Origin of the sequence: Tepidiforma sp. (genome assembly GCF_026419595.1) — a bacterium.
GTDB lineage: Bacteria > Chloroflexota > Dehalococcoidia > Tepidiformales > Tepidiformaceae > Tepidiforma.
In genome coordinates, this window is sequence record NZ_JANZZD010000019.1 from 1 (window position 1) to 50,123 (window position 50,123).

The 50,123-nt window shown below is 72.3% G+C and carries 50 protein-coding genes and 1 tRNA gene; 23 read left to right on the forward strand and 28 right to left on the reverse strand.

Annotation, left to right across the window (positions count from 1 at the left end; translation table 11 throughout):
- Both N2041_RS10340 and N2041_RS10345 read left to right on the forward strand, forming a co-directional pair.
- Positions 1-1,210 (forward strand): hypothetical protein (locus N2041_RS10340; protein ID WP_297678460.1); only part of this gene is annotated, 1,210 nt, incomplete at its 5' end.
- A gap of 127 nt (positions 1,211-1,337) precedes the next feature.
- Positions 1,338-2,453: a glycosyltransferase family 4 protein gene (locus N2041_RS10345; protein ID WP_297678462.1), complete on the forward strand. Its 1,116-nt coding sequence runs from the start codon at positions 1,338-1,340 to the stop codon at positions 2,451-2,453.
- On the opposite strand, the gene N2041_RS10350 is transcribed toward N2041_RS10345, so the two are convergent.
- The 4 genes from N2041_RS10350 to N2041_RS10365 form a co-directional block, all read right to left on the reverse strand.
- Positions 2,450-3,406, reverse strand: coding sequence for a hypothetical protein (locus N2041_RS10350; RefSeq protein ID WP_297678464.1), 957 nt, complete (start codon positions 3,404-3,406; stop codon positions 2,450-2,452). The two genes, N2041_RS10345 and N2041_RS10350, sit on opposite strands and share 4 nt — an antisense overlap.
- Positions 3,403-5,460, reverse strand: a complete 2,058-nt coding sequence (locus N2041_RS10355; RefSeq protein ID WP_297678467.1) for a protein meaA — start codon at positions 5,458-5,460, stop codon at positions 3,403-3,405. The genes N2041_RS10350 and N2041_RS10355 overlap by 4 nt, the downstream gene beginning before the upstream one ends.
- Before the next feature lie 238 nt (positions 5,461-5,698).
- Entirely contained in the window at positions 5,699-6,661 is a 963-nt protein-coding gene (locus tag N2041_RS10360; protein ID WP_297678468.1) for an electron transfer flavoprotein subunit alpha/FixB family protein, read from the reverse strand.
- Positions 6,662-6,677: 16 nt separating this feature from the next.
- The gene (locus N2041_RS10365) at positions 6,678-7,478 is read right to left on the reverse strand and encodes an electron transfer flavoprotein subunit beta/FixA family protein (RefSeq protein WP_297678469.1); all 801 of its coding nucleotides are present in this window, start codon (positions 7,476-7,478) and stop codon (positions 6,678-6,680) included.
- A gap of 349 nt (positions 7,479-7,827) precedes the next feature.
- On the opposite strand from N2041_RS10365, the gene N2041_RS10370 reads away from it, so the two are divergent.
- The 3 genes from N2041_RS10370 to N2041_RS10380 all read left to right on the forward strand — a co-directional run bounded on the left by N2041_RS10370 (position 7,828) and on the right by N2041_RS10380 (position 10,344).
- A complete protein-coding gene (locus N2041_RS10370) occupies positions 7,828-9,267 on the forward strand; it encodes an ammonium transporter (RefSeq protein WP_297678471.1) in 1,440 nt (479 codons plus the stop codon).
- Positions 9,268-9,347: 80 nt separating this feature from the next.
- Positions 9,348-9,686, forward strand: a complete 339-nt coding sequence (locus tag N2041_RS10375) for a P-II family nitrogen regulator (RefSeq protein ID WP_297678473.1) — start codon at positions 9,348-9,350, stop codon at positions 9,684-9,686.
- Positions 9,687-9,861: 175 nt separating this feature from the next.
- Positions 9,862-10,344, forward strand: coding sequence for a hypothetical protein (locus N2041_RS10380; protein WP_297678475.1), 483 nt, complete (start codon positions 9,862-9,864; stop codon positions 10,342-10,344).
- Here the strand turns inward: N2041_RS10380 and N2041_RS10385 are convergent.
- The 4 genes from N2041_RS10385 to N2041_RS10400 are packed head-to-tail and all read right to left on the reverse strand — an operon-like array spanning position 10,341 to position 13,731.
- Positions 10,341-11,768 (reverse strand): FAD-dependent oxidoreductase, encoded by a 1,428-nt coding sequence (locus N2041_RS10385; protein ID WP_297678477.1) that lies wholly within the window; start codon positions 11,766-11,768, stop codon positions 10,341-10,343. The two genes, N2041_RS10380 and N2041_RS10385, sit on opposite strands and share 4 nt — an antisense overlap.
- Before the next feature lie 47 nt (positions 11,769-11,815).
- On the reverse strand, positions 11,816-12,043 hold the full coding sequence (locus tag N2041_RS10390; RefSeq protein ID WP_297678479.1) for a type II toxin-antitoxin system HicA family toxin: 228 nt from the start codon (positions 12,041-12,043) through the stop codon (positions 11,816-11,818).
- Positions 12,040-12,342 (reverse strand): hypothetical protein, encoded by a 303-nt coding sequence (locus N2041_RS10395; RefSeq protein WP_297678481.1) that lies wholly within the window; start codon positions 12,340-12,342, stop codon positions 12,040-12,042. Before N2041_RS10395 ends, N2041_RS10390 begins: the two co-directional genes overlap by 4 nt.
- Positions 12,343-12,387: 45 nt before the next feature.
- Entirely contained in the window at positions 12,388-13,731 is a 1,344-nt protein-coding gene (locus tag N2041_RS10400) for an HD domain-containing protein (protein ID WP_297678483.1), read from the reverse strand.
- Positions 13,732-13,943: 212 nt separating this feature from the next.
- Between N2041_RS10400 and N2041_RS10405 the strand changes: the two genes are divergently transcribed.
- Positions 13,944-16,403, forward strand: a complete 2,460-nt coding sequence (locus N2041_RS10405; protein WP_297678485.1) for a PAS domain S-box protein — start codon at positions 13,944-13,946, stop codon at positions 16,401-16,403.
- A 31-nt stretch (positions 16,404-16,434) separates the two neighbouring features.
- Positions 16,435-17,016, forward strand: a complete 582-nt coding sequence (locus N2041_RS10410) for a YfcE family phosphodiesterase (protein WP_297678487.1) — start codon at positions 16,435-16,437, stop codon at positions 17,014-17,016.
- 7 nt (positions 17,017-17,023) lie between these two features.
- Here the strand turns inward: N2041_RS10410 and N2041_RS10415 are convergent, their stop codons facing one another.
- Together N2041_RS10415 and N2041_RS10420 are read right to left on the reverse strand one after the other, a co-directional pair.
- A complete protein-coding gene (locus N2041_RS10415) occupies positions 17,024-17,890 on the reverse strand; it encodes a universal stress protein (RefSeq protein ID WP_297678489.1) in 867 nt (288 codons plus the stop codon).
- Positions 17,891-18,282: 392 nt separating this feature from the next.
- Positions 18,283-18,765, reverse strand: a complete 483-nt coding sequence (locus N2041_RS10420; protein ID WP_297678491.1) for an NUDIX domain-containing protein — start codon at positions 18,763-18,765, stop codon at positions 18,283-18,285.
- Between the two features lie 499 nt (positions 18,766-19,264).
- Here N2041_RS10420 and N2041_RS10425 point away from each other — a divergent pair, with 499 nt between their 5' ends.
- Positions 19,265-20,290 (forward strand): PHB depolymerase family esterase, encoded by a 1,026-nt coding sequence (locus N2041_RS10425; protein WP_297678493.1) that lies wholly within the window; start codon positions 19,265-19,267, stop codon positions 20,288-20,290.
- A 7-nt stretch (positions 20,291-20,297) separates the two neighbouring features.
- Here the strand turns inward: N2041_RS10425 and N2041_RS10430 are convergent, their stop codons facing one another.
- From N2041_RS10430 to N2041_RS10445, 4 genes are all read right to left on the reverse strand, one after another.
- Positions 20,298-21,083, reverse strand: a complete 786-nt coding sequence (locus N2041_RS10430) for an aldolase/citrate lyase family protein (RefSeq protein ID WP_297678495.1) — start codon at positions 21,081-21,083, stop codon at positions 20,298-20,300.
- A 21-nt stretch (positions 21,084-21,104) separates the two neighbouring features.
- On the reverse strand, positions 21,105-22,076 hold the full coding sequence (locus N2041_RS10435) for a 2-hydroxyacid dehydrogenase (RefSeq protein ID WP_297678497.1): 972 nt from the start codon (positions 22,074-22,076) through the stop codon (positions 21,105-21,107).
- A 49-nt stretch (positions 22,077-22,125) separates the two neighbouring features.
- The gene (locus N2041_RS10440; protein ID WP_297678499.1) at positions 22,126-23,025 is read right to left on the reverse strand and encodes a DUF4352 domain-containing protein; all 900 of its coding nucleotides are present in this window, start codon (positions 23,023-23,025) and stop codon (positions 22,126-22,128) included.
- Between the two features lie 114 nt (positions 23,026-23,139).
- Positions 23,140-23,216 (reverse strand) — tRNA-Pro (locus N2041_RS10445).
- A gap of 297 nt (positions 23,217-23,513) precedes the next feature.
- Here N2041_RS10445 and N2041_RS10450 point away from each other — a divergent pair.
- On the forward strand, positions 23,514-23,897 hold the full coding sequence (locus N2041_RS10450; RefSeq protein ID WP_297678501.1) for a hypothetical protein: 384 nt from the start codon (positions 23,514-23,516) through the stop codon (positions 23,895-23,897).
- Positions 23,898-24,206: 309 nt separating this feature from the next.
- Positions 24,207-25,118, forward strand: coding sequence for a diacylglycerol kinase family protein (locus tag N2041_RS10455; protein WP_297678503.1), 912 nt, complete (start codon positions 24,207-24,209; stop codon positions 25,116-25,118).
- Between the two features lie 441 nt (positions 25,119-25,559).
- Here the strand turns inward: N2041_RS10455 and N2041_RS10460 are convergent, their stop codons facing one another.
- Positions 25,560-27,158, reverse strand: a complete 1,599-nt coding sequence (locus tag N2041_RS10460) for an FAD-binding oxidoreductase (RefSeq protein WP_297678505.1) — start codon at positions 27,156-27,158, stop codon at positions 25,560-25,562.
- A 541-nt stretch (positions 27,159-27,699) separates the two neighbouring features.
- On the opposite strand from N2041_RS10460, the gene N2041_RS10465 reads away from it, so the two are divergent.
- The 4 genes from N2041_RS10465 to N2041_RS10480 are packed head-to-tail and all read left to right on the forward strand — an operon-like array spanning position 27,700 to position 31,062.
- The gene (locus N2041_RS10465; RefSeq protein WP_297678507.1) at positions 27,700-28,182 is read left to right on the forward strand and encodes a VOC family protein; all 483 of its coding nucleotides are present in this window, start codon (positions 27,700-27,702) and stop codon (positions 28,180-28,182) included.
- 45 nt (positions 28,183-28,227) lie between these two features.
- Positions 28,228-29,457, forward strand: coding sequence for an MFS transporter (locus N2041_RS10470; protein ID WP_297678509.1), 1,230 nt, complete (start codon positions 28,228-28,230; stop codon positions 29,455-29,457).
- A gap of 53 nt (positions 29,458-29,510) precedes the next feature.
- Positions 29,511-30,620 carry a glutamate 5-kinase gene (gene proB / locus N2041_RS10475; RefSeq protein WP_297678511.1) on the forward strand — a complete coding sequence of 370 codons (1,110 nt, stop codon included), beginning with the start codon at positions 29,511-29,513 and terminating at the stop codon, positions 30,618-30,620.
- A gap of 46 nt (positions 30,621-30,666) precedes the next feature.
- Positions 30,667-31,062 (forward strand): hypothetical protein, encoded by a 396-nt coding sequence (locus N2041_RS10480; RefSeq protein WP_297678513.1) that lies wholly within the window; start codon positions 30,667-30,669, stop codon positions 31,060-31,062.
- 15 nt (positions 31,063-31,077) lie between these two features.
- Here the strand turns inward: N2041_RS10480 and N2041_RS10485 are convergent, their stop codons facing one another.
- The 3 genes from N2041_RS10485 to N2041_RS10495 form a co-directional block, all read right to left on the reverse strand.
- Positions 31,078-31,659, reverse strand: a complete 582-nt coding sequence (locus tag N2041_RS10485; RefSeq protein ID WP_297678516.1) for a hypothetical protein — start codon at positions 31,657-31,659, stop codon at positions 31,078-31,080.
- A 24-nt stretch (positions 31,660-31,683) separates the two neighbouring features.
- Positions 31,684-32,937, reverse strand: a complete 1,254-nt coding sequence (locus tag N2041_RS10490) for an MFS transporter (protein WP_297678518.1) — start codon at positions 32,935-32,937, stop codon at positions 31,684-31,686.
- 79 nt (positions 32,938-33,016) lie between these two features.
- Positions 33,017-34,567 carry a 2-isopropylmalate synthase gene (locus N2041_RS10495; protein WP_297678520.1) on the reverse strand — a complete coding sequence of 517 codons (1,551 nt, stop codon included), beginning with the start codon at positions 34,565-34,567 and terminating at the stop codon, positions 33,017-33,019.
- Positions 34,568-34,933: 366 nt separating this feature from the next.
- Between N2041_RS10495 and N2041_RS10500 the strand changes: the two genes are divergently transcribed.
- Genes N2041_RS10500 through N2041_RS10520 form a run of 5 tightly spaced genes read left to right on the forward strand, consistent with a single transcriptional unit; the run spans position 34,934 to position 40,603 of the window.
- Positions 34,934-35,986: a ferritin-like domain-containing protein gene (locus N2041_RS10500; RefSeq protein ID WP_297678522.1), complete on the forward strand. Its 1,053-nt coding sequence runs from the start codon at positions 34,934-34,936 to the stop codon at positions 35,984-35,986.
- A 41-nt stretch (positions 35,987-36,027) separates the two neighbouring features.
- Positions 36,028-37,236, forward strand: coding sequence for a hypothetical protein (locus tag N2041_RS10505; RefSeq protein WP_297678524.1), 1,209 nt, complete (start codon positions 36,028-36,030; stop codon positions 37,234-37,236).
- A 46-nt stretch (positions 37,237-37,282) separates the two neighbouring features.
- Positions 37,283-38,782 (forward strand): alkaline phosphatase family protein, encoded by a 1,500-nt coding sequence (locus N2041_RS10510; protein WP_297678526.1) that lies wholly within the window; start codon positions 37,283-37,285, stop codon positions 38,780-38,782.
- Positions 38,775-39,653 (forward strand): Gfo/Idh/MocA family oxidoreductase, encoded by an 879-nt coding sequence (locus N2041_RS10515; RefSeq protein ID WP_297678528.1) that lies wholly within the window; start codon positions 38,775-38,777, stop codon positions 39,651-39,653. The genes N2041_RS10510 and N2041_RS10515 overlap by 8 nt, the downstream gene beginning before the upstream one ends.
- Complete coding sequence (locus N2041_RS10520) at positions 39,635-40,603, forward strand: glycosyltransferase (RefSeq protein ID WP_297678529.1); 969 nt, start codon at positions 39,635-39,637, stop codon at positions 40,601-40,603. Before N2041_RS10515 ends, N2041_RS10520 begins: the two co-directional genes overlap by 19 nt.
- A gap of 14 nt (positions 40,604-40,617) precedes the next feature.
- On the opposite strand, the gene N2041_RS10525 is transcribed toward N2041_RS10520, so the two are convergent.
- Positions 40,618-41,091, reverse strand: coding sequence for a DUF2269 family protein (locus tag N2041_RS10525; RefSeq protein ID WP_297678531.1), 474 nt, complete (start codon positions 41,089-41,091; stop codon positions 40,618-40,620).
- A gap of 84 nt (positions 41,092-41,175) precedes the next feature.
- Here N2041_RS10525 and N2041_RS10530 point away from each other — a divergent pair, with 84 nt between their 5' ends.
- Positions 41,176-42,003: an MBL fold metallo-hydrolase gene (locus N2041_RS10530; RefSeq protein WP_297678533.1), complete on the forward strand. Its 828-nt coding sequence runs from the start codon at positions 41,176-41,178 to the stop codon at positions 42,001-42,003.
- On the opposite strand, the gene N2041_RS10535 is transcribed toward N2041_RS10530, so the two are convergent.
- From N2041_RS10535 to N2041_RS10575, 9 genes are all read right to left on the reverse strand, one after another.
- On the reverse strand, positions 42,000-42,515 hold the full coding sequence (locus N2041_RS10535; protein ID WP_297678535.1) for a nitroreductase family protein: 516 nt from the start codon (positions 42,513-42,515) through the stop codon (positions 42,000-42,002). The genes N2041_RS10530 and N2041_RS10535 overlap by 4 nt on opposite strands.
- A 76-nt stretch (positions 42,516-42,591) precedes the next feature.
- On the reverse strand, positions 42,592-43,161 hold the full coding sequence (locus tag N2041_RS10540) for a hypothetical protein (protein WP_297678537.1): 570 nt from the start codon (positions 43,159-43,161) through the stop codon (positions 42,592-42,594).
- 5 nt (positions 43,162-43,166) lie between these two features.
- Positions 43,167-43,847 (reverse strand): enoyl-CoA hydratase/isomerase family protein, encoded by a 681-nt coding sequence (locus N2041_RS10545; protein WP_297678539.1) that lies wholly within the window; start codon positions 43,845-43,847, stop codon positions 43,167-43,169.
- Between the two features lie 17 nt (positions 43,848-43,864).
- Complete coding sequence (locus tag N2041_RS10550) at positions 43,865-44,107, reverse strand: hypothetical protein (RefSeq protein ID WP_297678541.1); 243 nt, start codon at positions 44,105-44,107, stop codon at positions 43,865-43,867.
- 5 nt (positions 44,108-44,112) lie between these two features.
- On the reverse strand, positions 44,113-44,364 hold the full coding sequence (locus N2041_RS10555) for a hypothetical protein (RefSeq protein ID WP_270055379.1): 252 nt from the start codon (positions 44,362-44,364) through the stop codon (positions 44,113-44,115).
- Between the two features lie 3 nt (positions 44,365-44,367).
- Positions 44,368-45,000 carry an enoyl-CoA hydratase-related protein gene (locus N2041_RS10560; protein WP_297678544.1) on the reverse strand — a complete coding sequence of 211 codons (633 nt, stop codon included), beginning with the start codon at positions 44,998-45,000 and terminating at the stop codon, positions 44,368-44,370.
- A gap of 157 nt (positions 45,001-45,157) precedes the next feature.
- A complete protein-coding gene (locus N2041_RS10565) occupies positions 45,158-45,712 on the reverse strand; it encodes a hypothetical protein (protein WP_297678546.1) in 555 nt (184 codons plus the stop codon).
- 83 nt (positions 45,713-45,795) lie between these two features.
- On the reverse strand, positions 45,796-46,764 hold the full coding sequence (locus N2041_RS10570) for a DUF5667 domain-containing protein (protein ID WP_297678548.1): 969 nt from the start codon (positions 46,762-46,764) through the stop codon (positions 45,796-45,798).
- Entirely contained in the window at positions 46,761-47,330 is a 570-nt protein-coding gene (locus N2041_RS10575) for a sigma-70 family RNA polymerase sigma factor (RefSeq protein WP_297678550.1), read from the reverse strand. Before N2041_RS10575 ends, N2041_RS10570 begins: the two co-directional genes overlap by 4 nt.
- Before the next feature lie 178 nt (positions 47,331-47,508).
- Here N2041_RS10575 and N2041_RS10580 point away from each other — a divergent pair, with 178 nt between their 5' ends.
- From N2041_RS10580 to N2041_RS10590, 3 genes are read left to right on the forward strand one after another with little or no spacing between them, the layout of a single operon-like run.
- A complete protein-coding gene (locus tag N2041_RS10580) occupies positions 47,509-47,721 on the forward strand; it encodes a hypothetical protein (protein WP_297678552.1) in 213 nt (70 codons plus the stop codon).
- A gap of 33 nt (positions 47,722-47,754) precedes the next feature.
- Positions 47,755-48,690: a magnesium transporter CorA family protein gene (locus tag N2041_RS10585; protein ID WP_297678554.1), complete on the forward strand. Its 936-nt coding sequence runs from the start codon at positions 47,755-47,757 to the stop codon at positions 48,688-48,690.
- Positions 48,691-48,712: 22 nt separating this feature from the next.
- On the forward strand, positions 48,713-49,972 hold the full coding sequence (locus tag N2041_RS10590) for a DUF4010 domain-containing protein (RefSeq protein ID WP_297678555.1): 1,260 nt from the start codon (positions 48,713-48,715) through the stop codon (positions 49,970-49,972).
- The last annotated feature ends 151 nt before the right edge of the window (positions 49,973-50,123 follow it).

Genomic DNA, 50,123 nt, shown 5'->3' on the forward strand with positions numbered 1-50,123 from the left:
CCGCGGCGCGCTGGAGGTGCTCGCGCGCTACCAGGCGAAGGAGCACGACCCGGCGAGCGACGCGGCGCCGGGGAAGATCCCGCACGAGCTGCGCTGGGGCGAACTGGCGAACCTGGGCGAGGTGCCGTTCGGCCGCTACTACGGCAGCGTCGATGCCACGCCGCTGTTCCTCGCGGCCGCGGCGGAGTACTTCGACTGGACGGGCGACCGGGCCTGCATCGCCGCGCTGTGGCCGGCGCTGGAGGCGGCGGCGGGCTGGTGCCTCCGCGAGCTCGAGCGGTACGGCGGCGTCATCGCCTATGCGCGGGAATCGGCTGCCGGGCTCGAGAACCAGGGCTGGAAGGACTCGCACGATGCCATCCGCTGGCCTGACGGCCGGCTCGCCGAGCCGCCGATCGCGCTCGTAGAGGTGCAGGCGTACGCGCTCGCCGGGCTGCGGGCATTCGCGCGGCTGGCCGCGCTGCGCGGCGTGCCCGCGGCCGAGGCGGAGGCAGCGGCCGAGCGCCTCGCCGCGATCATCGAGGAGCGGTTCGGCGATGACAGCCTCGGCTACGCGCTCTGCCTCGAACGGGCGCGCATGCCGGTCCCCACGCCGGCTTCGAACGCGGGCCACCTGCTCTGGCTCGGCGAGCCGCAGCCCGCGCGCGCGGCGGCGTTCGCCGACCGGGCGTTCCAATCGGACCTGTTCAGCGGCTGGGGCGTGCGGACGCTGGCGTCGTCGGTGGCGGGCTACAACCCGCTCGGCTACCACACCGGCTCCGTCTGGCCGCACGACAACGCGATCCTGCTCGCGGGGCTGCGGCGGCAGGGGTTCGACGACCTCGCGCGGGCGCTCGGCGATGCGTTCATCGAAGCCGCGCTCGCCTTCCCGGCGGGGCGCATCCCGGAGCTGTACTGCGGCGACCCCCGCGAGCTTCGGCTCGTGCCGACGCCCTACCCCGTCGCCTCGCGCCCGCAGGCGTGGTCGGCGGCGAGCCTGCCGTTCGTGCTGACGACGCTGCTCGGCATCCGGCCGGCCGGCCCGAAGGCGCTGGCGATCACCCGGCCCGTCCTGCCGGCGATGGTCGAATGGGTGCGGCTGCGAAATCTCCGCTTCGGCGGCGCGGCGATCGACCTCGCCTTCCGGCGGGGCGCCGCCGGGGTAGCGGTCGAAGTCGAAGGCGTCCGCGGCGAGGCGGCGGTGGTGCTCACCGACCGCTGGCCGCGGTAGCAGGTCTGCAGGGGCCGCCGCCGAGCCGATATTGACGTCCCGCGGATAGCGCAACCAGAATGAGCGCAAGCGTCGGCGCGCGAGCGGAGCGCGCCGGGAACGGCGTTCGAACCTCGAGGAGTGCGAGATGGAGACGATGCGAATCGCCATCGTTGCGCCGCCGTGGTTCGCTGTCCCGCCGACGGGCTACGGCGGCATCGAATGGGTCGTGAGCTACCTCGCCGACGGGCTGACCCGGCGAGGGCACGACGTCACGCTGTTCGCTGCCGGGGGTTCGCGCACGGAGGCGCGGCTGGTTTCGACCTTCGCGGAGCCGCCCTCGGCGCTGCTGGGGAACCCGGCGATCGAGGCGCAGCACGTGCTCGCGGCCTACGACCGCTGGCGGGAGTTCGACATCATCCACGACCACACCTTCCTCGGCCCGATCACCGGCGCGGCCGTGCCGGTGCCCGTGGTGCACACGCTCCACGGCCCGGTCACGCCGGAGAATCGCGGCCTCATCCGGGAGCTCGGCCGCCGGCTGCACCTCGTGGCGATCAGCCATCACCAGCGGTCGACGCTGCCGGCCGGGGTGCAGGCGGCCGTCATCCACAACGGCATCGACCCGGCGGCGTTCCCGTTCAGCGACCGGCCGGGCGATTACCTGCTCTTCTGCGGCCGGATCAACCCGGAGAAGGGGCCGGTGCAGGCGATCGAGATCGCGCGGCGCGCCGGCCTGCCGCTGCTCATGGTGGTGAAGATCAACGAGCAGCTCGAGAAAGACTACTGGGAGGCCGAGGTGCGGCCGCGGCTGCGCGGGCTCGATGTCGAGGTGAAGCAGCAGCCGCCGACGGAGGAGAAGCTGCGCGCTTACCGCGATGCGCTGGCCACGCTCTTCCCCATCCAGTGGCCGGAGCCGTTCGGCCTCGTGATGATCGAATCGATGGCGACGGGCACGCCGGTCATCGCCTTCCGGAACGGCTCGGTGCCGGAAGTCATCCAGGACGGGGTCACGGGCATCATCGTCGAGGACATCGACGCGGCGGCGGAGGCGGCCTGGCGGGCGAAGGAGCTCGACCGGCGGGAGTGCCGCCGGCGGGTTGAGCGCCACTTCAGCGCGGCGCTGAACGTCCTCCGGCACGAGCAGCTGTACCGCGCCATCCTCGGCGAGGGCGGCCGGCGGGAGGGTGCGGCCCAGCTGCCGCTCGCGCTCGACGGCTTTGCCGGGCCGGGGGACGGCGCGGGGGCCGAGCGGGCGCGCTAGCCGGCGAAGGGGTCGAGCGGGGCGCGGTAGGCGGCCTGCGCCCCTTCGAAGGTGCCGCCCTGCGCGAGCAGCCCGGCCGCGCCGCCCTGCCGCTCGAGCAGGTCGAGCCCGAAGCGGCCGTATTCATCGCGCACCCACTTTTCGAAGAAGTAGCGGTCGCGCGCCTGCCGGGCCGCATCGTCGTGCACCGTGCGGTGGGCCACGAGGTCGTCGAGGACGTCATCGAGCCCTTCGCCGGAGATGGCGCTGGTGCGGAAGATGGGCGGGGGCGCGGCTTCGCCCGGGCGGGCGAAATCGATGCTGGCGCGGAGGGCGTGGTAGCTCCGCCGGGCGGCGGCGCCGACGTCGCATTTGTTGAGGATGAAGGCGTGGGGCACCTCCATGATGCCCGCCTTCATGAACTGGACCTGGTCGCCGCCGAGCGGCTGGAGGACGAGATAGACGCGGTCGGCGAGCCGTTCGATTTCGACTTCGCTCTGGCCGATGCCGACGGTTTCGACGAAGACGTAGTCGAACAGCCGCTCGAGGAGGCGGACGACGGGGTAGGTGGCGCGCCCCATGCCGCCGAGTTCGCGGTCGGAGGGCTGGCTGCGGAAGAAGAGGCGGCGCTCGCCGACCGGGAAGTGGACGCGGGTGCGGTCGCCGAGGATGGAGCCGCCCGAGCGGTGGGAGGAGGGGTCGATGGCGAGGACGGCGACGGAGGGGGCAGCGTCGCGGGCGGCGAGACGGGCGGCGAGCTGGCCGACGAGGGTGGATTTGCCGCTGCCGGGGGTGCCGGTGAAGCCGGCGACCATGGCGCGCGGGCCGGCGCCGTGGGCTTCGAGGGCGGCGATGGCCGCCGCCTTCTCGGCGACGGCCTCCGGCCGCGTATCTTCGAACAGCCGGACGAGGCGGGCGAGGGGCCACTTGTCGAGGGCGATGGCGCCCTCGATGAGCTGGTCGAGCTCGCTCACCGGGCGCCGGCGCCCGCCTGCGCTTCGACGACGTCCATGATCCGGCTCATCACATCGGCGAGGTCGAAGTCGGCCGGGGTGAAGATCTGCCGGGCGCCGAGCGCGCGGAGCGCCTCGTGGTCGTCCTTCGGGATGATGCCGCCGACGATGACGGGGATGGCGTCGCCGGCGCCGGCCGCGCGGAGGCCTTCGATGACCTGCCGGGTGAGGTCGAGGTGGGAGCCGGAGAGGATGGAGAGGCCGATGACGTCGGCCGCCTCTTCGATGGCGCTCTGGACGATCTCTTCCGGGGTGAGCCGGATGCCGGAGTAGACGACATCGAAGCCGCAGTGGCGGGCGGCGACGGCGATGACCTCGGCGCCGTTCGAATGCCCATCGAGGCCCGGCTTGCCGACGACGATGCGCGGCCGGTGGCCGGTGCGGCGGACGAACTCCTCGGCGCGGCGGCGCACCTCGGCGACACGGTCGCTATCGACGTAGAGGCGCTGGCCTTCGACGCCGGTGGGCGGCCGGTATTCGCCGAAGACGCGGCGGAGGGTATCGGCCCATTCGCCGGTGGTGACGCGGGCGAGGGCGCATTCGATGGAGGGCTCCATCATGTTCTTGCCGGTGCGGGCCGCCTCTTCGAGGGCGGCGAGAGCCGCCTGCACGCGGGCCGGGTCGCGCTTCGCCTTGACAGCGGCGAGCGCTTCGAGGGTGCGGCGCGTCTCGGCTTCGTCGACTTTGAAGATGCCGCCGTCTTCGCCGGTGAGGAGCGGCGAGGGCAGGCCGTCGGTCCAGCGGTTGACGCCGACGATGACGAGTTCGCCGGAGTTGATCTTGCTGACGCGCTCGGACATGGAGCGGACGAGCTGGGATTTGAGGTAGCCGGATTCGACGGCCGCGCGGATGCCGCCCATCGCTTCGATGCGGGCGATCTCTTCGCGGGCCTGCCGCTTCAGCTCTTCGACCTTCGATTCGATGACGATGGAGCCATCGAAGATGTCGGGGTACTCCAGCAGATCGGTTTCGTAGGCGAGGATCTGCTGGAGGCGGAGCGACCACTGCTGGTCCCACGGGCGGGGGAGGGAGAGCGCTTCGTTCCAGGCGGGGAGCTGGAGGGCGCGGCAGCGGGCCTTGCGGGAGAGGGTGACGCCGAGCGCTTCGATGAGGATGCGCCAGGCGTTGTTCTCCGGCTGCTGCTCGGTGAGGCCGAGGGAGTTGACCTGGACGCCGTAGCGGAAGAGCCGCTGCTTCGGGTCCTGCACGCCGTAGCGGTCGCGGGTGATTTCGTCCCAGAGCTCGACGAAGGCCCGCATCTTGCACATCTCTTCGATGAAGCGGATGCCGGAGTTGACGAAGAAGGAGATGCGCCCGACGACGTCGGGGAAGCGGTCGGGGGCGACGGCGCCGCGCTCGCGGATGGTATCGAGGACGCCGATGGCGTTCGCGAGGGCGAAGGCGAGCTCCTGCACGGGGGTGGCGCCGGCTTCCTGCAGGTGGTAGCTGCAGATGTTGGAGGCGTTCCACTTCGGCAGGTGGTCGAGGCAGTACTCGTACATTTCCGCGATGAGGCGGAGGCTGGCCTCGGGCGGGAAGATGTAGGTGCCGCGGGCGAGGTATTCCTTGATGATGTCGTTCTGGGTGGTGCCCTGCAGCTTGCGGACGTCTTCGCCGCGCTCCCGGGCGACGCCGATGTAGAGGGCGAGCAGCCACATCGCCGTCGCGTTGATGGTCATCGAGGTGTTCATCTCCGCGAGGGGGATGCCCTCGAAGAGCTGGTGCATGTCGTCGATGGTGTTGATGGGGACGCCGACCTTGCCGACCTCCGGGAGGGCGAGGGGGTGGTCGGAGGAGTAGCCCGTCTGGGTGGGGAGGTCGAAGGCGACGGAGAGGCCGGTCTGGCCGGCGGCGAGGTTCTTCCGGTAGAGGGCGTTGGAGGCGGCGGCGCTGGAGTGGCCGGCGTAGGTCCGGAAGATCCACGGCCGGTCGGTCGTGGGGTTGCCTTCGGCGTCGTAGAGGCGGTGGGGCAGGCGCTGCGCGGGGGCCTGCCCGGGGTCGGTTGGTGAGCTCACGCCACCCCTCCGGGTTCGGGTTTCGGGGCGCCGGCGCGGGCGGCCTGCGGGGGGAGGGCGCCGCGGCGGCGAATCTGCGTCGTATGGTACAGGGTTCGGCGCGAATATCCGAACGGCCCGTTTGGCCATCGGCGTATTGCGATGCGGCGGCGGCGTGCGCTGTCGGCCAACAGCAGCGCGGGGCGGGGGAGTGGTCCCCCGCCCCGCGGCGGTGTGGGTGCTGACGAAGCTGGCCGGCCTAGCCGAGCTTCTTGATCTCTTCGATGAGCGCCGGGACGACCTTCTTGTAGTCGTCGATGATGGCGTACTTGGCGGCCTTCACCATGTTGGCGTCGGGGTCCTTGTTGATGGCCACGATATTCTTCGAGCCGGCCATGCCTGCCATGTGCTGGCTGGCGCCGGAGATGGCGACGGCGATGTAGAGGTTCGGCGAGACGACCTTGCCGGTGAGGCCGACCTGCTGGCTGGGCGGATACCAGCCGAGGTCGCAGGCGGCGCGGCTGGCGCCGGTGGCGCCCTTCAGCAGGGCGGCGAGCTCTTCGAGCATCTTGAAGCCGGAGGGGTCGCCGAGGCCGCGGCCGCCGGAGACGACGACCGGGGCATCTTCGAGCCGGATGCCGGTGCTCTCGGCCTTCTGGACGCCGAGGACCTTGACGCGGGCTTCGCCGGCGACGTCGATGGTGCTCACGCTGCCGCTGCGGGAGGCATCGGGCGCGAGGGCATCGAACGACTTCGCCTTCACGGTGGCGATGGCGGGCGCGTTCTTGAAGGAGACCTCGGCGCGGGCGTTGCCGCCGTAGCAGGCGCGGGTAGCGATGAGCTTGCCGCCGGTGTACTTCAGGTCGACCGTCTCCATGGAGACGGCGGTGCCGAGGGCGAAGGCGAGCATCGGGCCGAGGTCGCGGCCGAGGGCCGTCTGGCCCATGAGGACGATATCGGCGCCGGACTGCTGGAGGGCGGCCTGGACGGCCGGGAGGTAGACCTCGGCGAGCGCGCCCTGGAGGGCGGGGTTGGTATCGGCGATGGCGGCATCGGCGCCGAGGGCGATGAGCTCCTTGCCGAGCGCGTCGCTGCCGGCGATGAAGGCGGTGACGCTGCCGGCGCCTTCGCCGGCGAGCTTGCGGGCCGCGCCGAGGAGCTCGCCCGAGATGGGGGCGAGGGCCCCCTCGTTGGCTTCTGCGATGACCAGGATTCCTGCCATGGTTCGGTGCTCCTCCTTAGATCAGCTTCGCGGCCCGGAGCTTCTGGGCGAGGTTGCGGGCCTTCTCTTCGGGCGAATCGCCTTCGATGATCTCGACGTTGCTCTCGACCTTCGGGACGTAGAGCGCTTCGAGGACGAGGGCGCGGTTCTCCTTGCCCATCTCGCCGGCGATGCCGAGGTCGTTCGCGCTCCAGACCTGCACGGTCTTCTTGGCGGCGAGCATGATCTGGCGGAGCTGCGGGTAGCGGGGTTCGCCGAACTCGTTGGAGACGGAGACGACGGCGGGCAGCGGCGTTTCGACCGTCTGGAAGCCGTCTTCGAGGACGCGCTCGACCTTGAGGCCGGCGCCGTTCTTTTCGATCGCCTTGGCGACGGTGACGCAGGGCACGCCGAGGTACTGGGCGATGCCGAGCGGGACGACGCCCATGTCCCAGTCGGCGGCGGCGCGGCCGGTGAGGACGAGGTCGGCGCCGCCGAGCTTCTGGATGGCGGCGGCGAGGGCCTTCGCGGTCTGGAAGTTGTCGATGTCCTCGAACTCGGGCCCGGTGATGAGGACGCCCTCATCGGCGCCCATGGCGAGCGCGTGCTTGATGGCGTCGCGGGCGGAATCGGGGCCGAGGCTGATGACGGTGACCTTGCCGCTGCCGGCGGCTTCCTTCAGCCGGAGGGCGGCCTCGGTGGCCTGCGGGTCGTACGGGTTGACGACCGGCGCGATGCCCTGGGCGGGGATCACCTTCTTGGCGGCTTCATCGACTTTGAACGATGCGGCCGGCGTCTCGGGGTCGGGGATTTGCTTGACACAAACGACGATGTTCACGCGGCGTTCCTTGCCTCCTGCGCGTTGCCGGTCCTCGTGCGGGGGTGCGGGCCGGGGCGATTCCTGCAGTGAATTGGGGCAAACCCGCAGCAATGTACCACACCGGGGAAGATTGTGAAATATCGCACCAATGCTGGCCGGGCAGCCAGCGGGCGGGCCGCGGCGGGCGGCCGGGAAACATGAACGTCATGGCCCGGCAATGTGTTCGAAACCCGGATGAAATCGGCGGGAAACTGCCCGTTCCTACCGTTGCGCACATCCGGCGGCTGCGGCCCGCGGGGCCCCGGGCTGCATGCGCCGGCATCTCAGCGGTGCCGCCTGGCACCGGAACGAACGGGGGTTCATCCGCATGGAGAGGCGCACCTGGCTGCGCAGACTGCACCGGCCGCTCGGGATCCTGGGCGGCGCCATCCTCGCCATGGCCGCCATCTCGGCGGCGGCCGCGCAGGAGCCGACGACCGAAGAGACGGTGGCCGACCTGGTCTCCGCGCTCGATACGACCTGGCTCCTCGTGGCCGGCTTCCTCGTGTTCTTCATGCAGGCCGGCTTCGCGATGCTCACCGGCGGCTTCGTCCGCTCGAAGAACACCGCGAACATCCTCATGAAGAACATGATCGACGCCTGCGTCGGCGGCCTCCTCTTCTGGGCCGTCGGCTACGGGTTCGCCTACGGCACGTCCAGCTCGGCGAACGGGTTCATCGGCTGGGGCGACTTCTTCTACGACACGTACGAGGGCTTCGCCGGCTGGTTCTTCCAGTTCGCGTTCGCGGCGGCGGCAGCCACCATCGTCGCCGGTTCGCTCGCCGAGCGGCTGAAGTTCAGCGCCTACCTCGTCTACACCGTCGTCATCACGGGCTTCATCTACCCGGTGGTAGTCCACTGGGCGTGGGATGCGAACGGCTGGCTGACGGCCTTCAAGGAGGACCCGGCCGACCTGTTCCTCGCGAACGGCTACATCGACTTCGCCGGCTCCGGCGTGGTCCATATGGTCGGCGGCTGGGCCGGCCTGGTGGGCGCGGCGCTGCTCGGGCCGCGGCTCGGCAAGTACGGCCCCGGCAAGCAGGTGAACGCCATCCCGGGCCACAACATCAGCATCGCCACGCTCGGCATGTTCATCCTCTGGTTCGGCTGGTACGGCTTCAACCCGGGCTCGACGCTGGCGCTCACCGGCGGCGGCGCGGAGCTGGCGGCGAAGGTGGCGGTGAACACGACCCTGGCCGCGGCGGCGGGCGGCGTCTCGGCCGTCCTCTACTCGAAGATCCTCACCACCCGCTACGACCCGGGCCTGCTCATCAACGGCATCCTCGCCGGCCTCGTCTCCATCACGGCGCCCTGCGCGACGGTGGACCCGTGGGCGGCGGTCGTCATCGGCGCCATCGGCTCGCTCGTGATGTACGGCGCGGTGCTGCTGCTCGATGTGATCCGCGTCGATGACCCGGTGGGCGCGTTCCCGGTGCACGGGGCCGCCGGCCTCTGGGGCGTCATCGCCGTCGGCCTGTTCTCGACGCAGGCCGGTATCGAAGGCGCTGGCTATGCGGAGCCGTCGAAGTACGGCCTGCTGGTCGGCGGCGGCTTCGAGCAGCTCGCGGCGCAGCTGGTGGGCGCGGCCTCGATCATCGCCTGGGTGGTGGTGACGGCCTTCATCCTCTTCTTCGGCATCAAGATGACGATCGGCCTCCGCGTGCCGCCGGAGGAGGAAGAGAAGGGGCTCGACCTGCTGGAGCACGGCCTCGATTCGTACCCGGACTTCGGGCCGACGGGGCCTGGCATCTTCAGCCCGGGCGCCTAGCGCATTCGCGAACGGGATAGACTCTCCCCGGGGCCGGCCGGCCCGGCTCCGGGGACCACGAGAGAAGGAAGGCAGATGTCATGAAGCGCATCGATGCGATCATCCGCCCCTCGCGCCTGCCCTTCGTGCGCGAGGCGCTCGAGGAGCTCGGCTACGGCGGCATGACCGTGGCCGAAGTGAAGGGCCACGGCAAGCAGCGCGGCATCACCGAGCAGTGGCGCGGCCGCGAATACAAGGTGGAGTACCTCTCCAAGGCCTGGGTGCTCATCGTGGTGAACGACCAGGACCTGCAGAAGGTCATCACCGCCATCGTGGAGAACGCCCGCACCGGCGAAATCGGCGACGGCAAGATCTTCGTCTCCGATGTCATCGACGTGATCCGGGTGCGGACGAACGAGCGGGGCGCCGCCGCCGTCTGAGCCTGGCGCAAATCGACCCGCGACGGGGGCCGCGCACGTTGCGCGGCCCCCGTTGTTTGCGCCCGGCCGGGAAATGCGCCCGTAACATCCGCGCAAATCGGCCGAAACGGCGGGCGGCCACAATCGGGCCAATGCAGGCCCATCTGACGCGGATGCGGGGCGGGGAGGCGACCCGGTGCCGGCGCTGACGCTCGAGCCCTTCCGGCGGCGGGTCGAACAGCTGCGCGACGCCTGGGCGGAGCGGCGGGCGCTGCGGGGCATCGCCGGCGCGCACGACCGGGCTTCGCAGGCGGCGCTGCTGCGCACCCTCCATGGCTGGGCGGCCGAGGCGGCGGCCGATATCCGCGCCGTGTACGGGGCGGCGCTTCCGGTGCAGGTGAGCCCGCTGCCGCCGGGCGAGGAGGCGGCTGCCTTCACCGTCAGCGTCGCGCGCGATTACACGCTCACCTTCGCGCTGGTGGAGCGGCGGCGGATGGGCGGCCCGCGCTGGCACATCGCGGTGACGCTGAGCACGGCCGGGCCGCGGGGAGCGGCGGTGGCCGCCGGGCCGGAGCGCCGGAACGGCCAGTGGACGCGCGCCCGGCTGGAGGACCTGCTGCTCTCGCTGCTCGGCGCCTACGAACGGGACCGCTCGGAGGGGCAGGGGCCGGCGGCCTAGCGGGCCGGCGCGCGCTCGAGAATCTCTGCCACGCAGCGGAGGCCGGATTCGACGGCGCCCTGGATCCAGCCGTGCGCGAGGGAGGCGTGCTCGCCGGCGAAGTGGAGCCGCCCCTCCGGCGCGATGATGTGGCGGTAGAGGTGGGTCTGCTGGCCGGGCTCGAAGAGGGCGTACGCGCCGCCGGCGAACTCGTCCTGGTGCCACACCTTGCTGGCCCCGAGTTCGAACTCCTGCCGCACGGCCGGGTGGATGACCTCGACGTTTTCGATCGCCTGGGCGAGCCGCTCATCGGGGGCGAGGGTGCCCCAGCGGCGCGCGTCTTCCGCCCACGTATAGCTGGCGAGGAGGATGCCCCGCCCGCCCGGCGCGCCGCCTGCCGGGTAGTAGATCGTCCGCACCGGCAGGTCGGTGACCGAGCCGCCGCCGGCGATGCCGTCGTCCTCCTCCCAGAAGCGGCGGCGGCACTGGAAGAAGATCTTGGTGGCTGCATCGTAGGAGAGGGTGCGGATGGCGCGCTGCTTGCCGCGGCTGAGCGCGGGCGTGATTTCGATGTGGCGGAGGAGCGAGAACGGGATGGTGATGACGGCGCGGTCGGCGGTGAACGTGTGCTCGCCGGCGACCGTCCGGCAGCGGACCTGCACACCCTCCTGCGACTGGTGGATGGCGATGACGCGCATGCCGTAGCGGACGGCATCGCCGAGCGGGGCGAGGAACGCGCGGGGCAGGCGGTCCATCCCGCCGGGGATGGTGACGACGTCGGTGAACCAGCGGCCGGCCTCTTCGCGCAGCACTTCGAGGAAGGCGCTGTTCATGAACGGCTCCATGTGGGTGAGGAGCCCCCAGAGCTCGATGGCGCCCTGCGACCAGCCGCGGGATTCGAGGAACTCGGCGAGCGAGTACTGGTCGTATTCGCTGGCGACTTCCTCCCAGCCGAGCGCGCCGTGCCGTTCGATGGTGGCGAGGAGGGGCGCGATCTCCCGCTCCCAGCGCTGGCCGATGGGGAGGTCGGTCTCGCCGGGCTGGAGTTCGAAGTCGCCGGCGTGGCGGGCCGAATCGAACTCGCCCCGGCGGATGCGCTCGCCGCCGAAGGCGACGTAGGTGCGCGGGTTCTCCATCACGAAGGGGACGGTTTCGAGGCCGAATCGCTCGACGTAGCGGAGGACGAGGTCGTGCGCGCGGGGGATGCGCATGGCGCCGGCTTCGCCGTAGAGGCCGTCGGAGAAGGGCTCGCGGAAGGTCTGGATGCGGCCGCCAACGCGCGGCTGGGCTTCGAGGATGGTGACGGCGAACCCGCGGCGGCGGAGTTCGTAGGCGGCGGCGAGCCCGGCCATGCCGGCGCCGAGGACGAGGACGTGCTCGCTGGCCGCCGGGGCGGGCGCCGGGTCGCCGGCGAGGTCGCGGAGCCGTTCGGGCGGGATGCTCATGCGGCGCGCAGGCTACCACAGGGGCGGATGGCCGGGGGAGGGGCCGCTCAGCCGCGGACGAGTTCGAGGAAGCGGTCCACATCCAGCTCCATCGCCCGGATGAGCGCGCGCAGCGTCCCCGGGCGCAGCTCGCGGTGGGCGGGGATGACGAGGATCACGGCCTTGCCGTCGTGCACGTAGACGAGGTGGGAGCCAGACTGCCGGTCCAGCCGCCAGCCCAGCTGCTCCGCGACACGCGCCACGTCGCGCGCGGAGAACCCCGCGAGCCGGCTCACGCGGCGGTCGCGGAGGGGGCGGCGATGACGGCGGTCTCGACGACGAGCGGCGCCCCCTCGGCGGCGAGGTCGCGGAGCGCGTCAGCGACCGCTGCGGCGACCAGGTCGGGCGTCTCGGCGAGCGGCGCGCGGCCGTGCGCGGCGGCGGTTTCGAGCCAGGCGCTCGCGGCCGCGGCGGCGTCTGCGAGGGCGGCCTCGCGGGTGGGGCCTTCGGCGACGGCCCCGGGCAGGGAGGGGCAGACCGCGGTGTACCAGCCATCGGCACTGCGCGCGAGGACCACCGTGAAGGCCGGGGGCATGGTGCGCAGGCTACCACAGGGGCGGATGGCCGGGGGAGGGGCCGCTCAGCCGCGGCCCATCAGGCGGCGGGCGATGCGCTCGGCGGCGGCGCGGTCGCCGGGCGCCAGCTCGCCATCGAGCACCATCGCGCCGAGCTGCCGCTTGATGACGCCGATCCACGGCCCGGGCGGCCGGTCGAACATCCGCACGAGGTCGTCGCCGCTGAGCGGGCTTTCGGCGCGTATCGCCTCGGCCTCCTCCTGCTCGGCGCGGAGGCAGGCGGCTTCGAGCGCGTCGTGGTAGGCGGTGTCGTCGTAGGTGTGGCTGGCGTTGTCGGCGCGCTTCAGGGCGAGGAGGTCACGCCAGCGGCCGCCCAGCTTCGCCATGAACCGGCGGACGGCGCGGCGGTCGGCCGGGTCCGGGCGCTCCATGTGGCGGCGGACGAGGAGGACGACGACGTGGGCATCGGCGCGGCCGAAGCGGAGCCGCTCGAGCAGCGCCTCCGCCAGCTCGGCGCCGACGACTTCGTGGCGGTAGAAGCCCCACTCGCCGTTCGGCTTGGTGTGGCGGACGGCCGGCTTGCCGAGGTCGTGGAGGAGGGCGGCCCAGCGGCGGATGCGGCGGTTTTCCGGGTCGACGGCGATGGCGTCGACGGTGGCGAGGGTGTGGCCCCAGACGTCGAAGCGGTGGAAGCGGTTCTGTTCGCAGCCGGGCATGCCGGCCAGCTCCGGCAGCGCGAAGGGGAGCGCGCCCGTGTCCCGGAGCGCTTCGAGGCCGGCGGCCGGCGCGCGCCCCTGCAGGAGCTTGTCGAGCTCCGCCGTGATGCGCTCCTGCGAGAGCGCGGCGATGAGGTGGGCCGTCTCGCGCATGCCGGCCGCGGTGGCCGGGTCGAGCCGGAAGCCGAGCTGGCTGACGAAGCGGACGCCGCGGAGGATGCGGAGGGGGTCTTCGCGGAACCGTGCGGCGGGCTCGCCGACGGCGCGAATGATGCCGGCGCGGAGGTCGGCTTCGCCGCCGAAGAGGTCGAGCCACTCGCCGGTGTGGGCGTTCTCGGCGAAGGCGGTGATGGTGAAATCGCGGCGGGCGAGGTCTTCTTCGATGCTGCGGCCGAAGGTGACATCCGGCCAGCGGCTGCCGGGGGCGTAGCTGTCGCCGCGGAAGGTGGTGATTTCCACCCATTCGCCTTCGAGCAGGACGCCGATGGTCCCGAACCGCTTGCCGACGGTGGTGACGCGGGCGCCGAGCCCCCGGGCGATCGCCTCGACCTCGTCGGGGAGGGCGTCGGTGGCGTAGTCGATGTCGTGCGAGGCGATGCCGAGGAGGCGGTCGCGGAGGGCGCCGCCGACGAGCCAGAGCTGGCGGCCGCGGGCGCGGAAGGCCTCGCGGAGGGCGGCGTGGGTCGGCTCCATGGTCTCGATTGTCTGGCCGGGGCCGCGGGCCTGTCGAACCTTTCTCCATGGAGGGATTTGGGGAGAACCCTGAGTGCCGCCCAACGGCGGGGCGCGGTACATTGGGGCAGCTGGCCGCCCCGGGCTCCGGCGCGCCGGCGGAGGGGACCACCCCCGGGAGCCCCGGCAGGTTTCGCGTGGATGAATCGCCGCTCAGCGGCACACCCGCCGAGATGACGCGCCGGTACCTGGCGCTCGCGGCGGAGTACGAGCAGTTCCGCTTCCACATGCCGGATGCGCTGCTGGAGATGGAACTGCCCTCGATGCGCGTCACCTACCTGAACGCCATCGCGCGGGCGCTCCTCGGCTACACCGTCGAGGACATGCTCGGCGGCATCTACGGCTGGCAGCTGCTGGAGCAGGAGAGCCTGCAGCGCGCCATCGCCCTGAGCGAAGAGAGCCTCGCCCGGCAGGTGCGCAAAGGGCTGCCCTACGAGCGGCGGCCCGGCCAGTACGTCAGCCGCTACACGGTCATCCGGAAGGACGGCATCCGCGTGCCCGTCGAGGCGCAGGGCGCCTTCATCGTGGACGAGCGCGGCGTGCCGACGGGCGCGCGCTTCATCTTCCGCGACATCACCGAACGGGTGGTGCGGGAGCGGGAACACGCCCGCCTGGCGGCCATCGTCGAATCGGCGGAGGACGCCATCATCAGCCGCGACCTCGAGGGCCGCATCCTCAGCTGGAACCGGGGCGCCGAGCGGCTCTACGGCTGGACTGCGGCCGAGATGGTGGGCCGCACCGCGGACATGGTCGCGGCGCCGGGTGCTGAGTCCGAGGTAGCGGAGCTGCTGGAGCGGGTGAAGCGGGGCGAACACCTCCACCTGACGACCCGGCGGCGCCGGCGCGACGGCACCGTGTTCGATATCGAGCTCTCGCTCTTCCCGGTGCGCGATGAGCACGGCGAGGTCACGGCCGTCGGCGGCATCGCGCGCGACATCTCGGAGCCGCTGCGGGTCGCGCAGGAGCTGGAGCGGACCAACCGGCTGCTCGCCGCGCTCACCCGGGCGCAGTCGGACTTCATCCGGGAGGGGGAGCCCTCGGGCGTCTTCCAGGCGCTGCTCGACCTCTTGCTGGAGCTGACGGAGAGCGAATACGGCTTCATCGGCGAGGTGCTGCGGAAGCGTGACGGGAGCCCCTACCTGCGGCTGCAGGCGCTCGTCTTCCCCGGGACGGACCAGGCGCAGGCCATCATGGCCGACTCCATGCCGGCCGGGTTCGCCTTCGACAACCTCGCGACGCTCTTCGGGCACACGCTGCGGACGGGCGAGCCGGTGATTTCGAACGAGCCGGCGGGCGACCCGCGGGCCGGCGGGACGCCGCCCGGCCACCCCGAGCTGCGCAGCTACCTCGGCGTGCCGATCGCGAGCCGGGGCGAGCTGGTGGGCATGGTCGGCCTCGCCAACCGGCCCGGCGGCTACTCCGAAACGGCAGTCGAATTCCTCCGGCCGCTGGTGACGACCTGCGCGACGCTCATCGAGGCGCTCCGCTCGGAACGGCAGCGCGAGGAAGAGCGGTGCCGCCTCGAGATGGCGCTCGAACGCTCCGAGATCTCGCTCTGGGAGTGGGACGTCGCGGCGGACACGATTACGGCCTTCGCCGGCGACCGGGAGGGGCTCCAGCCGTCGAACCCGACGACGGTGGGCTGGCTCGAACGGGTCCACCCGGAGGACCGCGCGGCGGTGGAGCGCGCCTTCCGCGCGCACGCCACGGGCGAGACGGATCACATCGAAGTCGAGCACCGCTACCTGATGCCGGGCGGCACGTGGGCGTGGACGCTTTCGCGCGGCCGCATCGTCGACCGGGGCCCGCGCGGGGAGCCGCTGCGGGCGGTCGGCACCTTCCTGAACATCAGCTCGCGGAAGGAGGCGGAGCTGGAGCGGGCGCGGCTGGAGCTGCAGATGCGGCAGGCGCAGAAGCTGGAGAGCCTCGGCGTGCTGGCGGGCGGCATCGCCCACGATTTCAACAACCTGCTCACGGCGGTGCTCGGCAACCTCTTCCTCCTGCGGCAGGCGCTGCCGGACGACCCGGCGCTGCGGGAGCTCGTCGACGACGCGAGCCACGCCGCCGAGCGGGGCGCCGAGCTGGTCCGGCGGCTGCTCGCCTTCGGCCGGCCGGATATCGACCAGCCGGACATCGTCGACCTCGATGCGCTCATCGCGGACGCGGCGGCGCTCGCGCGGCCGATGGTCGAGCCGACGGTCCGGCTCGTCATCCGCCGGTCGCGGGAGGCGGGCCGGGTGAAGGGGTCGGCCTCGGCGCTGTCGCAGGTGCTCGTCAACCTCTTCGTGAACGCGCGGGATGCGATGCCGGGCGGCGGCGTCATCACCGTCACCCGGGCGGCCACCGACCTCGGCAGCCGCCGCCGGTGGGCGCCGCCGGAGCTGCCGCGGGGGCGCTACCACGTCATCGCCGTGCGGGATACGGGCACCGGCATCCCGCCGGAGCTCCTCGAGAAGATCTTCGACCCCTTCTTCACGACGAAGCCGATCGGGAAGGGTTCCGGGCTCGGGCTGCCGACGGCGCTGGCGATCGCGCGGGCGCACGGCGGCTGGCTCTCGGCGGAGAGTTCGCCCGGCCGGGGGAGTACGTTCCGGCTCCTGCTGCCCGCGCTCGAAGGCCCGGCCGCGGGCTGAAGCTGCCGCCGCCGGCTGCTACAGTTCGGCCATGCGCGTCGGCCTCATCTCCGATACCCACATCCCGGAAGCGCGGTACGAACTCTGGCCGCAGGTGTTCGATGCCTTCCGCGGCGTCGACTGCATCCTCCACGCGGGCGACATCCACGACCTCGTCGTCATCGACCAGCTGCACGACATCGCGCCGACGTGGGCGGCCCGGGGCAACGGCGAGGACGGCTCGGGCGGCCGGCCGATCCAGCCGGACCACCCCCGCCTGCGCGAATCGTGGCTGCTGAACCTCGACGGCCTGAAGGTCGGCCTCGTCCACGATGTGCCGATCCCGGAGTACCCGCCCCACCTGACGCTGGAGCGGGCGCTGAAGCGGTACTTCGGCACCACCGAGCTGGACGTGCTCGTCTACGGCGATACGCACGTGGAGGCGATCAACACCATCAACGGCATCCTCTGCGTGAACCCGGGCTCGCCCACCTACCCGCACAATCTCGAGACGCAGTACGGCACGATCGGCTTCCTCGAAATCAGCGGCGGGCGGGCCGAGGCGACCATCTGGCAGATCACGGACGACGGCATCGCGCCGTTCGACTGGAACCGCTGGAAGCGGCCGTGGTAGCCGCCGGTCAGTCGACCGGGGCGCTCTTCGCGAGGATGACCGGCACGGGCGAAAGGCGGGCGACGCCGAGGGCGGTGCTGCCGGCGATGAGGTGGCGGCGGGCGCTGTGGCCGTGGGTCGCGCTGGCGACGGCATCGGCGCCGAGCTCGCGGGCGGCGTCGATGATCGCGGTATCGATGCCGGCCCCGGGCGGGACGACCGGGATGTGGTAGGCGGTTTCGATGCCGGCGGGCAGCCGCGGCCGGAGCGCCTCGAGCGCGGGCAGGGTGCGGTGCTTCGCCTCGGCCTCCGTCTCCATCGCGCGCATGACGGCGACTTCGAGCAGGGTGACCCGGACCTTGCCGGGCTGCAGCAGCGGCGCGAGGGCGGGGAAGATGCTACGCGCATCGGGCGAGCCGTCGGTGGTGATGAGGAGGTGATAGGGGCCGTCGTGCGCGGGCACCGGCGGGCAGCCGGTCAGCGTCATGACGGGCACCCCGGCCGAACCGACGACGCCCATGGTGACGCTCCCGAAGACGGCGTGGCGGATAGCGCCAGTCCCGCGCGAAGCCATCGCGATGAGCGCCGCGCCGAGGTCGGCAGCCGCCCGGCGGATCGCCGTCGGCACGTCTTCGCCCCAGCGCCGTTCGATGACGAGCGGTTCGCCGGCTGCGCCGTGCGCAGCGAGGGCGGCCCGCAGCCCCTCCTCCCAGCGGCTGCGGACCTCGGCGACCGCCTGCGCGAGCCGCTCGGCCACGACGCCCGCGGCGTCGGAACGGGGATCGAGAACGCGCGCGAGCCGGAGGTCGGCGCCGATGGCGGCGGCCAGCCGCGCGGCGTGGGGCAGGATGCAGAGCGAGCGCTCGGAGCCGTCGGTGGTGACGAGGATGTTCATCGCGGCTCATTGTAGATGGCAGTCCGGCGTTGGGCGTTGGCGGGATGCCGCGGGCTCGCCGCCTTCGGCAGGATGCCGCGGGCTGGCCGCCCGCGGCGGGGGAGGGAAGGCCCGTAGTCGCGGGGCTCCGTCCCCGCGGGGCGCCGTGCGCCCAACGGATGTTCCGGGAACCGGGAGGCGGGAAGCGGGAGGCGGGAACTGGGAGGCGGGAACCGGAAACTGGGAAGCGGGAGACGGGAACGGGGAGGCGGGAGGGCGCGTGAATTCGGAGGTCGGGGTGGGCCTCGCCGGCCCTCCGCGGGGACGGAGCCCCGCGGCTACGGAGTTCGGAGTTCGGAGACGGGAGCGAGGAAGGAGTATCAACCTCCAACCTCCAACCTCCCCCTCTCCCGCTACCTCCCCACGCGCACGGGCTCGCGCGGGAGCTCGCCGCGGACGAGCGGGGCGAACAGCGCGGCGAACTCGGCGGGGACGAGCCGTTCGGGCCAGCCGAGCAGCTCATCGAGCGTGAACCAGCGGTAGCGCTGGAGGAACGTCCGCTCCTCCTCCAGGTGGCGGGAGGTATCGACTTCGAACGCGGGGCAGCGGACGAGGTAGTAGCTCTCGCGCTGGCGGATGAGCCGGTCGCCCCAGCGGAACGACTGGTCGCGCACCCAGACGCAGGGCCCGACCTCGGCCGCGGCCAGGCCGGTCTCTTCGAAGAGTTCGCGGCGGAGAGCGTCGAGCTCCGTCTCCCCCGGTTCGAGGCCGCCGCCCGGCGTGATCCAGAACACGCGCGAAGGGTCGCCCGGCGCGTGGATGCGGAAGAGGAGCGTGCGGCCGCGGTCGTCGAGGATGACGGCGCGGGCCGCGAGCCGCGGCGGAAGGTCCTCCATGCCACCAGCGTAGCGGGGAACGGGGAACGGGGAACGGGGGATGCCGCGGGCTGGCCGCCCGCGGCGGGGGATGGCTCGCCGCCTTCGGCGGCATCGCCGCGGGATGCCGGCGCTCCGCGCCGGCGGTGGAGGGGCGGGAACGGGAAACGGGAAGCGGGAGGCGGGAGACGGGAAGCGGGAGGCGGGAAGCGGGAAACGGGGAACGGGAACCGGGAGACGGGAAGCGGGAGGCGGGAGGGCGCGTGAATTCGACGGTCGGGGTGGGCCTCGCCGGCCCTCCGCGGGGACGGAGCCCCGCGGCTACGGAGTTGGGAGTTCGGAGACGGGAGACGGGAAGCGGGAAGCGGGAGGCGGGAAGCGGGAGGCGGGGAACGGGGAACGGGGAACGGGGAACGGGGAACGGGGAACGGGGAACGGGGAACGGGGATGGAGCATCAACCTCCAACCTTCAACCTTCAACCTCTATCCTGAGCAGCTGCGAAGTACCACAATGGCGCGCATGACCCGGGCCCGGCTCGTCGCGATCCTGGCGCTGCTCCTCGTGGCGCTCGGCATTTCGCTCGGCGCGTGCGGCGGCGATTCGGCCGGGACGCCGGCCGCGCCGACGCCGGCGCCGGCGACCGACACCCCTGCGGCGAGCCCGACGCCGCAGCCCACCGCCGCCCCTTCGCCCGCGGTCCGCGGGACGCCGGGGTGCGGGCGCGCGCTCCCGGCCGACCTGAAGGCGGGCGAGACGACCAGCCGCGTCCTCCAGTCGGCGAACCGCACGCGCACCTACCTCGTCTACGCGCCGCCCTCTGCCGGCCCGGCGAGCGCGCCGATGCCGCTCGTCCTCAACTTTCACGGGCTCGGCAGCACCGGCGCGCAGCAGCACGTCTACGGCGGCTGGGTGCCCATCGCCCAGCGTGAGGGCTTCGTCGTCGTCAGCCCGAACGGCGTCGACAACTCGTGGCTCATCAGCGCGGGGCTCGATGACCTCCAGTTCGTGCGCGACCTCGTGGCGGCGCTCGGCAACGAGCTCTGCCTCGACCCGGCGCGCGTCTACGCGACGGGGATGTCGAACGGCGGCTTCATGTCGACGACCCTCGCCTGCCGGGCGAGCGACCTCATCGCCGCGATCGCGCCGGTGGCCGGCCAATCGCCGCCGGGGCCGGGCTGCAGCGACCGCCCGGTGCCGATGATCTCGTTCCACGGGACGGCCGACGCCGTCGTCCCGTATGACGCGGGCACGATCAACGCCGGGTCGTTCTCCGGCAGCCCGTTCGCGGGGGTCCCGGCGGTTCAGGCCGAGTGGGCGAAGCACAACGGCTGCGACGGCAGCGCACCGGCCGAGACGCGCATCGCCGCCGACGTGACGAAGGTGGAGTACGCGGGCTGCGCGGCGCCGGTGGTGCACTACCGGGTCGAAGGCGGCGGCCACACGTGGCCGGGCGCGCCGGCGGTGCCGCGGCTCGGGCCGACGGCGACGTCGATCAGCGCGAGCGAGCTGGCGTGGGCATTCTTCCGGGCGAACCCGATGCGGTAGCCGGCCTTCAGCCGTAGACCGCGCGGCCGCCGGCCCCGGCATCGCCGCGGGCCTGGCGGAGGTCCTCCGCGGCGCGGGCAGCGAGCGCGACGGCATCGCCCGAGACGGTGATCATCCGGTAGCCCGCGGCGGCGTGCTTGGCGGCGAGCGCCGCGTTGGCGTGGATGCCGGCCGTGATGCCGCGCTCCCGGCAGGCCGCGGCGATGCGCAGCCGGGCTTCTTCGAAGGCGCCGTCGTTGTCCATCCGCGGCGGGAGGCCGAGCGTGATGCTCAGGTCGGCCGGCCCGACGTAGACGGCGTCGATGCCGGGGACGGCGAGGATCTCATCGAGCCGGTCGAGCGCCTGGCGGGTTTCGATCATCGGGATGCAGGCGATTTCGCGGTTCGCCCCGGCGAAGTAATCGGCGCCGGCGTAGTAGGCGGCGCGCGTCGGGCCGTAGCTGCGGAAGCCCTCGGGGTAGTAGCGGCAGGCGCCGACGGCAGCGAGCGCCTCCTCCGGCGAGTTCACCATCGGGACGATGACGCCCATCGCGCCGGCATCGAGCACTTTGCCGATGATGCCGGGTTCGTTCCAGGGCACGCGCACGAAGGGGATGGTGGGCGTGCCGCCGATGACCTGCAGCATGGCGACTGCGGCCGGGTAATCGATGACGCCGTGCTGCATATCGATGCAGAGCCAATCGAAACCCTGGTGGGCCATCACCTCGGCAGTGAAGGTATTGGCGATGGAGAGCCAGCCGCCGTAGGTCACGTCGCCGGCGGCCCAGCGCTGCTTCACGGTGTTGATGCGCACGGTTCAGTGCCTCCCGGGGGTTCAGGGCCGCGCCTGGAGCACGGCGGGGTTGACGCAGGCGGGCGGGGTGCGCCCGGTGAGCACGGCGACGAGGTTGCGCACGGCCAGGTCGCGCATCGCCGCGCGCGTCTCGACCGTCGCCGAGCCGATGTGCGGCAGGACGATGACGTTCTCCATCGCGAGCAGCGGCTCATCGGCGGCGGGCGGCTCGGGGTCGAGCACATCGAGGGCCGCGCCGGCGATGGCCCGGCTGGCGAGCGCCTCGCGGAGGGCGGCCTGGTCGACCACCGGCCCGCGCGAGGTGTTGATCAGCCACGCGGTGGGCTTCATCCGGGCGAGTTCAGCGGCGCCGATGAGGTGGTGCGTCGACGGGTCGAGGTTGACGTGGAGCGAGACGACGTCGGCCAGTTCGAGCAGCTCATCGAGCGGGACGGGCCGGCAGTCTTCGAGCCCGTCGACGGGCGCCGTCACGAGGTCGTGGTAGAGGACCTCCATGCCGAAGGCGCGGGCGCGGAGGGCGACGGCCTGTCCGATGCGGCCAAAGCCGACGATGCCGAGCGTCTTGCCGGCCGGATCCCAGCCGAGCGGAGGCGGCGGTTCGCGCCGGCTCCAGCCGCCGCCGCGGGCGTAGGCGGCGTTCTCGAACAGCCGGCGGGCGATGGCGAGGATGAGCGCCATGGTGAGGTCGGCGACGGCCCCGCTGAGCACGCCCGGGGTGTTGCAGACGGCGATGCCGCGCGCCGTGGCCGCCCCGAGGTCGACGTTGTTGTAGCCGACGCCGAAGTTGGCGATGACTTTGAGGTTGGGCGCGCGAGCGAGCCGGGCTTCGTCGATCGGCAAGAGGGCGCTGCAGAGGATGCCCTCGGCGCGGGGCAGCGCGGCATCGACGGCCGCCGGGTCCGGCCCGGTGACGATCGGCGTGACCGACCGGCGGAGGTCTTCGAGCAGCCCGGCGGGCAGGTCGATGGCGATGACGGCAGCCGGCTTCGACATCGGCGAGAAGGCTACTCCGCCGCGGTGAACGCTGCCAGCCCGCCCGCCGCTACCGCGTCAGGTCGAGGATGAGCGTCTCGGGCCGCGGGAAATCGAGGTCGGCGTAGAGCGCCACGAGCTTCGCATCCTGCGGGACTTCGAACGTGACCCAGCCGCGGACCTGCCGGCCCTGCGCGAGGTCGGTCATCTTGAGGGCGGGTTCACGGCCGGCGATGGCGTAGTCGTAGACGAAGCCGTCATCGTCCTGCACGGTGAAATCGAAGCCGGAGACGGAGACCTTGCCGCGGGCGGCTTCGACGGTGATGTCGAAGGCGACGTACCGCTTGCCAGCATCAGGGCTGAAGGTCGATTCGCGGACCGGGTCTTCGACGGCGCGGACGGTGATGCGGGCGTTGCCGGCATCCACCGTTTCGCCGAGCTTCGGGCCGGAGCCGGGCGGCGGGACGGTGGGCGCGGCCGAGGTGTCGCCGCCGCTGTCGTCGCCGAAGAGGCCGTCGCCGCCGAGGCCGCTGCAATCGGCGACGACCCACTTGCCGTCCTCCCATTTCCAGCGCTCGAACTCGCCGGGCTCTTCGCCGAAGCCATCGAGCTCCTTCGGCGCCTTCATGGTGATGCTGACTTCGCCGCCGTCTTCGGTGAAGTTGCGGACTTCGACGTTCGTGACTTCGAAGTCCTTGAACTTCACGCCGGTGAAAGCTTCGAGGAAGACGACGCCGAGCTTCGTGGTGGATTCGAACTCGCTGAAGGGCACCTGCTCGCGGCACTCCTTCGAGAAGGAGTCGTAGGCCTTGCGGTAGTCGCCCTTGATCATCGCCTCGGCGGCCTGGCGGGCGGCGTTCTTGAGACCGGCTTCGGTGCGGGGCTGGCTGCCGCCGCCGCCGCAGGCCGCGGCGAGCATGACGGCGAACGCGCCGAGGAGCGCGAGGAGGATGGGGCGGGGTCGGGTCACGGGGAGGCTCCGGCGGGCGGGATTGGGGCGCAGCATAGCACCCATCGAGAGTGTCGGCCGGCAGCGTGAACGCGAAAAGCGCCCGCAGAGGCAGCAGGAAGGAGGGGAAGGGAGTGGTCGGGGTGACAGGATTTGAACCTGTGGCCTCTGCGACCCGAACGCAGCGCTCTTCCAGGCTGAGCTACACCCCGCGCTCTCGAGTGAGCATAGCAGTGATGGGGGGAACGGGGAACCGGGAGGCGGGAGGCGGGAACCGGGAAGCGGGAGGCGGGAACCGGGAAGCGGGGAACGGGAGGCGGGAAGCGGGAGACGGGAGGCGGGAGACGGGAACGGGAAACGGGGAACGGGGAACGGGGAACGGGGAACGGGGAACGGGGAACGGGGAACGGGGAACGGGGAGGGAGTATCAACCTCCAACCTCCAACCTCCAACCTCCAACCTCTCTCCCTCCCTTTCCCATTGCCCGCGGCCCGGCGACGATCGGGCTGATGGATGGAGCGAACAAAACGGACGCGGCGCGGCTGGAGGCGGCGCGCGAAGCGGCCCGGCAGCGGGAGGTCGGGAGCTACGCACGCCACATCTTCCTCTGCACGGGGCCGGATTGCTGTACGCCAGAGGAGGGGCAGCGGGCGTGGGAGCGGCTGAAGTCGCTCGCCGCGAAGGTGAACCGCACGCCGGGCGCGCCGAAGCTGTACCGCACGAAGGTCGGCTGCCTGCGCATCTGCCAGGCCGGCCCCACGGGCGTGGTCTACCCCGAGGGCACCTGGTACGGCTGCCTGACGCCAGAGAATCTCGAGCGGGTCGCTGCCGAGCACCTCATCGGCGGCCGCGACGTGGAGGACCTCGTCATCGGCCGAAACCCGCTGGGGTAGGGGCGGGAAGCGGGAACCGGGAACCGGGAGGCGGGAAGCGGGAGGCGGGAAGCGGGAACGGGGAGGCGGGTGAATTCGAACGCCGGGGTGGGCCTCGCCGGCCCTCCGCGGGCACGGAGGCCCGCGACTACGGAAATTGAGGGTTGTGAACCGGGAAGCGGGAACCGGGAGAGGGAATAACCTCCAACCTCCAACCTCCAACCTCCAACCTCCAACCTCCAACCTCCAACCTCCAACCTCCCGCGCAGGCCGCAATACCCGCGGCATCCCGCGGCCGGCTTCCCCCGTATACTGGCCCGAGCCCAGGCCATGACGATGCAACGCCGCGCGACCCTCATCGTGAACCCGGCGGCGCGAGGGGTTCCGCGCCGGTTCGACCCCGCGCGGGTGGCGGCGTACCTGGCGCAGCACGGGGTCGAAACCGAGGTCGCCATCCCGCCCACGCCGGCCGGCGCCACCGAAGCTGCCCGGGCCGCTGCCGAACGGGGCCACAGTCTCTGTTTCGTCGTCGGCGGCGACGGCTCGCTTCGGCAGGCCGCGGAAGGGCTGGCCGGGAGCGGCACCGCCCTCGCCGCGGTCCCGGCGGGGACGGTGAACATCTGGGCGCGCGAAGCCGGCATCCCGCGCGGCATCCGGGCCGCCATCGATTGCCACCTCGGCGGGCAGGTGGTCCCGATGGACCTCGGCCGGGCGGACGGCCACGCCTTCCTCCTGATGGCCGGCATCGGCTGGGACGCCGAGATCGCCGCCGCGGTCAACCCTGCCTGGAAGCGGGCCGCGGGCGACCTCGCCTACATCCTCGAAGGGCTGCTCCACCTGCCGGCCCTGCGGACCCGCCGCGCGCGCTGGCGGGCCAACGGGGCACTTTGCGAGGAGCCGCTGGCGTGGATGGTGCTCGGCAACACGCGGCTGTATGGCGGCCGCATCCACCTCACCCCCGGGGCGCGCATCGACGACGGCCTGCTCGATGCGGTCGCGTTTTGCCCGCGCGGCCCGGGCGAGACGCTGGCGATGGCGGCCCGGGTGCTCGCCGGGCAGCGCCGCGGGCGGCACATCGTCGCGGGGCGCTTCGCCGAAGTCGCGGTCGAAACGCCGGGGCTGCCGGTCCAGCTGGACGGCGACCCCGTCGGCGCGACGCCGATGACCTTCCGCGCCGAGCGGGGCGCGCTGCTGGTGAGCCTGCCGGCGGGGCCGCTGCCGGACCTCTGGGGGGAAGGGTAGGGGCGGGGAGGCGGGATGCCGCGGGCGGCCAGCCGGCGGCGGGGGATGGCTCGCCGCCTTCGGCGGCATCGCCGCGGGATGCCGGCGCTCCGCGCCGGCGCGGGAGGAGGGAGCGGGGAAGCGGGAACCGGGCGGGAGTTTCGACTTCCAACCTTCAACCTCCAACCCCGCGCGGGGCGCGGGAGGGGAGGGCCGTGGTCACGGGGCTCCGTCCCCGCGGGGCGCCATGCGCCCAACGGATGTTCCGGGAACCGGGAAGCGGGAACGGGGAAGCGGGAGGCGGGTGAATTCGATGGTCCGGGTGGTCCTCACCGGCCCTCCGCGGGGACGGAGCCCCGCGGCTACGGAGTTGGGAGCTGGGAGAGCGTACGGCGGCCCCAGGCTCCGTCAACCTTCAACCTCCAACCTCCAACCTCCAACCTCCCTCTCTCCCTTACTCCCTCACTCGAGCAGGATGCCCGGGTTGAGGAGGCCCTGCGGGTCGAGCGCGGCTTTGACGGCGCGGAGGGCTTCGGCGAAGAGCGGCGGCCGCTGCTGCCGGTACCACGGCATATGGTCGCGGCCGACGGCGTGGTGGTGGGTGATGGTGCCGCCGCCGGCGATGACGGCGTCGCTCGCGGCCTGTTTGATGGCGGCCCAGGTCTCCAGTTCGCCGCCCGGCTTCGACAGCACCTGGAAGCTGTAGTACGGCGCCGGGCCATCCGGGTAGACGTGGGTGAAGCGGCAGGTGAGGCTGCCGCCGCCCGCGGCCGCGATCGCCTCGCCGACCTTTTCGCGCACGAGCCGGTCGAAGGCGGGCCAGCGGTCCCACGTGATGGCCGTCTCAAAGGTGTCGCCGACGACGCCGGTGCCGGCAGTCAGGTTGCGCTGGTAGGGCGCGCGGATGAAGGCGTTCCGCCACGCGCCGACAGCGCCCTGCCGGCCGGCCTCCTCGTCGCTGCCGCCGTCGGCGATGCGGATGCCGGCGGCGTCGGGCTCGCCGCCGCATTCGCGGGCGATGCGGACCGCTTCGTGCAGGAACGGCCCCTGCGGCACCTCGGCGGATTCGAAGCCGAGGATGAGGAGGGCGTGGACGCCATCGCCGCCGGCGGCCGCCTCGGCCTCGGCGGGGTCGAGCAGGCGGCAGTTGGCGGGCCAGAGCTTCGCCTGGACGACGCGGCGGGCGGCTTCGTAGCCGGCCTCCCAGGTGGGGAAGAGCATGCCGGCGGAGGCGCGGAACCGCGGCCGCGCCTGGATGCGCATCCAGGCCTCGGTGATGATGCCGAGGGTGCCTTCGCTGCCGATCACGAACCGGTCCGGGCTCGGGCCGGCGCCGGAGCCGGGCAGCCGGCGCGACTCCCAGGCGCCGCGCGGGGTGATCATCCGCACCGATTCGACGAAGTCGTCGATGTGGGTGTGGTTGGTGGCGTAGTGGCCGCCCGAGCGGGTGGCGATCCAGCCGCCGAGGCTCGACCATTCGAAGCTTTGCGGATAGTGGCGGAGCGTGAAGCCGTGCGGCCGGAGCTGCGCTTCGAGCGCCGGGCCGAGGACGCCGGCCTGGATGCGGGCCGCGCGCGAAACGGGGTCGACCTCGAGGACCCGGTTCAGTTCGCGGAGGTCGATGCTGACGACGGGGCGGCCCCCGCCGGGCGGTTCGACGCCGCCGACGACCGAGGAGCCGCCGCCGTAGGGGATGGCGGCCGCGTCGGCCTCGCCGCACCATTCGAGCACGGCCGCGACCTCCGCTTCGTTGCGCGGGAAGGCGACGACGTCGGGCGGGTTGGGGAAGTCGCAGCGGAAGGCGCGGACGATGTCGCGATAGCTCTTGCCGTAGTGGTGGGCCGCGCGCTCATGGGTCTCGGTGGAGCAGATAGCGGCGAGGGCGGGCGGCGGCTGGATGCGGGGCGGCCGGAGGCGGACCTGTTCGATGCGCGGCACGGGCGGCGCTTCGATGGGGACGCCGTAGCGGGCCGAGAGGCGGGCGGCGGCCTGCCGGCGCTGTTCGTCGGTCGGCTCTTCGGATTCGAGCCCCCAGGCCCAGAAGCTGCGGCGTCCGGTCATGCGTCACCTCCGCGGGGATGATAGCGGGAACGGGGAAGCGGGAGGCGGGAGGCGGGAGGCGGGAACCGGGAAGCGGGAGGCGGGAAGCGGGAACCGGGAAGCGGGAACGGGGAAGCGGGAGGCGGGAACCGGGCGGGCGAACGCAAGCACGCAGCGTAGGGCCGGGGACGGGGAGCGGGAACCGGGCGGGAGTTTCGACTTCCAACCTTCAACCTCCAACCTCCAACCCCGCGCGGGGCGCGGGAGGGGAGGCCCGTGGTCGCGGGGCTCCGTCCCCGCGGGGCGCCATGCGCCCAACGGATGTTTCGGGAAGCGGGAGCCGGGAAGCGGGAGGCGGGAAGCGGTGAATTCGAACGCCGGGGTGGGCCTCGCCGGCCCTCCGCGGGCACGGAGGCCCGCGACTACGGAGGTGGGAGTTGGAAGTTGGGAGTTGGGAGTTGGAAGCCCGGAGCGGCAGGATTCCCCCCTTCTCCCTTTCTCCCTCCCCCTTCGCGCCCCGCGTCCGGCTATACTCGTCCAAGCTTCCCGGGGGGTGGATGCGATGGCGCGGGTGAGCCGGCTGAACCATGCGGTGCTGTTCGTGCGCGATGCGGAGCGGGCGGCGGCGTTCTACCAGGAGGCGTTCGGCTTCGAGGTGGTGCAGAACGTGGGCGGCCGGGCGGTCTTCCTGCGGGCAGCGAGCTCGGAGAACCACCACGACCTCGGGCTGTTCGCGCTGGGCCCGGCGGCGCAGGGGCCGTTCACCGGGCAGGCGGTGGGCCTCTACCATCTCGCGTGGCAGGTGGACACCATCGACGAGCTGGCGGAGATGCGGGTGACGCTGGCGAACCTCGGCGCGCTCACGGGGCAATCGGACCACGGCGCGACGAAGTCGCTCTACGGCCGCGACCCGGACGGGAACGAGTTCGAAGTGATGTGGCTGGTGCCGCGGGAGGCATGGGGGCCGTACGACCGGGAGGCGGTGACGCGGCCGCTGGACATGGAGCGGGAGCTGGCGCGGTTCGGGAGCGGCCGGGGCGGCTGAGCGCCGGCTCGCGGGATTGTTAACGGACGCGTAGAGTTCCGGCCGATGGCCGCGAACGCCCTCGAGTCGCGCGATTTCCGGCTGCTGTTCGCCGGCGCGGTGCTGGTGAGCTTCGTGATGCCGATGCAGTTCCTGACGCAGGTGTTCTGGGTGCAGGAGCGCTACCCGGAGCGGGAGGTGCTGTTCATCGGGCTGCTGGGGGCGGCGCGGGGCTCGGCGATGATCCTGTTCGGGCTCGTCGGCGGCGCGCTGGCCGACCGGCTGGAGCGGCGCCGGCTGCTGATCGGCTGCCAGCTGGCGGCGCTGGCGATCAACGGGGGCGTTGCGGCGCTGATGCTGACGGAGCCGTTCGGCGCGGCGAACGTGGCGGTGCTGCTGGGGCTGACGTTCGCGGCGGCGGCGAACATGGCAGTCGACCAGCCGGCGCGTCAGGCGGCGACGCCGGCTATCGTGGGGATGGCAGCGCTGCCCTCGGCGATCACGCTGCAGATGGTGGCGCAGCAGGTGACCTTCCCGCTGGCGCTGCCGCTGGTGGGCTTCCTGAACAGCCGGATGGAGCCCGGCGAGGTGTACGCGCTGACGCTGCTGGCGTGGGCCGGCGTGCTGCCGCTGCTGTTCGCGCTGCGGTTCCGCTCGCGCGGGCAGGGCGGCGCGGGGGCCGGGGTGGTGCGGAACGTGTGGGCGGGGCTGCGGTACACGCGGGGCGAGCCGACGATTTTCGCGGTCATCGTGCTGGTGCTGGCGATCCAGCTGCTGGGGATGCCGGGGCCGGCCTCGCTCGGGCCGTCGTGGATGCGGAACGTGCTGGGGCTTTCGGAGACGCAGTTCGGCTTCATGGCGATGACGTGGGGGCTGGGCACGATGGCCGCCTCGGTGTTCTACCTCGTGCGGAACGACCTGCCGGGGCGGGGGCTGACGCTCTGGGGGGCGGGCATCGGCTTCGGGCTGTGCGCGCTGGTGTTCGCCTACTCCCGGAGCGTGCCGCTGACGGCGGTCGCGAACTTCGGGCTGGGCTTCGCGATGGTGAGCACGATGGTGTCGTCGTCGACGATTGCGCAGCAGCGGGTGGAGGAAGCGATGCGGGGGCGGGTGATGGGGCTCTTCCCGCTGGCGATGGGGCTGGCGATGCTGGCGGCCTTCCCGGTGGGAGCGGCGGCGCAGGCGACGAGCATGGAGGCCGTCTTCCCCGTGATGGCGTGGGCGACGCTGGCGGCGGTAGCGGGGAGCATGGCGCTCCAGCCGGGCTTGCGGCGGGTGGCGCCGCGCACGGCGTAGCACGGGGAGGGGCGGCGCTTTCGCGTTCGGGGCCGGCGCGGTCTACTTACGGCGTGCGCTACCGGCGAATCGTGGCGAAGTTCGGCACGAGCCTGCTGACGGCCGGGTCCGACCGGCTGGACCTCGAGGCGATGTCGCGGCTCGTGGGGCAGGTGGTGCGGCTGCGGCAGGCGGGCTGCCACGTGGCGGTGGTCTCTTCGGGGGCGCAGGCGGCGGGCCGGCACCGGCTGCGCGGCCGGGCGGAGACGGTCCGCGTGCTGAGCCGGCAGGCGATCGCTTCCGTAGGCCAGAGCCACCTGATGCAGAGCTGGGACGAGCTGTTCGACTGGCACGATACGGTGGTGGCGCAGGTGCTGCTGACGCGGCGCGACCTCTCGGACCGGCTGGCCTACCTGAATGCGCGGAACACGCTGCGCGACCTGCTCGATGCCGGGACGGTGCCCATCATCAACGAGAACGATGCGGTGGCGCTCGACCAGGTGCTCGCGACGCGCATCGGGGAGAACGACAGCCTCTCGGCCTACGTGGCGAACCTCATCGATGCGGACCTGCTGGTCATCCTGACGGACGTGGCCGGGTTGTACGATGCGGACCCGCGTTCGAACCCGGGCGCGCAGCTCATCCGGCGGGTGGAGCGGATCGACGCGCGGGTGGAGGCGCTGGGCGGCGGGGCGCACGGCCCCGGCACGGGCGGGATGGCGACGAAGCTGCGTGCGGCGCACATCGCGACGCAGGCGGGGGTGGACGTGGTGATCTGTTCGGGGCGGGAGCCGGAAGCGCTGATCGCAGCGGCGCGCGGCGAGACGACGGGGACGTACTTCCCGGCGGCGGGCGACCGGCTGGAGAGCCGGAAGCGGTGGATCCTCGGGAGCATCACGCGCGGGGGGTGGATCACGGTGGATGCGGGGGCGGCGGAGGCGCTGCGCGCGCGGGGCCGCAGCCTGCTGCCGGCGGGCGTGGCCGGGGTGACGGGAACCTTCCAGCGGGGAGATTCGGTGGAGATCCGCGACGCCGAGGGGCACCGGGTGGCGGCCGGGCTGGTGAACTACGCGGCCGAGGAGCTGGAGAAGATTCGGGGCCTGCGGTCGGACCGGATCGCGGAGGCGCTGGGCTACAGCTACGGCGACGAGGTGGTGCACCGGGACAACCTGGTGCTGCTGTGACGGCGGGCTGAAGGGCCGGAGCAGGGGCGCGTGCTACGCTCGGGACATGTCCAGCAAGAAGCGCCACCTCCTCCCGTTCCGGTCGCCCGCGGTGCTCATCCTGTGGGCCGATGCGCTGTTCGAAGCTGTCCTCGCGGCGGCCTGCTTCGTGCTCGCTTCGAACCTGGCGGGGTGGTTCGACCTGCCGCGCGCGACGTTCTGGGTGCTCGGCGGAGCGTTGGCGCTGGCGAGCGCGGGCCTGGGGTGGATGGCGTGGCAGCGGGCGATCGGCTGGCTGCCGGGCATCGCGACGGCGAACGCGGCGACCGGGGCTGCGCTGTGGGCGCTCGCGCCGTTCGCGTGGGGCGGGTTCAGCCCGGAAGGGCGGTGGCTGGCCTCGGCGGTGGCGAACGCCTGCCTGCTCATCGGGCTGACGCAGTGGCTCGCCTGGCGGCGGCCGTAACGGTTCGCGGGCGGGTCAGGAGCCTTTCGGGCAGGCGAGCGCGTCGCGGTAGACGGGGCTGTTGGGCGCCGGCGTTTCGCCGTCGAGCCGGGGCGGGTTGCCGGTGACGCGCGCTTCGCGGGCGGCGATGACGTCGCCGGCGAACTCGCGGAAGGCGACGACGGCGCGGTGGTCGCCTTCGCCGAGGGGGACGGCTTCGCCGTCGCGGGCGAGTTCGAGCTGGAAGCAGACGGTGCCGACGTAGCTGGTGGTGGCGCCGGCCGACCAGCGGGCGACGACGGCGCCGGTCCCATCGAGCAGCCAGAATTCGAAGCCGGCGCCGGGGTGGGTGCGGACCTGGAGGACGACCTGGATGCTGGGCTGGTCGTTTTCGAGGTGGGAGAAGGTGGCGAGGGAGAAGTGGAGCTCCCAGTCGGCCGGCGGGTCTTTTGGCGCGGGCGGCGTTTCGCCGGTGCGGAAGGCGACGTTGCCGATGGTGGTGCCGATGAGGGCGCGGAGCGAGGGGGAGGTGGCGTAGGACTTGTCTTTCATGCCGCAGGCGGTGAGCAGGAGGACGGTGAGGAGGGCGAGCGCGGCGAGGCTGGTGAGACGCTTCACGAATCCATTGTGCCGCGGCGGGGGCTAGCGCGCTGCGGGCGCCGCGGCCGGGCGGGCGGCCGGCGCGGGGTCGCGGAGGATGAGCGTGCAGAGGACGGCAACGCCGTTGAGCGCGATGCCGAGCGTAATCGGGAGGTCGTAGCTTTCGCGGGCGTCGTAGAGGGCGCCGGCGAGCGTGGGGCCGGCGAGCGCGCCGACGGCGGCGCTGGTGTAGATGAGGCCGAGGATGGCGCCGAAGCTGCGGCCGGCGAAATAGTCGGCCGCGAGCGCCGGGATGAGCGCGACGAAGCCGCCGTAGGCGGCGCCGAAGGCGAGGGCGAAGAGGATGAGGGCCCAGGCCTGCGTGGCGGTGAGCCACCAGGCGAGGCAGAGGCCCATGGCGACGAAGGTGCCGGCGAGCGAGCGGCGGCGGCCGAGGCGGTCGGCGGAGCTGCCGAGGAGGAGGCGGCCGGCGATGGAGCCGATGCCGATGAAGCCGATGAGGAGGGCGCCGAAGGCATCGGAAAAGCCCTGGTCGCGGGCGTACGGGGTGAGGTGGGCGAAGGGGATGAAGATGCCGAGGCTGGTGGAGAGGCCGGCGCCGAAGAGGAGCCAGAAGGGCGCGGAGCGGACGGCCTGGCGAACGGCCGGGCCGCCGGCGGGGCCGAGCGCGGGCGGCGGCTGGCGGTCGCCGTCGGGGTAGAGGCCGCGGTCGGCCGGGTTCGGGACGATGGTGAGCACGGCGGGGATGCCGATGGCGAGCGCGACCGCCGCGAGGATGACCCACGAGGGCCGCCAGCCGAGGGTGTCGATCGCGGCGGCGGCGAGGAGCGGCATGACGAGGGTGCCCGCGCCGATGCCCGCGACGGCGAAGCCGGAAGCCGTGCCGCGGCGGCGGATGAACCAGCGCTGGACGACGCCGACGGCCGGGACGTAGACGAGGCCGACGCCGACGCCGACGCCGAGGGAGTAGGTGAGGTACACCTGCCAGACGGCCTGCGCGAGGGAAGCGGCCGCCATGCCGGCGGCGATGCAGAGGATGCCGGCCGCGATGACGCGCCGGGGCCCGAGCCGGTCGGCGAGGAGGCCGGTGACGGCGCCGAGGCCGAAGTAGAGGAAGCCGCTGAGCGCGAAGACGAGCGAGATATCGCTGCGGGTGGCGCCGAATTCGTCGCGGAGGGCGTTGAAGAAGGCGGCGAAGCTGTAGGCCGCGCCGAAGGCGACGAAGAGCGCGCCGAAGACGGCGCCGACGACGACCCAGCCGTAGAAGAACCGCGCCCGGGGCGCTTCAGCCGGCATGGCCGGTGATTCTACGCCCCGGGCGCGGGCAGCGGCGGGATTCACCCCGGCAGCGGCAGCGGGCCGCGGCCGGGTGAGGCTACGGATTGGCGCGGGCCTCGGCGGGCCGGGCGCCGGTGAGGAGCATCCGGTTGAGGGCGTTCATGTAGGCCTTGGCGCTCGCGACGATGATGTCCGTATCGGCGGCGCGGCCGGTGTAGGTGCGGCCCTTCTCGTCTTCGATGCGGATGGTGACATCGCCCTGGGCGTCGATGCCTTCGGTGACGCTCTTGACGGAGAACTCGGTGAGCTTCGGCGCGAGGCCGGTGATCCGGTTCATGGCGCGGTAGACGGCATCGACGGGGCCGGTGCCGACGGCGGCATCGACACGGATGTTGCCCTCGGGGTCGACGAGGCGGAGGGTGGCCGTCGGGGCGGCGTGGTCGCCTGCGGAGACCTGGACGAGGTCGAGCCGCCAGCCGGCGGTTTCCATCGAGCGGAGGTTTTCGTTGACGAGGGCTTCGAGGTCGCGGTCGTCGACTTCGATTTTCTTATCGGCGAGCTCTTTGAAGGCGGCGAAGACGCGGTTGAGCTCTTCGTCGGTGAGTTCGTAGCCGAGTTCGAGCATGTGCTCTTTGAAGGCGTGGCGGCCGGAGAGCTTGCCGAGGACGAGCTGGGTGCCCTGGGGGATGCCGATTTCGGCGGGGTCCATGATCTCCCAGGTTTCGCGGAGCTTGAGGATGCCGTCCTGGTGGATGCCGGACCCGTGGCGGAAGGCGTTCTTGCCGACGATCGCCTTGTTCCACTGGACGGGCATGCCGGAGTAGGTCTCCACCATCTTGGACGTGCGGTAGATCTCGCGGGTGTTGATATCGGTGTAGAAGGGGAGGAAGTCTTTGCGGGTCTTGATGGCCATGACGACTTCCTCGAGGGAGGTGTTGCCGGCGCGCTCGCCGATGCCGTTGATGGTGACTTCGACCTGGCGGGCGCCGTTCTGGATGGCGGTGAGGGTGTTGGCGGTGCAAAGGCCGAGGTCGTTCTGGCCGTGGAAGGAGACGCGGGCCTTGTGGATGTTGGGGACGTTTTCGAAGAGGGCGCGGAAGAAGGCGCCGAGCTCTTCGGGAATCGCGTAGCCGACGGAATCGGGGATGTTGATGGTGGTGGCGCCGGCATCGATGCAGCGGCGGACGATTTCGAAGACGAAGCGCGGGTCGGCCCGGGTGGCGTCCATCGGGCTGAATTCGACGTTGCTGGTGTACTTCGCGGCGTGCTTCACCATCTCCTCGGCCTGGGTGAGCACCTGCTCGCGGTCCTTCCGGAGCTGGTGGGCCATCTGGATGTCGCTGGAGTTGATGAAGACGTGGATGCGCGGCTCGGCGGCGCCTTTGACGGCTTCCCAGGCGGTATCGATATCGGCCGGAACGGCGCGGGCGAGGGCGCAGATGACGGGGCCGCGGACCTCGCGGGCGATGGCCTGGACGGCTTCGAGGTCGCCGGGGGTGGAGCAGGGGAAGCCGGCTTCGATGATGTCGACGCCGAGCTTCTCGAGCTGGCGGGCGATTTCGAGCTTTTCGCCGGGGGTGAAGGCGACGCCGGCGGACTGCTCGCCGTCGCGGAGGGTGGTATCGAAGATGTAGATCTTTTCGGGCATCGGGGCGTCTCCTCGTGCGGGGTGATGGGAACGGGCCGGCGCGCGGGCGCTGGCAGCATGTTCTAACGAGATTCTTATGGAGAGATTCGGCGGGGCCGGCGCAACGGACCAGCGGGCAGGCTGCGGGAGGAGGGGGGCTGCTGGGCAGGTTCGAGGGGGCCGCGTTCCGCCGTCGCGGCGCTAAAGGACGCGCCCCGGTGAGTCCGGGGCGTTCACGACCTCGCGTGGCAGTGCGTCGGGATGGCGCATCGAGGCAAAGGCTAGCAAATCGGGCGAGGGGACGCCAGCGGCGGGCGTTTCGCTTGCGGCGAACGTTCTATCGGTGCGATATACTGCGCCAATCACGCACACGCCGGAGGTGCCCCTATGACGTCGCCCGCATTCGTGGACGTCCCCGGGCTGAATTTCGACTGGCTGAACCTGGATACGGAGCAGGGGATGCGCATCCAGGCCGGGCGGAAGGGCCTGACGCTGGAGCAGATCAACGCGCTGACGTACGGGAACGCGTCGATCGACGAATCGGGCGCGCCGGTGTTCAAGCCGCGCGGCGCCTGGGCGGACCCGCGATCGCCGCGGCACGCGCGGCAGTACCGCTCGAAGGCGGACGTCTGGTCGGAGAGCGCGATGCTGCTCTACGAGGAGGCGAACCAGCGGCAGTGGTCGAGCGCGGTGGACATCCCGTGGGAGACGATCCAGCCGCTGCCGGACGACTTGGAGTGGGCGATGTGCACGCTGTGCACGTTCCTGACGCAGGTGGAGTTCATCGCGGGCGACCTGCCGGGGCGGTTCATGGAGCAGGTGCACCCGGACCATTTCGAATCGCAGCTCTTCCTCGGCACGCAGATCATGGACGAGAGCCGGCACCTGGACGTGTTCCGGAAGCGGGCGCTGGTGAACGGCGGCGGGATGGTGGATGCGGGGTTCGGGGCGATCAACCTGCTCTCGGTGGACGACTTCACGGAGATGACGGCGCTGCTCCACCTGGTGGGCGAGGGATTCGTCCAGACGCTCTTCCGCATGGGCGAGCTGATTTCGCAGAACGAGGCGGAGAAGAAGATCTTCCGGCTCGCGGCGCAGGATGAGAGCCGCCACCTGGCGTTCGGGGTCACGCATATGAAGTACGTGATGGATACGGAGCCGTGGCGGAAGGAGGAGATGCACCACTACCTGGACATCCAGGAGGGGGCGCTGGCGCAGAGCCAGCAGGCGAGCCTGACGACGAACCCGACGACGGGCGAGGCGCTGGCGATCCTCGCGGGCGGCGGCATCGAACACATCGACGAGGGCTACGCGAAGCTGATGCTGATGCGGAAGCGGCAGGTGAACGAGTACATGCACCGGCTCGAAGTGATCGGGCTGGGCGACCGGCGGGAGCGGATGGCGCCGGGCCTGCGGGAATTCCTCGACCCGGTGAACTGAGCCGACCCGGCCACACCCCAGCACGCACGAAGGAAGGGACGATGCAGCTGAGCACCGCGACGAAGATCCGCGCCCGCGACCTGGGCTGGAGCGAGGAGACGATCGCCCGCATCGAGGCCTCGCCGCTGAGGGATGCGACGGTGGCGAACATCACGATGATGCGCATCCCGGAGGAGCGGATGCGGGGGTTCCTCGACCTCGCCGAGAAGGACCCGGAGCGCATCCCGAACCTGACGTTCAACTTCATCCGGACGCGTTCGGAGCGGGGCGTGCGGGCGCAGCCGAGCGAGCGCGGGCTCCTGCTGAAGGACATCAACATCGGGACGTACGGGCAGGTGCCGGACCGCTGGCCGTACGAGAACGACACGCCGCGCGGCTCGCATCCTTCGCCGGATAACTACGCACCGGGCAGCTACTACATCTACGACAAGGCGGAGGTGTGGGCGGAGGGCGTCGACGAGCTGTACGAGGACGCCATCCGCGACCGGTGGATCCCGGCGACGGACCTCGACTGGACGAACGGGCTGAGCGAGCTGCCGGCGGAGATCGAGCGGGCGGTCTGCCAGCTGGCGACGCTGTACAGCGGCCACGGGCTGGTTGAGCAGAAGATCATCGCGAAGTGGCTGGAGCCGATCAGCTACGGCTTCCACGACGTGAAGCTGTTCCTCGGCACGCAGATTTACGATGCGGGCCACAAGGTGGAGGCGCTGCGGAAGCGGGCGCTGGCGAACGGCGGCGGGCTGGGGCAGGCGCCGCTGGGCGCGCTCTACCGGGCGTGGTACGGGGCGCTGAAGTTCACCGAGATGATTACGGCGCTCGACGTGGTCTACAAGTCGTACGAGCTGACGCTGTTCGAGTCGTACGCGGACTTCGCGAAGACGGAGGTAGAGCGGACGCTGTTCGGGAACATGGCGCGGGATTCGCGCCGGCACCTCGAATACGGGAAGCGGCATCTGCTCTGGTACATCCAGCATCACCCGCGGGGGCGGGAGAACGCGAGGTTCTGGCTGGGCCGCGCGGAGGCGGCGCTGAGCATCGAGCTGCGGTACAGCCACCCGGAGCGGGAGGCGCTGGCCCTGCTCTTCGCGGGCGACGTGGAGCGCATCCAGGCGGGCATCGAACGGCTGCGGAAGCTGCGCGAGAAGCAGCTGATGGACTACATCGGGCTGCTCGGCGAGGTGGGAATCGACCGGCTGCCGGACGTGAGCCGGCACCTGATGGAGGTCGCGGAGGACCCGCTCGCGGTGTAGGCTTTCGATGGCCACCCCCTGGGCGGCCGGGGGCTGACACCGGGTGATGACAGGCTCGAACCGGCTCGTGCTCGTCGCGCTGGACGCGATGGAGGTGTCGTGGCTGGAGCGGTTGGCCGCGCGGGGCGACCTGCCGAATTTGGCGGCGTTCCTGCGGGAGAGCGGGAGCTTCTCGGTGGCCGGACCGTGGGAGCTACTGTACGGGAGCGTCTGGCCCACGTTCGCCTCGGGGCTGAACCCGGGCAAGCACGGGCGATACGCGTGGCTCCAGTGGCTCGCGGAAGAGGGGCGGTACGTCCGGGCCTCGCACCCGGCGCTGGCGTTCGAACCGTTCTGGCGAGGGCTGGCAGCCGCCGGGGTGCGGACGACCGTGGTCGATGTGCCGTACGTCCCGCTGGTGCGGGAGCCGGCTGTTGAGCAGGTCATCGGCTGGGGGACGGAGGACGAGGTCGAGCGGGAGAGCTGGCCTGCCGGGTTTCTCGGCGACATCCGGAAGGAGTTCGGGCGGCATCCGCTGGGGCTGGACACGCTGGACACCCTGTCCGGGGATGACCGCGTGAGGCTGGCGCGCGACCTGGGGCGTGGGGTGGCGATGCGGGCGCGGCTGCTCGAGCGGCTGGCGGGTGACGCGAGGCGGCGGTTCGTGGTGGTGCTGTTCGGCGAAACGCACAAGGCGGGGCATTACCTGGCGGAGGAGTGCGAGGTCGTGCCAGGCGTCACGAACCTGGACCTCATCAGGAGGGTGCTGAAGCCGCTCGATGACGCGTGGCCGGGCATCCTGCGGGCTGCGGGGAGCGAGACGACCGTGGTGCTGTTCGCACTGCACGGGATGCAGCACCAGGTGGATTTCAGCGAACTCGGGGTGCAGGTCCTCGCGCTGGCGCTCGGGAGGGAACCGGCTGCGGCCGTGCCGCGCGCTGATGTGCTCCGGAGGGTCCGGGATGCGATACCGGACCCGGTCCACCGTTTTCTCTGGAACCGGCTGCCGGCCCGGGTGCGGGCCGCGCGGCAGGCGCAGCTCGACGGGCGGGGGAGCGCGGCGGGCAGTGACCCAGTCTTCCGGGTGACGCATGACATCGACCTCGCGCTCCGGCTCAATCTGGAAGGGCGCGAGCGCCATGGCGTCGTCACCCCCGAGGCGGGCGCGGCGCTGCTCGAGCGTGTGGGGACGACGGCGGCGGGCGTTCGCACCCGCGCCGGCACGCCCGTGTACCGCGGGCTCTGGCGGACGGCTGAGCACCTGAGCGGGCCGCGCGTCGACCGGCTGCCGGATGCGCTGCTGGCGGGGAACCGGGATCTGGTGCGGGTGGAGGAGGCGTTCGATGCGGCGGGGCGGCGGCTCGTGAACCCGATGCAGGAGCGGCGGAACGGCGTGCACACGGGGCGGGGCTTCTGCTTCGTGCGGCCCGGCGCCGGCGTGGGGCTGGACGGCCGGGCGGAGATCGACGCGCGGGACTTCGCGCCGACGGCGTACGCGGTGCTCGGCGTGCCGGCGCCGGCGGGGTTCGAAGGCAGGCCGTTCGCCGGGCGGAGGGGCGATGGGTAGGGCGCGCCTCCGGATCGGCGTCGCGGGCGCGGGGCGGGCGTTCGAGCGGCTCTACCTGCCAGCGCTGCGGATGGTCCCGGAGTTGGAGGCGGCCGCCATCGCGGACCCGCGGCCCGGCGACGGAGCGGGGACGGGCATCCGGCGGTGGCCATCACTGGAGGCGATGATCGGGGCGGAGCCGCTCGACGGTGTGCTGGTGCTGAGCCCGCCGGCCTTCCACGCGGAACAGGCGGGGCAGGCGCTGGCGGCCGGGCTGCACGTGCTCTGCGAGAAGCCGGCGGCGCTGCGCCCGGCGGAGACGGAGGCCTGGCCCGCCGATGCCCTGCACCGGTTCGCGGGGGCGTACACGCGGCGGGCGTGGCCGGCCTACCTGCGCGCGCGGCGGCAGGGCGGGCGGGCCTGGGCATTCGAGCTGGAGACGAACGGGGCGGCCTGGGGCGCGACGACGCAGGAGCCGCTGACGTGGGACCTGCTGCCGCACGCCATCGACCTCGCGGAATGGGTGACGGGCAGCTCCATCGCGGGCGTCCGGGGGATTCGGCGGAACGCGCGCGCAGTTAGCGGCGTTTTCGACCTGAAGAACGGCGGCGAGTTCCGGTGGCGGGTGGCCGACGGGAGCGGCTACCGCGAACGGCTGGCGCGGGACGGCCGGGCCATCGTCCGGCGGCCGGGGCGGCTGCCCTGGCTGGAGCGGCTCCGGACGCCTGCCGACATCGCGGGGGTGCGGGAGGTGCTGCGGGCCTGGGCGCGCTTCATGGCGGGCGGCGAACGGCCGGCGCTGCTGGCGGATGCGGCGGCGGTGCGGCGGCACGCGGCCATCATCGAGTCGGTCGAACGGGAGGTGGGCGCGGCATGGGCGCACGGACGGTGAGCGTCATCGTGCCGGTGAAGGACGACCCGCGCATCGCGGACTGCCTCGCTTCGCTGGAGGCGGACCGGCCGCCGGGCATCGAGGCGGAGGTCATCGTCGTCGACAACGGGTCGGCGCCGGAATTCTCGGCGTGGCTCGAGGGCATCGCCCGCGGCGGCGGGGTGACGCTGCTCCGGGTGCCGGAGCCGGGCGTCTACGCGGCGCGGAACCGGGGGGTCGAGGCGGCGCGGGGCGCTGCGGTGTTCTTCGCCGACGCGGACTGTGTGGTGGGGCCGGGGTGGTTCGCGGCGGGGCTGGCGATGCTGGAGCGGGGGTTCGACCTCGTGCAGGGGTTTTCAGGGGCGCTGCCGGGCGGGCGGACCGCGCAGCTGATCCAGGCGCGGTACGAAGCGCGGTTTCGGCGGCTGGCGGCCGGTTCGCCGACGGACACGGACACGCGGAACCTGGCGGTGCGGCGCGGGGTGTTCGAACGGCTGCGGTTCAACGAAGCGTACCGGCGGGTCGGGGATACCGAGTTCGGGCTGCGGGCCGAGGCGGCAGGCTTCCGGGTCGGCTACGCGCCGGCGATGCGGGTGGAGCACGCGCACGACGACGACCTGCGGGTGTTCGCAGCGAAGCAGTTCTGCCACGGCTGGGGCGCACAGCGGCTGATGACGGAGCGCCCGGGGCTGCCGTGGCACGGGGCGCAGCTGCGGCGGTGGGACCGACACGGCGGGCGGGTTCGCCGGCTGCCGGGGCGGCGGGCCCTCAGCCGGGCGCTGGCGCGGGGGGCGCTGGCCGCCGCGGGAGCGCTGGAGCGGGGCGGCGAACGGCTGCCGTGGCCGGCGGCCTCTGCGGCGATGCTCGCCATCGACAAGGCGGCGCTGCTGGCGGGGCACCTGGCCTTCGAGCCGGGCGACCCGGAGCCGTCGCCGTCGGGCGTGCTGGGGCGGCGGCTGCCGCGGGATTAGCGGGGCGGGCCGGCTCAGGCGCCGGGCTTCGCGATCATCAGCCAGAGGAAGACGAGCCAGAGCAGCGTGAGGACGATGCCGGCGAGGCGGGCGCCGCCGTCGTTCAGCTTATCGCGCAACTCGGCGGTGACCGGGCCGTTGCCGAGCGTGACGGCGACTTCGCGCGCAGCCTTGACTTTGCGGAGGTAGAAGCCGTGGTCGAGGGCGAGGGCGAGGATGATCAGGGTGTAGGCGGTCGAGATCCAGGCGTCGCCGAAGGAGTAGCCGGCTTCGTTCACGAGCAGGGAGCCGAAGACGATGGCGAGGATGGCGCCGATGGAGGTGACGATGCGCTCGGAGCGAAGCTGGAGGTCGAGCAGGGTGACGACGGTGTTGGCGGCAGTCGCGCGCCCGGCGGCGATGGCTGCGCCGGTGGTGAGGCCGGTGGCGGCGAGCAGGAAGAAGACGCCGAGCAGGTGACCGAAGAGATACCACTCCTGAGTGGACACGCGTTCCTCCTCGAGGGATTCCGGGGCGAACGGTACTCTGCCGGGGGGATGGTTGTCACGATCGCGGGGCGGTAGGCTTGGGACGTGCGCATCCAGTTCCTCGGCAGCGGGGCGGGCACGGATACGCCGCACCGGGCAGGGTCGTCGATCCTGCTGACGGGCGGGGGCGAATCGGTGCTGCTGGATTGCGGGCCGCGGGCGTACGACCGGCTGGTGATGGCGGGGATTTCGCCGGCGAGCATCTCGCGCATCTTCCTGAGCCACCTCCACCCGGACCACGTGCTCGGGCTGGCGAGCTTCGTGCAGGCGATGACGTTCCCGTACGGGCACCTGCCGCTGGAGATCCAGGGGCCGCCCGGGACGGCGGCGTACGCAAGGCAGGCGGTCGGGACGGCGGCGCTGGTGACGGGAATGCCTGGCCGGGGCTGGGGCGAGCCGCTCGAGGTGCCGGTCGTCGAAGTCCTGCCGGGCGACGTGCGGGAGGCAGGGCCGTTCACGGTGCGGACGGAGCAGGTGCCGCACGCGCCGAACCTCGTGTGCGAAGCGCGGCGGTTCGAGGCCGAGGGGAAGGCCGTGGTGTACAGCGGCGACACGACGGAGGCGGCGGAGGTGATGGTGCCGCTGGCGGAGGGCGCGGCGGCGCTCATCCACGAATGCTATTCGCTGGCGGGCATCGCGCGGTGGACGGCGGCGTTCGACGAGCGGCGGGCGGCGGCGATCCGGCGGGCGTTCGAACAGACGCACGCGGAGGTAGCGTACGTGGCGCGGGTGGCGAAGGAGGCGGGCGCGAAGCTGCTCGTGCTGACGCACCTGAACCCGGGCGAGCGGGCGGAGGAGCTGCTCGACACGGCGCAGGGGTACTTCGGCGGGCCGGTGGTGATCGCGAGCGACGGGCTGAGCCTGGCCGTTTAGGCGGTTTCGGGGCGGTGGGCGCCCCACTGCTCCCAGGAGACGAGCTCATCGAGCGGCAGGCGCTGGCGGCCCTGGCTGAGCGGGTGCTTGAGGTCGGGGTAGCCCATGGCGAGGACGGTAGCGACGGTGCAGTCGGCCGGGACGCCGAGGACGGCGCGGGCGCACTCCTGGCGGTGCATGGAGACGGGGCAGCTGGCGATGCCCTCGGCCCAGGCGGCGACCATGAGGTTCTGGGCGGCGCGGCCGGCATCGAAGGGGCCGCCGCCGGGGAGGAGGACGACGGCGATGGCGAGGGGCGCGGCTTTGAGGTGCTCGGCGTAATCGCCGCAGCCGGCGAGGGCGGCGCGCCGCTCGGGCGCCCGGACGACGATCATGCGGACCGGCTGGGAGTTCTTGGAGCTGCCGGCCATCCGCCCGGCCTGGAGCACGCGGGTGAGGACGTCCGGCGGCACGGGGTCGGGGAGGTAGTGGCGGGTGTCGCGCTTGCTGATGATGGCGCGGTAGGCGTCCATGGCGGCCTCCCGGGCGGAGGGCTGAGGCGTGGGGGAATCCTACCGGATTGGCGGAAGGGGCGCAGTGCCGGGCGCGTCAGCACTCGCGCGGGACGGCGGTGCGGGGGCCTTCGCGGCTGGAGCACTGGCGCTCGCTGACATCGACGACGAGGCGGCCGGTGGGGTCGATGGCGGTCGGGTAGCGGTCGAGGTTCGGACCGTCGGCGTCGAGGCGGACGCCGGTGAAGTCGTACAGGGCGCCGTTGCAATCTTCGCGGAGGAGGAGGGTGGAGCCGCGGGCGGCGCTGCTCATGCGCTCTTTGTAGCGGTCGATGAGGGAGGGGAGGGCCGGGTCGGCGGAGGGGATAGGATAGACGCGGCAGCGGCGCGCGGGGTTGGCGCGGTTGGCGGCGTCGAGGTCGGCGAGGGCGAGGAAGCTGCCATCGAGCAGGCGGGCGACGTAGAAGTTGCGCTGGCCGACGTACTGGACGGTGCCGGGGGCGTAGGCCTCGGCCAGCTCGAGGCGGATGTCGCCGGTATCGGCGCCGGATTCCCAGTAGACGACGAGGCAGGAGCCCATGCCGAAGACGAGGACGAGGATCGCGACGGCGGTGAAGCAGCCGAGGAAGACGGGCGGCCGCGGCGAGGGGAGGTCGTCGTGCTCCATCGTGATCAGGGTAGCGGCGCGGGCGGTTCGTGGGTGTCGGCGGCGCCGAGGAGGCGGAGGCGGCGGGCGCGGGCGGCGGCCGGGTCGGCGAGGGCCCGCTCGATGGCGGCCTCGACGGCGGCGTCGAGGTCCGCGGGCGGGAAGACGGCATCGACGATGCCCCAGCGGAGGGCGTCGGCTGCGGCGACCGGTTCGCCGGTGAGGATCAGGTGGGCGGCGACGGCGGGCGGGGCGATGCGGGGGAGCATCTGGGTGCCGCCGGCGCTGGGGATGTAGGCGAGGGTGACCTCCGGGAGGGCGAGGCGGGCGTCGGCGCTGGCGAGGCGGAGGTCGCAGAAGAGGGGGAGTTCGAGGCCGGCGCCGTAGCAGTAGCCGTGCATGCGGGCGATGGTGACGCAGGGGTGGGTGAGGAGCTGCCACCAGATGTCGCGGTCGTGGCGGGCGCGGCGGGCGGCCATGATGGAAGGGGCGGTGCCGAACTCGGAGATATCGGCGCCGGCGCTGAAGCAGGGGCCTTCGCCGCGGAAGAGGATGACGCGGACCTCGGGGATGGCGGCGGCGGCGCCGAGGTACTCCCAGAGGAGGTCGCGCATCTGGAGGTTGATGGCGTTGCGGCGTTCGGGGCGGTCGAGGGTGATGACGGCGACGCCGCGCTCATCGACGGCGAAGCGGACGGGTTCGGCCACGGCGGGCGCCCCGGGGGCTACTCGAGCCAGTCGGGCTTGCGGATCTGGCTGCGCTGGCGGCGGGCCATCTGCTGGGCGAAGTCTTCGTTGACCTTCTGGACGAGCTCGAGCATGTCGTCGCGGCCGGGGCGCATCTGCTTCGAACGCCAGTTCTTGAGCATGGCGCGGTCCTTATCGGAGAGGCCGGCTTCGTCGGCGATGCGGTTGACGATGACGGTGAGGAGTTCGCTGACTTCGTCTTCGTTGAACTTGATATCCACGGGGATTACCTCCGCACCGTTTCGTACCAGCCCTTGCTCTTGACGCGGCGGGTGAACTGGGCGTCGAGGTGGGCGTTGAGGGCTTTGTTGAGGGCCTCGGTGAGATCGGCCAGGAGGGGGGAGCCTTCGCCGCGCTCGGAGCGCCAGCGGCGGATGGCTTCCTTGCCCTCGTCGGAGAGGTCGGCGTTATCGACCGCGACGGCGCTGATGAGCATCATGAGGGACCAGGCTTCGGGCTCGTCGAGCAACACGATCATCGGTCATTCACCTGTGAAGCTGGGGGTGCGTTTTTCGAGGAAGGCGCGGACACCTTCGGCCCGATCTTTGGTGGTTTGGAGGAGCATGGTCAAATCGGTCTCGAACCGCAAGGCCTGCTCGATGGGCTGGGGGAGGCCGCGCCAGACGGCTTCTTTGGCGAGTTCGAGGGCGATGGGGCCGCGCGAGCGGAGGACGCCGGCGAGGCGGCGGGCTTCGGCTTCAGCGCCGCCGGGCGCGGCGAGCGCGGTGACGAGGCCGGCAGCGAACAGCGCGGCCGCGCCGAGGCGTTCGCCGGCCGCGAGGCGGGGCGCGAGGGCGGGGGCGAGGAGAGCGGCGCGAGCCGGCCACCCGGCGGGACCGCGGAGGGCCGCCGCTTCGCCGGCGGCGCGGATGTCGGCCGCGAGGGCGAGGTCGAGCGCGGCGCCGGCGAGCTCGCCTTCGAACCAGGCGATGACGGGAAGGCGGCCGAGGACGAGGCGGCGGAGGGCGCCGTCGGGGGGCCGCGGCGCGTCTGCGAACCGGTCGGCAGCGATGAGGATGCCGCGGGCCCCGTCGCTGAGGGCCTCGAGGGCGTCATCGAGCCAGGCGGCATCGGCCCCGGGCGGGGGCGGGAGGAGGTCGGCGAAGGCGCTCATGGGCAGCTGGAGTATACCGGGAAGCGGGAGACGGGAACCGGGAGACGGGAAGCGGGAGGAGGGAGACGGGAGGAGGCGTCAACCTTCAACCTTCAACCTCCAACCTCCAACCTCCAACCTCCAACCTCCGGGCGGGGGCCGGGCCGGGCCCCGGGGCCTACTGGAAGGCGATGCCGGTGAGGGTGTGGAGCCACTGCTCCTGGGGGATGCTGGCGGAGGCGAGGGCGGGGTAGCCGGAGTCGTCGAGGTAGACGACGGTGCCGGCGGCGATGTCGGCCGCTGGGTAGCGGATGACCCCGAAGCGGAGGTTGTCCATCCGGGTGCCCTGGATGGTGACGACGGCGCCGTCGGGGGCGGAGACGCGCTTCGCGAGGTCGGCGAGGGTGACGCCGGTGTACTGCTTGCCGCCGGCGGAGATCGACGTCGTTGGGAGGGCGCGGAACTCCTCGCGGGTAGGGGTGAACTGGTTCGAACCGGCGACGACCTGGAGGACGGGGACGTCGTCGGGGAGCGGGGTCGGGGTGGGGAGCGGCCGGTCCGGGGGCACGGGCTGTTCGAGGCCCTGGGCGACTTCGGTGCGGCGGGCGTCGGCTTCGCTGACGGTGGGGGTCGGGGAGGCGTCGGCGGAGTTCGCGTCATCCTTGCCGCCGCAGGCAGCGAGGGCGGCCGGGGCGAGGAGGAGCAGGGCTGCGGCGAGGCGCAGTCGAACCATGGGGTCTCTCCGTGGCGTCCTGGGGGTGTGATGGAGGGTAGGGAGAGGAGCCCGGAGGGGCAATCGCGAGGTCAAGCGCGGGTTCAGGGGCGCGGGGAGGGGGACGGGGCCGGGGTGGCGGTGTCCGCCTCGACGGGCTGCGTGGTGGCAGCCGGGGCCGGGGTGGCCGTCTCGGCGGGCGGGGCCGTCGGCGACGGCTCAGCCGTCGCGGTGGCGGACGGCGAGGGTTCGGGAGTCGCCGTGGGCGAGGGGGCCGCCGTGGCGGTCGGCTCGGGCGTCGCCAGCGGCGTGACGGGACCGAGGGCGGCGCTCACGGCGTCATCGATGGCGGCGGCGGCGGCGGCGACCTTCTCGGGGTCGACATCGGGCCGGCTGCGGGCCTGCGAGATGACGGTGCTGCTCTGCTCGGCGAGGCTCTTGACGCGCGCCTTCTGGACATCGGTGAGGCCGCCCTGTTTCTCGGCGAGGTCGGCGATGGCGCGGAGTTCGCGCTGGAGGCTTTCGAGGGAGGCGACGAGGTTGTCGTTGCGGGCGGCGAGCTGCTGGAGTTCGTAGACGCGGGCCTCGGCCTGCCGGAGCTGGACATCGATGCGGCCGTCGCCGCGGGAGAGGGTGTATTCGAGCCGTTCGTTGGCGAGCTTGAAGGCGTAGTTCCAGTCGCCGGGGACGGCATCGCCGGCGGTGACGAAGCCGAGGGCGAGGACGCCGACGGCAGCGGCGCCGGAGAGGACGGCCATGCTGGCGACCGCGGTGCGGACGGGGGAGTAGCCGGGCACGGGAAGGAAGAGCGGCTCGGCGGGCGTGGTGGGCTCGGCCGCGCGGGCGAGGAATTTCGCCTTGAGGGAGGCTTCGAAGTAGTAGCTCGCCGGTTCGGCGGCGTAGGCATCGGTGACGGCGGCGGTCACGCGGAGCATGCCGGCGAGCCAGTCGGCATCGTCGGGGAAGAGGGAGAGGACGAAATCCGGCTCGAGGCCGTCATCGATGAGGGCCTGGGCTTCGGCGAGGATTTCGGCCCGGGAGCCAGCCTTGCGTTCGAACAGGCGGCGGATCATTGCGGGGGCACCATGGTCTGGAGTTTGGCGATGGCTTTGTGCTGGAGGACTTTCACGTTGTTTTCGGTTTTGCCGAGGACCCGGGCGGTTTCGGCGACGGAGAGGCCGGCGCCGAAGCGGAGTTCGATGACCTGCCGCTGGGCTTCGGGGAGCTTCGCGGCGGCGGCCCGGACGACTTCGAGGGTGAGGGCGGTGTGCACTTCCTCGGTGTGGTCGGGGGCCGGGTCGGGAATCGATTCCGTGAGCGGCGCTACCTGGGAGCGGACCTTGCGGCGGCGGACGAAGGTGACGACTTCGTTCCGGGCGATGCGGAAGACCCATGCGCCGAAGGGGAGGCCCCGGAAGGTGAAGGTGCGGAGGTTTTCGATGACCCGGAGGAAGATCTCCGTGGTCACGTCCTCGGCGTCTTCGGTGGTGGGGAGGCGGCTGGCGACGTAGCGGTAGACGCGGGGGAAGTAGTGGTCGTAGATGAGCGACAGGGCTTCCCGGTCTCCCTGCTGGGCCGCTTCGACGAGTGCCTGTTCGTCGAAATCGGGTGCCAGTTCGTCGATCGCCGTCTCTGCCATCCAGCCCCCTGGGCCGCGCCGGGTACGGGCTACCGAGCGTCCTCCTTTCGAGCATACTCAGGCCATTCGCCTGTGCACTAGAGATAACGCCGGCGGCCCGGGAAGGTTAATGGCGCGAGGTCCGGGCGGGGTGACGCCGGGGCGTGACGGGGGCGGGCCGCTGCGCGACACTGTTGGCATGGTGAATCCGCGGCTGATCACGGCGCTGGCGATGCCGCTGTTCATGGTCGCGGGGGCGCTCGCGGTGTGGCTTTCGCGGGGCCAGGACGAGGATTCGCGCCCCAAGTGGCGGGACGATTCGCTCGACGACTGGTTCCGGGAGCGGGAGGCGAAGGCCGAGGAGGAGCGCCGCCGGCGGCAGGAGCAGGACCGGGGCCAGCACGAGGAGTAACGCCGGACGCGTTCGGTTTCGTACCATGCGCGCGTGCGAACGTGGACGTGCGTCGATGGCGCGTGGCGCGAGGGCGAGCTGGAGGGCGGCCCGCGCTGGTACGACCTGACGGGCGCGGACCGGGAGGCGCTGCTGGCGCTGGCGGAGCGGTACGGGCTGCACCCGCTGGCGATCGAGGACTGCCTCTCGCCCTACCTGCATACGCCGAAGATCGACGATTTCGGGAGCTACCTGTTCGTCGTGGCGCTGGCGATGAAGCCGGGGACGGTGGAGCCGGTGCTGGAGGAGCTGGACGTCTTCCTCGGCCGGGAGTTCCTGGTGACCTACCGGGACGACCCGGCGACGGCGCCGGAGATCGAGGCGGTCGTGCGGGCGATCGGGCAGGGGCTGGCGCTCCGGCCGGGGACCGACGGCCTGCTGTACGAAATCCTCGACCGGGTGGTGGACAGCTACCTGCCGCGGGTCTCGGCGATGAGCGAGGAGCTGGACGCGCTGGCGGACCTCATCCTCGCCGGGGACCGGAACGGGGGCATCAGCCAGCGGGTGCTGGAGGCGCGGCGCGCGGCGGGCACGGTGCGGCGGACGATGGCGCCGCTCCTGGCGGTGGTGCTGCGGTTCGGCCGGGGGGAGTTCGCGCTGGTGCAGCAGGCGAACGTGATCTACTTCCGCGACGTGTACGACCACCTGCTGCGCGTGGACCTCGCGCTGGAGGAGCTGCGGGAGGACGCGGAGGTGGCGCTGAGCACCTACCTGAGCACGCTGAACAACAAGATGAACGAGGTGATGAAGGTCCTCGCGGTGGTGGGCGCGCTGGCGCTGCCGGCGACGGTGATCACGGGGATTTTCGGCACGAACTTCGATTCGATCCCGGGGCTGCACAGCAACTACGGCTTCGCGGTGATGATGGCGGCGATGGCCGCGATGGCGGGCTCGATGGCGCTCTTCTTCCACCGGCGCGGCTGGTTCTGATGGCCGCGATGGGAGGCCGCGCGTGAACATCGACGGCTTCGCGTTCGACCGCGAAGGGCTGCGGCTGGCGGTAGCGCTGGGCATCGGCCTGCTCCTCGGGGCGGAGCGGGAGCGGCACAAGGGGGAGGGGCCGACGCGCGGCGCGGCGGGCATCCGGACCTTCGCCCTCGTGGCGCTGGCGGGCGGCATCGCCATGACGGTCGGCGGCGGCATCGTGCTGGCCGCGGCGCTCGGGTTCGTGGCGCTGGCGGTGCTGGCGGCGTACGTGCTGGGCGACCGGACCGACCCGGGGCTGACGACGGAAGTGGCGGTCGTGGTGGCGTTCCTGCTCGGGGCGCTGGCGCAGCGGGAGCCGCAGCTGGCGGCCGGGCTGGCCGTGGTGGTGACCATCCTGCTCGCGGCGCGGGAGCGGCTCCACCAGCTGGTTTCGCGGGCGCTGACGGAGCAGGAGGTGCACGACGGGCTGCTCTTCGCGGGCGCGGCGCTGGTGGTGCTGCCGCTGGTGCCGGATGAGCGGATCGGGCCGTACGGGGTGTTCAACCCGTTCGCCATCTGGCGGCTGGTGGTGATCGTGATGGCGATCGGGGGCGCGGGCTACATCGCGGTGCGGCTGCTCGGGGCGCGGGTCGGGCTGCCGCTCTCGGGGCTGGCGGCGGGGTTCGTCTCCAGCTCGGCGACCATTGCGGCGATGGGGGCGAAGGCGCGCGAGACGCCGGGGCTGCGCACCCCGGCGGTCGCGGCGGCGGTCTTTTCGACGGTGGCGACGGTCGTGCAGATGGTCGTGGTGGTGGGCGCGACGGACCGGCGGACGCTGGGCGAGCTGTGGCCGGCGATGGCGCTGGCGGGAGTAGCGGCGGTCGGCTACGGCGCCGTCTTCGGACTGCGGGCGCTGCGCGATGAGGCGGCGGAGCACCACGAGCCGGGCGGCCGGGCGTTCGAACCGAAGACGGCGATCGTGTTCGCGGCGACGGTGACGGTCATCCTGTTCGTCTCGGCGGCGCTGAACGACTGGCTGGGGAGCCGGGGCGTGCTCATTTCGGCGGCGGTAGCCGGCTTCGCGGACACGCACTCGGCGGCGATTGCGGTGGCGGGGCTGGCGGCGGCGGGGCGGCTCGAGCCGGCGGAGGCGGTAGTGCCAATCCTCGCGGCGTTTTCGACGAATTCGGTGACGAAGATGGTGCTCGCGGCGGCCACGGGCGGGAAGGGGTTCGCGGCGGAGGTCTGGCCGGGCGTCATCGCCACGGCGGCGCTCGCGTGGGCCGGGTGGGGGCTGGGGGGGTAGGAGTTGGGAGTGGGGAGGCGGGAGTTGGGAGATGGGAGGCGGGAGGCGGGAGGCGGGAGTTGGGAGATGGGAGTTGGGAGATGGGAGTCGGGAGGCGGGAGGCGGGAAGCGGGGGACGGGAGGCGGGAAGCGAGAGGCGGGGAGCGGGGGG

What these genes read in the sequence shown, in the direction of transcription:
- N2041_RS10505 (WP_297678524.1), top strand. Translation starts at nt 36,028, where the DNA reads ATGCAGCTGAGCACCGCGACGAAGATCCGCGCCCGCGACCTGGGCTGG.
- N2041_RS10345 (WP_297678462.1), top strand. Translation starts at nt 1,338, where the DNA reads ATGGAGACGATGCGAATCGCCATCGTTGCGCCGCCGTGGTTCGCTGTC.
- N2041_RS10520 (WP_297678529.1), top strand. Translation starts at nt 39,635, where the DNA reads ATGGGCGCACGGACGGTGAGCGTCATCGTGCCGGTGAAGGACGACCCG.
- N2041_RS10415 (WP_297678489.1), bottom strand. Translation starts at nt 17,890, where the DNA reads ATGAACATCCTCGTCACCACCGACGGCTCCGAGCGCTCGCTCTGCATC.
- N2041_RS10555 (WP_270055379.1), bottom strand. Translation starts at nt 44,364, where the DNA reads ATGATCGTGTTGCTCGACGAGCCCGAAGCCTGGTCCCTCATGATGCTC.
- N2041_RS10375 (WP_297678473.1), top strand. Translation starts at nt 9,348, where the DNA reads ATGAAGCGCATCGATGCGATCATCCGCCCCTCGCGCCTGCCCTTCGTG.
- N2041_RS10405 (WP_297678485.1), top strand. Translation starts at nt 13,944, where the DNA reads ATGACGCGCCGGTACCTGGCGCTCGCGGCGGAGTACGAGCAGTTCCGC.
- N2041_RS10395 (WP_297678481.1), bottom strand. Translation starts at nt 12,342, where the DNA reads ATGCCCCCGGCCTTCACGGTGGTCCTCGCGCGCAGTGCCGATGGCTGG.
- N2041_RS10420 (WP_297678491.1), bottom strand. Translation starts at nt 18,765, where the DNA reads ATGGAGGACCTTCCGCCGCGGCTCGCGGCCCGCGCCGTCATCCTCGAC.
- N2041_RS10570 (WP_297678548.1), bottom strand. Translation starts at nt 46,764, where the DNA reads ATGATCCGCCGCCTGTTCGAACGCAAGGCTGGCTCCCGGGCCGAAATC.
- N2041_RS10495 (WP_297678520.1), bottom strand. Translation starts at nt 34,567, where the DNA reads ATGCCCGAAAAGATCTACATCTTCGATACCACCCTCCGCGACGGCGAG.
- N2041_RS10455 (WP_297678503.1), top strand. Translation starts at nt 24,207, where the DNA reads ATGACGATGCAACGCCGCGCGACCCTCATCGTGAACCCGGCGGCGCGA.
- N2041_RS10540 (WP_297678537.1), bottom strand. Translation starts at nt 43,161, where the DNA reads ATGGAGCACGACGACCTCCCCTCGCCGCGGCCGCCCGTCTTCCTCGGC.
- N2041_RS10500 (WP_297678522.1), top strand. Translation starts at nt 34,934, where the DNA reads ATGACGTCGCCCGCATTCGTGGACGTCCCCGGGCTGAATTTCGACTGG.
- N2041_RS10450 (WP_297678501.1), top strand. Translation starts at nt 23,514, where the DNA reads ATGGATGGAGCGAACAAAACGGACGCGGCGCGGCTGGAGGCGGCGCGC.
- N2041_RS10425 (WP_297678493.1), top strand. Translation starts at nt 19,265, where the DNA reads ATGACCCGGGCCCGGCTCGTCGCGATCCTGGCGCTGCTCCTCGTGGCG.
- N2041_RS10580 (WP_297678552.1), top strand. Translation starts at nt 47,509, where the DNA reads ATGGTGAATCCGCGGCTGATCACGGCGCTGGCGATGCCGCTGTTCATG.
- N2041_RS10510 (WP_297678526.1), top strand. Translation starts at nt 37,283, where the DNA reads ATGACAGGCTCGAACCGGCTCGTGCTCGTCGCGCTGGACGCGATGGAG.
- N2041_RS10370 (WP_297678471.1), top strand. Translation starts at nt 7,828, where the DNA reads ATGGAGAGGCGCACCTGGCTGCGCAGACTGCACCGGCCGCTCGGGATC.
- N2041_RS10490 (WP_297678518.1), bottom strand. Translation starts at nt 32,937, where the DNA reads ATGCCGGCTGAAGCGCCCCGGGCGCGGTTCTTCTACGGCTGGGTCGTC.
- N2041_RS10385 (WP_297678477.1), bottom strand. Translation starts at nt 11,768, where the DNA reads ATGAGCATCCCGCCCGAACGGCTCCGCGACCTCGCCGGCGACCCGGCG.
- N2041_RS10480 (WP_297678513.1), top strand. Translation starts at nt 30,667, where the DNA reads ATGTCCAGCAAGAAGCGCCACCTCCTCCCGTTCCGGTCGCCCGCGGTG.
- N2041_RS10575 (WP_297678550.1), bottom strand. Translation starts at nt 47,330, where the DNA reads ATGGCAGAGACGGCGATCGACGAACTGGCACCCGATTTCGACGAACAG.
- N2041_RS10560 (WP_297678544.1), bottom strand. Translation starts at nt 45,000, where the DNA reads ATGAGCGCCTTCGCCGACCTCCTCCCGCCCCCGCCCGGGGCCGATGCC.
- N2041_RS10515 (WP_297678528.1), top strand. Translation starts at nt 38,775, where the DNA reads ATGGGTAGGGCGCGCCTCCGGATCGGCGTCGCGGGCGCGGGGCGGGCG.
- N2041_RS10535 (WP_297678535.1), bottom strand. Translation starts at nt 42,515, where the DNA reads ATGGACGCCTACCGCGCCATCATCAGCAAGCGCGACACCCGCCACTAC.
- N2041_RS10360 (WP_297678468.1), bottom strand. Translation starts at nt 6,661, where the DNA reads ATGGCAGGAATCCTGGTCATCGCAGAAGCCAACGAGGGGGCCCTCGCC.
- N2041_RS10400 (WP_297678483.1), bottom strand. Translation starts at nt 13,731, where the DNA reads ATGGAGCCGACCCACGCCGCCCTCCGCGAGGCCTTCCGCGCCCGCGGC.
- N2041_RS10465 (WP_297678507.1), top strand. Translation starts at nt 27,700, where the DNA reads ATGGCGCGGGTGAGCCGGCTGAACCATGCGGTGCTGTTCGTGCGCGAT.
- N2041_RS10470 (WP_297678509.1), top strand. Translation starts at nt 28,228, where the DNA reads ATGGCCGCGAACGCCCTCGAGTCGCGCGATTTCCGGCTGCTGTTCGCC.
- N2041_RS10460 (WP_297678505.1), bottom strand. Translation starts at nt 27,158, where the DNA reads ATGACCGGACGCCGCAGCTTCTGGGCCTGGGGGCTCGAATCCGAAGAG.
- N2041_RS10410 (WP_297678487.1), top strand. Translation starts at nt 16,435, where the DNA reads ATGCGCGTCGGCCTCATCTCCGATACCCACATCCCGGAAGCGCGGTAC.
- N2041_RS10565 (WP_297678546.1), bottom strand. Translation starts at nt 45,712, where the DNA reads ATGGTTCGACTGCGCCTCGCCGCAGCCCTGCTCCTCCTCGCCCCGGCC.
- N2041_RS10435 (WP_297678497.1), bottom strand. Translation starts at nt 22,076, where the DNA reads ATGTCGAAGCCGGCTGCCGTCATCGCCATCGACCTGCCCGCCGGGCTG.